The organism is Streptomyces sp. NPDC058637 (assembly GCF_042717325.1).
In the GTDB taxonomy this organism is placed as follows: domain Bacteria; phylum Actinomycetota; class Actinomycetes; order Streptomycetales; family Streptomycetaceae; genus Streptomyces.
On the sequence record NZ_JBHXRD010000001.1, the window covers coordinates 272477 to 328760 of the forward strand.

The 56284-nt window shown below is 70.7% G+C and carries 51 protein-coding genes, 3 tRNA genes and 2 pseudogenes (1 of these 56 only partly in view); 21 read left to right on the plus strand and 35 right to left on the minus strand.

Annotated elements, in window-relative coordinates:
- Positions 1–467, plus strand: partial view of a hypothetical protein gene (locus ACFWVP_RS01295; protein WP_384492863.1) — the 3' portion only. Its footprint begins 133 nt before the window's first position; 467 of the gene's 600 nt are visible here — the last part of the coding sequence; its start codon lies beyond the left edge, outside the window; it ends in the stop codon at positions 465–467.
- Entirely contained in the window at positions 460–1812 is a 1353-nt protein-coding gene (locus tag ACFWVP_RS01300) for an RNA polymerase subunit sigma-70 (protein WP_384492864.1), read from the plus strand. Before ACFWVP_RS01295 ends, ACFWVP_RS01300 begins: the two co-directional genes overlap by 8 nt.
- Positions 1813–1814: 2 nt before the next feature.
- Here the strand turns inward: ACFWVP_RS01300 and ACFWVP_RS01305 are convergent, their stop codons facing one another.
- The 8 genes from ACFWVP_RS01305 to ACFWVP_RS01340 all read right to left on the minus strand — a co-directional run bounded on the left by ACFWVP_RS01305 (position 1815) and on the right by ACFWVP_RS01340 (position 5789).
- Complete coding sequence (locus ACFWVP_RS01305) at positions 1815–2225, minus strand: hypothetical protein (protein ID WP_384492865.1); 411 nt, start codon at positions 2223–2225, stop codon at positions 1815–1817.
- Positions 2226–2405: 180 nt separating this feature from the next.
- Positions 2406–2696 carry a leucine zipper domain-containing protein gene (locus tag ACFWVP_RS01310; RefSeq protein WP_384492866.1) on the minus strand — a complete coding sequence of 97 codons (291 nt, stop codon included), beginning with the start codon at positions 2694–2696 and terminating at the stop codon, positions 2406–2408.
- A 43-nt stretch (positions 2697–2739) separates the two neighbouring features.
- Entirely contained in the window at positions 2740–4122 is a 1383-nt protein-coding gene (locus ACFWVP_RS01315; protein WP_384492867.1) for a PIN-like domain-containing protein, read from the minus strand.
- Positions 4123–4282: 160 nt separating this feature from the next.
- On the minus strand, positions 4283–4690 hold the full coding sequence (locus tag ACFWVP_RS01320; protein WP_124265741.1) for a PIN domain nuclease: 408 nt from the start codon (positions 4688–4690) through the stop codon (positions 4283–4285).
- On the minus strand, positions 4687–4920 hold the full coding sequence (locus ACFWVP_RS01325; RefSeq protein WP_028426397.1) for a type II toxin-antitoxin system VapB family antitoxin: 234 nt from the start codon (positions 4918–4920) through the stop codon (positions 4687–4689). Before ACFWVP_RS01325 ends, ACFWVP_RS01320 begins: the two co-directional genes overlap by 4 nt.
- A 419-nt stretch (positions 4921–5339) precedes the next feature.
- Positions 5340–5416 (minus strand) — tRNA-Ile (locus ACFWVP_RS01330).
- A gap of 222 nt (positions 5417–5638) precedes the next feature.
- Positions 5639–5711 (minus strand) — tRNA-Asn (locus ACFWVP_RS01335).
- Positions 5712–5716: 5 nt separating this feature from the next.
- Positions 5717–5789, minus strand: a tRNA-Asn gene (locus ACFWVP_RS01340).
- Between the two features lie 181 nt (positions 5790–5970).
- On the opposite strand from ACFWVP_RS01340, the gene ACFWVP_RS01345 reads away from it, so the two are divergent.
- From ACFWVP_RS01345 to ACFWVP_RS01360, 4 genes are all read left to right on the plus strand, one after another.
- Positions 5971–6282: a YtxH domain-containing protein gene (locus ACFWVP_RS01345; RefSeq protein WP_384493011.1), complete on the plus strand. Its 312-nt coding sequence runs from the start codon at positions 5971–5973 to the stop codon at positions 6280–6282.
- Positions 6283–6351: 69 nt separating this feature from the next.
- Positions 6352–7797, plus strand: coding sequence for an FGGY family carbohydrate kinase (locus tag ACFWVP_RS01350; protein WP_384492868.1), 1446 nt, complete (start codon positions 6352–6354; stop codon positions 7795–7797).
- 262 nt (positions 7798–8059) lie between these two features.
- Positions 8060–9793, plus strand: coding sequence for an ABC transporter ATP-binding protein (locus ACFWVP_RS01355; protein WP_384492869.1), 1734 nt, complete (start codon positions 8060–8062; stop codon positions 9791–9793).
- Positions 9793–11718, plus strand: a complete 1926-nt coding sequence (locus ACFWVP_RS01360; RefSeq protein ID WP_384492870.1) for an ABC transporter ATP-binding protein — start codon at positions 9793–9795, stop codon at positions 11716–11718. Before ACFWVP_RS01355 ends, ACFWVP_RS01360 begins: the two co-directional genes overlap by 1 nt.
- 381 nt (positions 11719–12099) lie before the next feature.
- On the opposite strand, the gene ACFWVP_RS01365 is transcribed toward ACFWVP_RS01360, so the two are convergent.
- From ACFWVP_RS01365 to ACFWVP_RS01385, 5 genes are all read right to left on the minus strand, one after another.
- Positions 12100–13185: an RNA polymerase sigma factor gene (locus ACFWVP_RS01365; RefSeq protein WP_384492871.1), complete on the minus strand. Its 1086-nt coding sequence runs from the start codon at positions 13183–13185 to the stop codon at positions 12100–12102.
- A 198-nt stretch (positions 13186–13383) separates the two neighbouring features.
- On the minus strand, positions 13384–15291 hold the full coding sequence (gene dnaG, locus ACFWVP_RS01370) for a DNA primase (RefSeq protein ID WP_384492872.1): 1908 nt from the start codon (positions 15289–15291) through the stop codon (positions 13384–13386).
- Positions 15292–15383: 92 nt separating this feature from the next.
- Positions 15384–16643: an NAD(P)/FAD-dependent oxidoreductase gene (locus tag ACFWVP_RS01375; protein WP_384492873.1), complete on the minus strand. Its 1260-nt coding sequence runs from the start codon at positions 16641–16643 to the stop codon at positions 15384–15386.
- Between the two features lie 119 nt (positions 16644–16762).
- Positions 16763–18091 (minus strand): deoxyguanosinetriphosphate triphosphohydrolase, encoded by a 1329-nt coding sequence (locus ACFWVP_RS01380; protein ID WP_384492874.1) that lies wholly within the window; start codon positions 18089–18091, stop codon positions 16763–16765.
- 93 nt (positions 18092–18184) lie between these two features.
- Positions 18185–19102 (minus strand): sirohydrochlorin chelatase, encoded by a 918-nt coding sequence (locus ACFWVP_RS01385; RefSeq protein ID WP_384492875.1) that lies wholly within the window; start codon positions 19100–19102, stop codon positions 18185–18187.
- A 194-nt stretch (positions 19103–19296) separates the two neighbouring features.
- Between ACFWVP_RS01385 and ACFWVP_RS01390 the strand changes: the two genes are divergently transcribed.
- Entirely contained in the window at positions 19297–20037 is a 741-nt protein-coding gene (locus ACFWVP_RS01390) for a vancomycin high temperature exclusion protein (protein WP_384492876.1), read from the plus strand.
- Between the two features lie 67 nt (positions 20038–20104).
- Positions 20105–22180: a molybdopterin oxidoreductase family protein gene (locus ACFWVP_RS01395; protein ID WP_384492877.1), complete on the plus strand. Its 2076-nt coding sequence runs from the start codon at positions 20105–20107 to the stop codon at positions 22178–22180.
- Here the strand turns inward: ACFWVP_RS01395 and ACFWVP_RS01400 are convergent.
- The 3 genes and pseudogenes from ACFWVP_RS01400 to ACFWVP_RS01410 form a co-directional block, all read right to left on the minus strand.
- Positions 22146–22599 (minus strand): annotated as a pseudogene (locus tag ACFWVP_RS01400) (gamma-glutamylcyclotransferase family protein). The gene ACFWVP_RS01395 and the pseudogene ACFWVP_RS01400 overlap by 35 nt on opposite strands.
- The gene (gene cutA / locus ACFWVP_RS01405; protein WP_384492878.1) at positions 22596–22934 is read right to left on the minus strand and encodes a divalent-cation tolerance protein CutA; all 339 of its coding nucleotides are present in this window, start codon (positions 22932–22934) and stop codon (positions 22596–22598) included. The pseudogene ACFWVP_RS01400 and the gene cutA overlap by 4 nt, the downstream one beginning before the upstream one ends.
- 104 nt (positions 22935–23038) lie before the next feature.
- Complete coding sequence (locus ACFWVP_RS01410; protein WP_384492879.1) at positions 23039–23596, minus strand: NADPH-dependent FMN reductase; 558 nt, start codon at positions 23594–23596, stop codon at positions 23039–23041.
- Positions 23597–23876: 280 nt separating this feature from the next.
- Between ACFWVP_RS01410 and ACFWVP_RS01415 the strand changes: the two genes are divergently transcribed.
- The 3 genes from ACFWVP_RS01415 (at position 23877) to ACFWVP_RS01425 (ending at position 26001) form a co-directional block, all read left to right on the plus strand.
- Positions 23877–24341, plus strand: a complete 465-nt coding sequence (locus tag ACFWVP_RS01415) for a DUF5990 family protein (RefSeq protein WP_384492880.1) — start codon at positions 23877–23879, stop codon at positions 24339–24341.
- 379 nt (positions 24342–24720) lie between these two features.
- Complete coding sequence (locus tag ACFWVP_RS01420) at positions 24721–25344, plus strand: pentapeptide repeat-containing protein (RefSeq protein ID WP_384492881.1); 624 nt, start codon at positions 24721–24723, stop codon at positions 25342–25344.
- A gap of 24 nt (positions 25345–25368) precedes the next feature.
- Positions 25369–26001 carry a class F sortase gene (locus ACFWVP_RS01425; protein WP_384492882.1) on the plus strand — a complete coding sequence of 211 codons (633 nt, stop codon included), beginning with the start codon at positions 25369–25371 and terminating at the stop codon, positions 25999–26001.
- A gap of 79 nt (positions 26002–26080) precedes the next feature.
- On the opposite strand, the gene ACFWVP_RS01430 is transcribed toward ACFWVP_RS01425, so the two are convergent.
- A complete protein-coding gene (locus tag ACFWVP_RS01430; protein ID WP_384492883.1) occupies positions 26081–26872 on the minus strand; it encodes a sulfite exporter TauE/SafE family protein in 792 nt (263 codons plus the stop codon).
- A gap of 148 nt (positions 26873–27020) precedes the next feature.
- Between ACFWVP_RS01430 and ACFWVP_RS01435 the strand changes: the two genes are divergently transcribed.
- The 4 genes from ACFWVP_RS01435 (at position 27021) to ACFWVP_RS01450 (ending at position 32561) form a co-directional block, all read left to right on the plus strand.
- Positions 27021–28334: an NAD(P)/FAD-dependent oxidoreductase gene (locus ACFWVP_RS01435; protein WP_384492884.1), complete on the plus strand. Its 1314-nt coding sequence runs from the start codon at positions 27021–27023 to the stop codon at positions 28332–28334.
- The gene (gene nirB, locus ACFWVP_RS01440; protein ID WP_384492885.1) at positions 28334–30919 is read left to right on the plus strand and encodes a nitrite reductase large subunit NirB; all 2586 of its coding nucleotides are present in this window, start codon (positions 28334–28336) and stop codon (positions 30917–30919) included. The genes ACFWVP_RS01435 and nirB overlap by 1 nt, the downstream gene beginning before the upstream one ends.
- Positions 30919–31278 (plus strand): nitrite reductase small subunit NirD, encoded by a 360-nt coding sequence (gene nirD / locus ACFWVP_RS01445; RefSeq protein ID WP_384492886.1) that lies wholly within the window; start codon positions 30919–30921, stop codon positions 31276–31278. Before nirB ends, nirD begins: the two co-directional genes overlap by 1 nt.
- Positions 31279–31394: 116 nt before the next feature.
- A complete protein-coding gene (locus ACFWVP_RS01450) occupies positions 31395–32561 on the plus strand; it encodes an alkaline phosphatase PhoX (RefSeq protein ID WP_384492887.1) in 1167 nt (388 codons plus the stop codon).
- A 57-nt stretch (positions 32562–32618) separates the two neighbouring features.
- Here ACFWVP_RS01450 and ACFWVP_RS01455 read toward each other — a convergent pair whose 3' ends face one another.
- The 7 genes from ACFWVP_RS01455 to ACFWVP_RS01485 all read right to left on the minus strand — a co-directional run bounded on the left by ACFWVP_RS01455 (position 32619) and on the right by ACFWVP_RS01485 (position 41448).
- Positions 32619–33035: a VOC family protein gene (locus ACFWVP_RS01455; RefSeq protein ID WP_384492888.1), complete on the minus strand. Its 417-nt coding sequence runs from the start codon at positions 33033–33035 to the stop codon at positions 32619–32621.
- A 216-nt stretch (positions 33036–33251) separates the two neighbouring features.
- Entirely contained in the window at positions 33252–34271 is a 1020-nt protein-coding gene (locus tag ACFWVP_RS01460) for an ArsR/SmtB family transcription factor (protein ID WP_384492889.1), read from the minus strand.
- 493 nt (positions 34272–34764) lie between these two features.
- Positions 34765–37476 (minus strand): pyruvate, phosphate dikinase, encoded by a 2712-nt coding sequence (gene ppdK / locus ACFWVP_RS01465; protein ID WP_384492890.1) that lies wholly within the window; start codon positions 37474–37476, stop codon positions 34765–34767.
- 563 nt (positions 37477–38039) lie between these two features.
- Positions 38040–39188 (minus strand): tRNA dihydrouridine synthase DusB, encoded by a 1149-nt coding sequence (dusB, locus tag ACFWVP_RS01470; protein WP_384492891.1) that lies wholly within the window; start codon positions 39186–39188, stop codon positions 38040–38042.
- Between the two features lie 141 nt (positions 39189–39329).
- Positions 39330–39575: a DUF6243 family protein gene (locus tag ACFWVP_RS01475; protein WP_384492892.1), complete on the minus strand. Its 246-nt coding sequence runs from the start codon at positions 39573–39575 to the stop codon at positions 39330–39332.
- Between the two features lie 194 nt (positions 39576–39769).
- Positions 39770–39973 carry a hypothetical protein gene (locus ACFWVP_RS01480; RefSeq protein WP_384492893.1) on the minus strand — a complete coding sequence of 68 codons (204 nt, stop codon included), beginning with the start codon at positions 39971–39973 and terminating at the stop codon, positions 39770–39772.
- A 92-nt stretch (positions 39974–40065) separates the two neighbouring features.
- Positions 40066–41448, minus strand: coding sequence for a glycine--tRNA ligase (locus ACFWVP_RS01485; RefSeq protein ID WP_384492894.1), 1383 nt, complete (start codon positions 41446–41448; stop codon positions 40066–40068).
- A 221-nt stretch (positions 41449–41669) separates the two neighbouring features.
- Between ACFWVP_RS01485 and ACFWVP_RS01490 the strand changes: the two genes are divergently transcribed.
- The 4 genes from ACFWVP_RS01490 to ACFWVP_RS01505 all read left to right on the plus strand — a co-directional run bounded on the left by ACFWVP_RS01490 (position 41670) and on the right by ACFWVP_RS01505 (position 44873).
- Entirely contained in the window at positions 41670–42656 is a 987-nt protein-coding gene (locus ACFWVP_RS01490; protein WP_384492895.1) for a metal ABC transporter substrate-binding protein, read from the plus strand.
- A gap of 80 nt (positions 42657–42736) precedes the next feature.
- Positions 42737–43477, plus strand: coding sequence for a metal ABC transporter ATP-binding protein (locus tag ACFWVP_RS01495; protein ID WP_384492896.1), 741 nt, complete (start codon positions 42737–42739; stop codon positions 43475–43477).
- A 2-nt stretch (positions 43478–43479) separates the two neighbouring features.
- A complete protein-coding gene (locus ACFWVP_RS01500; RefSeq protein ID WP_384492897.1) occupies positions 43480–44373 on the plus strand; it encodes a metal ABC transporter permease in 894 nt (297 codons plus the stop codon).
- A 65-nt stretch (positions 44374–44438) separates the two neighbouring features.
- A complete protein-coding gene (locus tag ACFWVP_RS01505; protein WP_384492898.1) occupies positions 44439–44873 on the plus strand; it encodes a Fur family transcriptional regulator in 435 nt (144 codons plus the stop codon).
- Between the two features lie 67 nt (positions 44874–44940).
- Here the strand turns inward: ACFWVP_RS01505 and ACFWVP_RS01510 are convergent, their stop codons facing one another.
- From ACFWVP_RS01510 to leuA, 4 genes are all read right to left on the minus strand, one after another.
- The gene (locus ACFWVP_RS01510) at positions 44941–45792 is read right to left on the minus strand and encodes an isoprenyl transferase (RefSeq protein WP_384492899.1); all 852 of its coding nucleotides are present in this window, start codon (positions 45790–45792) and stop codon (positions 44941–44943) included.
- A 22-nt stretch (positions 45793–45814) separates the two neighbouring features.
- Positions 45815–46561, minus strand: coding sequence for a DNA repair protein RecO (recO, locus tag ACFWVP_RS01515; protein WP_384492900.1), 747 nt, complete (start codon positions 46559–46561; stop codon positions 45815–45817).
- A gap of 248 nt (positions 46562–46809) precedes the next feature.
- A complete protein-coding gene (locus ACFWVP_RS01520) occupies positions 46810–47514 on the minus strand; it encodes a TerB family tellurite resistance protein (RefSeq protein ID WP_384492901.1) in 705 nt (234 codons plus the stop codon).
- A 225-nt stretch (positions 47515–47739) separates the two neighbouring features.
- Positions 47740–49524, minus strand: a complete 1785-nt coding sequence (gene leuA, locus ACFWVP_RS01525; RefSeq protein ID WP_384492902.1) for a 2-isopropylmalate synthase — start codon at positions 49522–49524, stop codon at positions 47740–47742.
- Positions 49525–49815: 291 nt separating this feature from the next.
- Here leuA and ACFWVP_RS01530 point away from each other — a divergent pair, with 291 nt between their 5' ends.
- Both ACFWVP_RS01530 and ACFWVP_RS01535 read left to right on the plus strand, forming a co-directional pair.
- A complete protein-coding gene (locus ACFWVP_RS01530; RefSeq protein ID WP_384492903.1) occupies positions 49816–50889 on the plus strand; it encodes a M4 family metallopeptidase in 1074 nt (357 codons plus the stop codon).
- A gap of 86 nt (positions 50890–50975) precedes the next feature.
- Positions 50976–51242 (plus strand): protealysin inhibitor emfourin, encoded by a 267-nt coding sequence (locus ACFWVP_RS01535; protein ID WP_384492904.1) that lies wholly within the window; start codon positions 50976–50978, stop codon positions 51240–51242.
- Between the two features lie 148 nt (positions 51243–51390).
- On the opposite strand, the gene era is transcribed toward ACFWVP_RS01535, so the two are convergent.
- The 7 genes and pseudogenes from era to ACFWVP_RS01570 form a co-directional block, all read right to left on the minus strand.
- On the minus strand, positions 51391–52365 hold the full coding sequence (gene era, locus ACFWVP_RS01540; RefSeq protein ID WP_384492905.1) for a GTPase Era: 975 nt from the start codon (positions 52363–52365) through the stop codon (positions 51391–51393).
- 51 nt (positions 52366–52416) lie between these two features.
- Positions 52417–52767: a cytidine deaminase gene (locus ACFWVP_RS01545; protein ID WP_384492906.1), complete on the minus strand. Its 351-nt coding sequence runs from the start codon at positions 52765–52767 to the stop codon at positions 52417–52419.
- Positions 52768–52816: 49 nt separating this feature from the next.
- A pseudogene (locus ACFWVP_RS01550) lies at positions 52817–53032 on the minus strand (XRE family transcriptional regulator); the annotation flags it as partial.
- A 43-nt stretch (positions 53033–53075) separates the two neighbouring features.
- On the minus strand, positions 53076–53429 hold the full coding sequence (locus ACFWVP_RS01555) for an MmcQ/YjbR family DNA-binding protein (protein WP_384492907.1): 354 nt from the start codon (positions 53427–53429) through the stop codon (positions 53076–53078).
- Positions 53426–54709 carry a hemolysin family protein gene (locus ACFWVP_RS01560; RefSeq protein WP_384492908.1) on the minus strand — a complete coding sequence of 428 codons (1284 nt, stop codon included), beginning with the start codon at positions 54707–54709 and terminating at the stop codon, positions 53426–53428. The genes ACFWVP_RS01555 and ACFWVP_RS01560 overlap by 4 nt, the downstream gene beginning before the upstream one ends.
- Positions 54706–55203, minus strand: coding sequence for an rRNA maturation RNase YbeY (gene ybeY / locus ACFWVP_RS01565; protein WP_384492909.1), 498 nt, complete (start codon positions 55201–55203; stop codon positions 54706–54708). Before ybeY ends, ACFWVP_RS01560 begins: the two co-directional genes overlap by 4 nt.
- Before the next feature lie 12 nt (positions 55204–55215).
- Positions 55216–56238: a PhoH family protein gene (locus tag ACFWVP_RS01570; RefSeq protein ID WP_384492910.1), complete on the minus strand. Its 1023-nt coding sequence runs from the start codon at positions 56236–56238 to the stop codon at positions 55216–55218.
- Between the last annotated feature and the right edge of the window lie 46 nt (positions 56239–56284).

Genomic DNA, 56284 nt, shown 5'->3' on the forward strand with positions numbered 1-56284 from the left:
ACCCGGCGATCGGAGGACGGCTTCTGCCCTTCATCGGGAAGACCGAGAAGATCCGGCCGTGGCTCAAGGACAGGCCCATGAAGGAGTACGTCCGGGCCACCTACGGAGTGGGTAAGTGGGCCCCGCTCGTGGCCAAGCCCTCTACCCCGGTCAGCGAGCTCGTTGTGCGGGCGCTCGGTCCCGGTTGGGAAGTCGACCTCGAGACACTCGCCATCAAGCCGCTCTGCGTGAAGATTCGCTACGAGGACGACGAGGAGACGGAGCAGCGGTTCGCCTGGGCTCCGATGCGCGACTTCAAGCACCTCGCGTGGGCGGCCGTCGCGGCACAGGCTGGCGGCGACGCGTTGCCCTGGGTCATCTGCACGGTGGATTCCTTCGTTCGGAAGATCACCCCGGAGCAGAAGGCGATCAATCAACGGATCGCACACCGGCTCGGACTGATCAGCGCGCATGTCACCGATGACTGACGGGGACGGCGCGAAGACCGGGGTTGTCGACGACTGGCTTGGCGCCGCTTGGCTCGTTCTACCTCCCCGGTCACGGCGCATCGTCGAAGACCGGGCCCGTGGAGAATCGCTTGGGAGTATCGGTCAGCAGCATGAGATGAGTGGCGAAAGGGCTCGTCAGTTGCTGGTGGAGGCACAGGAGCGCCTCTCCTGCTACGCAGACGCTTTCGTCCCTGACTGGCGCGATCGGCTCGTGGCTCTGACCGTCAGTCCGGCGGTACCCGAGTCCAAACTGGCCGCAGCGCTGGGCGTACGCGAACACGTCAGTGTGGGGCTTCTCGTCCAGGCTACGGGGGCTGAGCCTCCGTTGACCTGGGCTGGTCGTCTGCATGGCTGGTGGACGCGTAATCCGACCGCCTTGGAGGTTCTGCTGCGAGGCGGAGTGGAGGAGGCGCCGCTGCGTGGGGAGGATGTCGCGGTGACCTTCGCGTCCGCCGGTGTGCCGGACGATGTTCCGCTGTTGGAGCTGCTTGGGCACTCGAAGAGTCCCCTTGTGCCTGGCCTCGAGGGATCTTGGCTACGTCGTCGAGCCCGCGGTAGGGACGCGGCCTACCTCTACCTACTGGCGAATGGCGAGCCCTGCCCAGCTGAGGAGCTGCTCGAACCGACTGGGATCAAGCGGAGGGCCGCCGTCGTCGAAGCGCTCAGGCGCGACGAGAGGTTCGTCCAGCTCCGGCTGGAGGGAAAGTGGGCCCTGGCCGAATGGCCACATTTGAACGTGACTCCGTACGCGAACGCCGTGGACGCCTTCGTCGCCGTGCTGACCGAACTGGGGCCGTTACCGAAGGACGCCCTGTTCGTCAAGGTCGGCGAGCGGTACCCCGTCACGCTGTGGCGCCTCCAGCAGTGCCTGCTGGACGACCGGGTGGGCATGACTGGAGACGGATCAATCGATCTTGTCGCGCGTGGAGCCACTCCGATCGAAGAGAGAGAGCCGGCGCAGCCAGCCACGATGGCCGCCGACTCTGCCGGAAACGTGCTCGGGGTCCGGCTCACGGTGGATAAGGACATCCTCCGCGGCAGCGGCGTCGTCGTCAGTAGCTGGCTTACATGGCAGCTCGGAATGCGGCAGGCTCCCATGGTCAGAACATTCTCCGTGGCTGGTCATCCGACGCCGATCACCCTTAAGCGGGCGACGAGTGCGGCCCAGCTCTCCAGCCTGCGGGTGCTGGCGAAGGAGAACGGAATGGTCGGGGGCTGCGAGTTCGTACTTTTCCTCCGCACGGACGACTCGACCGCCCGCATCGAGCACATCTGTGCCCGACAGTACTGCCGGGCAGTGGCGGCCCCTGCGCAGGTGACGTGAGGCTAGTGTTCTGCGCCAGAGATTCGTTGGCAGAAGCGGGGCCGCTCCAGGGCTTCCTGGATGACCTCGCCGCGCATCCCTCCACGGGTGAGTTTCCCGACTGCGCCGAGATCGGTCAGGGCGTCACGCCAGGCGAAGCTCTTGCGGTAGGGCCCGGCGTTGTCCGTCAGGACGCACTCGATACGGTCAATGCCGTGTGCGGTGAAGAAGGCTGCGGCCCGGTGCAGCAAACCGGCGCAGGTGGCAGCCTTCTCATCTGCGTGGTTCTCGCTGTAAGCGAGGCGGGTGTGGTCGTCAACGGCGGAGTGGGCGCAGTCGAGGCCCATCCTCTTGCGGGTGGTGCGGCCAGCCTGACGGCCCAAGGCCTTGTGGCCACCACCGTCGGGGATCCGGCCGAGCTTCTTGACGTCCACGTGGATCAGCTCACCGGGGCGGTCACGTTCGTAGCGGCGGATGACCTGTCAGGTGGGCCGGTCCAGGAAGACCAGGCGGTTCAGTTCGTGGCGGACCAGGATGCGGTGCACGGTCGAGGCGGGCAGGCCCAGGACCGGGCCGACGCAGGCGGGGCCGAGCTTGCGCTCCTGCCGCAGACGTCATACCCAGGCCTCGACCGTGCCCGTCGTGCGATGCGGTGTCGTGCGCGGACGGCTGGAGCAGTCCGGCAGTCCTTGCTCGCCTTCGACCCGCCGGCGGCGCACCCACTTGTGAGCCGTGGCGCGTGATAACGCCCATCTCCGCGGCCACGTGCGCCACGGGCGACCTGTGCGGAGACATTCGACCAGTAGCCGCCTGCCGTGAACGGTCAGCCGGGCACTACGGCGGGACACGAAGACCTCCGTGCGGTGAAGACTCGGCACCTGCACCACACCGGAGGTCTTCGCCATGATCAAACCCGGCCGGTGTAAACAACGCTCGTGATCAATACGCCTAGTCCCTGTCGGAAGGTTCGCTCCCAGCCTCTCCGCTGTCTCTGGTCTGCCACAGGCTGCCCCCTTCGTACTTGCTCCGGAGCAGGGGAATCACAGCGCTGGGAATGCGGAATCCCTTCGCCCAGGAAGGGTCGACGGCGTGACCGTAGACGGTGGTCAGCAGGAAGGGCTCCCCACCCGTCAGCACTCCTACCGCCTGCAAATCCCTCGACAGGGTGCCGATCGGTTGGGTGAAGCCGCGGAGTCTGCGTGTCTCGTCATAGCCGGCAAGCTCGTACACCGCCTCCCTGTCCACAAACCCGCCGTTCGCCGCAGCTGCAACGATCGCTTTGACTCGGGATGGGTAGCGCCTCATCAACTCGTCCATGAACACCGCCAGCGACTCCGCCGTCCAGGCCCCCTCTTCGAAGTCTTCGGCGGCCGATGCCTCACCCAGTTGCTCGAGGTCGCGGACCGAGCCTTCGTCCACGTTCAGTTCGAGGAGTTCCTCGGCCCAGCGGAGCAGTTCGCTTGGAGTGAGCATGTAGAGGTCTACCCGGGCGTGCTCCCGCAGTTCCAGGAGGAGTTCGGCACGGGGGCGTGGCGGGATGTCGTATCCGCGGCTGGTCCACCAGTCCTTCTTCACGTCCCCGGTGACCAGCAGAACGTCGCGCCCACGGTGCCGGGCCTCCGCCATGAGCTGGACCCACAGAAGGTAATCACCGGCAGCCAGCTCAGGTTCCTTGGTGCGGAAGTCCTCGTGTCCCGGCGGTATCCCCTCATCGGCGCGCTCCTGTGCCTCTTTCACGGCCTTGTCGTACTCGTCCGGCGGCAGCGGCTCGCCGATCCGCCCGTGCAAAAGCGGTTCAAGGACGTTGAGCACCGGGTCGGTGTGCGTGGTGGCTGTTTCCTTGAGCGCGTCGCACTCCGCCTGTGCCCGGATGAACATTTTGAGGCTGTCGGCCGCTTTGGTGAGTTCGGTCAGGTCTTGGTCAGTCCGCTGCGCAGCCTCTTCGTCGTCCTTGAGCTGAACGGCGGTCAGCCAGGTGGTCACTGCTGTCCGGGCCGCCTTGACCGCCTTGTCGAGTGCGGTGCCCGCTTCATTGGCCTTGGTCGCGTGGTGATGGCGTACGGTCGCCGACTCGCGGTTGCGCCAGAACTCCGTGAGCACCTGGTGTGGGATCCACAGTCGCTCGCGGAGCCTGGCGAGGGCGGCAAGCATGTCCCGGCGGGTGCTCTCGTTCGAGCGGTAGAGATTGAGCAGCACATTGGTGTCGAGCACCACCAGACCGGAATCGAAGATCCGCTCATAGTCAGAGCGAAGTGGGCTCCGGTGGGCCTCGTCGCAGTCAAAAATGCCCCGGCCCTGCGGCTGGTCGGATGTGGCGTGCGGTGCCGCCATGAAACGCCCCCTGGAATCGCGATGCGTACCAGCATCCCCGGCTGGGTGCGCGGGGAAAGTCTTACAGGGCCGCGCTCTGGGGCGCAGGTACTTTCGTCTCACGCGGGCAACAGGCTGAGGGCAGTGAGCCAGCCTCTCACGGCGACCCACTTGGACATCGTCAGGCGCGCACGTCCCGCTGCTGCACTTCCTTGAGGACCGCCGCCACCGTGGCGAAGTCGTTGTCGACGTGGAGCACGGTGTGGCCGTGATGAACCGCGGTCGCACACACCAGAAGATCGATGGGCCCGGCGGCTCGGTGCTGTCCCTGCTGGGTGAGCTTGTACTGCGCGGTATCGACCCAGCGCCACGCGTTCTTGGGAACTGGCGAGGACTGGCAGAGAGCATCCACCTCTTCGGCCAACTCGTCGCGGTGGGCCGGGCTGGTGGCCGAGTAGAGGAACTCCGCCCTCGTGGGCTCGCAGATGTGGAACACGCCCGCGGCGATGTGCCCTTCCCAGGGCAGCAACGCCCCCGGCGTGCGAAAGAGGTGCCAGAGCGCGGAGGTGTCGAGGAGGTACGTGATCACTCGAAGGCTGCCCGCCGGGCGCGCTTGGAAGCCGCATGCGCCGCAGCCGCGGCCTCGAACTCGCCCCGCTCACCCCGCGCGACCAGCTTTTCGGCAGCCTCCAACCGCTTGATGCGCGCCACGTAGTCCCGCAGAGCCCCGTTGACCGTCTCTTTCTTCGTCGAGACACCCATGAGCCGCATCGCCTCGGCCAGCGCCTCGTCATCGAGATCGACCTGGGTAACAGACATACCAGCCACCCCTCACCGAGAGTCCGTGATGTACATAACCACGATACATCACCAACATTCCCTTGCGCGGGCCATCACGCACGAGGCAGACGCGACCCGATCGCCGACAGACTCCCGCAAGCCACAGTCACGGGCGCCACACCCCTGGCCTGGCCGCAACCCGAAAAGCGGGACCACTTCGCCGGGGAACCATGGGTACGGATGCTCGGTGCAGGTGAACCCCTCACGGGAGGGCCGTGGGACCGTTCTTAACGCTCCCACGGACGCTTCGCCGCAAAAGCCCAGGTCACAGCCGTTCACGGCTCGGCTTCGATGCACGAAGGCTCACGTTCGCCACACCCCGCGAGGCGTCCGCTGCACGCAAAACACCCCGGAAAAGAGCGTTTCCCCAGGTCAGAACGATTCTGCCTGGGCTTTCATGGTGGGGCGGGTGGGACTCGAACCCACGGCCGACGGATTATGAGTCCGCTGCTCTAACCGGCTGAGCTACCGCCCCGTTACGGCGTGGCGCGTACATGTGTGCGCGCCGTCTGCCGCAGCATAGCCGGTCATACGATCTCTTGCTGCGGTTGGTCGCCTTCGCGTGACCATGAAGACAGCCCTGCGTGCTGCCCGGTTCCGGCCGCCGGGAAGTCGCCCCGAAGGAGTCGCCCGAGGGTCCGCGAGGGCCTTCGCGGGGCACGCGAAAAAGGACCCCGAAGGGTCCTCTTCCGTTCCGCTCCCCCGACTGGACTCGAACCAGTAACCCTCCGGTTAACAGCCGAATGCTCTGCCAATTGAGCTACAGGGGATCGCGCTCCCCCGACTGGACTCGAACCAGTAACCTGCCGGTTAACAGCCGGCTGCTCTGCCAATTGAGCTACAGGGGATTGCTGCGTTGCCTCGAATCGTACCTGCCTGGCGGCTGCCGGGCGGCGGACGTTCGCTGCGACACATACATTAGCGCAAGCAGGGGGGTGCTCCGCCAATCGGTATCGCCCGGGGTGATCTCCGGTGTGCGTGGGTAGGCGGGCAGCACATGTCGCACAGAGCGAAGGAAGGGTGGCAGCCATGCGGTACCGGCTCACGTTCATCGCCGGAGTGGCCCTCGGATACGTGCTCGGCACGCGAGCCGGGCGCGAGCGTTACGAGCAGCTGAAGAAGTCCGCGCAGCGGCTCTCCGAGAATCCCGCCGTGCGCAACGCGGCGGAGTCGGCCGCGCAGGGCGGCCGGGAGTTCGCGGGCAAGGCGTACCACTCGGTCAGCGAGAAGGTGGGGGACAAGGTGCCCGTCTCCGTCTCGGACCGGGTGCGTTCGCTGCGGGAGCGCAGTGGCCACAACGGTCACACCGGCAGCGACGACTGGGGCACGACGAACACCTGACCAGGGCCCGTACCGGGTGCCGGACGGCGCCCGGTACGGAATGGTCCGCGGGTGCGGCAGAATCTGGGTATGGGCATAGTCGCCGGCTTGGACAGTTCATCCGCCTTCACACACATCGTCGTCTGCGACACGGACACGGGTGAGGTGCTGCGGCAGGGGTACGCCGCGCATCCCATCGAGGCCAAGTCCTCCGAGGTGGATCCGCAGGCCTGGCTGCTCTCACTCGGTGAGGCGGCCTCCGGTGGGGTGCTCGAAGGTGTGCAGGCCATCGGTGTGTCCGCGCAGCAGCACGGCCTGGTGCCGCTGGACCGCCAGGGCAATCTCGTACGTCCCGCGCTGCTCGGCAACGACCGGCGGGCGCAGGTCGCCGCGGCCGATCTGATCGACGGGCTCGGCGGGCGGCAGGCCTGGGCCGAGGCCGTCGGGTCCGTGCCGCAGGCCACGCAGCCGGTGTCGAAGCTGCGCTGGCTGGCCAAAACCGAGCCGGAGAACGCGCAGCGCGTCGCCGCCGTCATGCAGCCGCACGACTGGCTGGTGTGGCAGCTGCTCGGCCGGCCGGTCCGCCGGACGACCGACCGCGGTGCCGCTTCCGGCACCGGCTACTGGTCGGCGGGCTCCGGCTCCTACCGGCCCGACCTCGTGGAGCTCGCGCTCGGCCATCAGGCCGCGCTGCCCGAGGTGCTGGGCCCGGCCGACGCCGCCGGGACGACGCCCGAGGGGCTGCTGATCTCGGCGGGCACCGGCGAGACGATGGCCGCGGCTTTCGGGCTCGGGGTCGCGGTCGGGGACGCCGTGGTGTCGCTGGGCGCCTCGGGTTCGGTGATGGCCGTGCACCACGAGGCGCTGGCCGACCCGAGCGGGATGATCACCTCGTTCGCCGACGCGACGGGGATGCACCTGCCTGTGGTCCACACGTCGAACGCGGTGCGCGCGCTGCGCGGCACCGCGGAGATGCTGGGCCTGGACGATCTGGACGAGCTGTCCGCACTGGCGCTGAAGTCGACCCCGGGTGCCTCCGGGCTCGTGCTGCTGCCGTACCTGGAGGGCGAGCGCACCCCGCAACTGCCGCACACCGCGGGGACGCTGAGCGGACTGCGGCGCGAGTCGATGAAGCCCGAGCATCTGGCGCGGGCGGCCTTCGAGGGGATGCTGTGCTCGCTGGCCGACGCGCTGGACGTGCTGCGCGGCCGGGGCGTGGAGGTGCGGCGGGTGTTCCTGCTGGGCGCGGCGGCGGAGCTGCCGGCCGTGCGGGCGCTGGCGCCCGCGGTGTTCGGTACGCAGGTCGTCGTACCGCAGCCGGCGCAGTACGCGGCGGTGGGCGCGGCCCGGCAGGCTGCCTGGGCGCTCGGGGTGTCGCAGGGGTCGCTCGACCCGCGTACTCCCCCGGCCTGGCAGGGGGCGGCGGCGCAGGTGCTGGAGCCGGGCGAGGAGCTGACGGTGGGCCGGGCGGTGCGCCAGCAGTACGGGGCGACCCGGGACCAGATCCATCCCGGGGCGTTCGGCGGCTCGGCCTGAGGGTCGCGGGGCACGGGCCCCGGAAACTTCCGGGCCGGGACCCCGCGGTCAGGGGCCGAGGGCCTACGGTCCGGGGTCGGGGTCCTGCGGTCCCGGGGTCGGGGTCCTGCGGTCCCGGGGTCGGGGTCCTGCGGACCCGGGGTCGGGGTCCTGCGGACCGGTCTTTTCTTGACCCGGGCTTGAGGAAAAACGTTGGAAGTCCTGGTGCGGCGTACCGGAGGATGGACCGGCCTCTGCCCTTCGCCGACTCCGAGAGAACCGCGTGCTCATAAAACTCCTGCGGACCTATCTCGGTCCGTACAGAAGACCGATCCTGCTGCTGGTGCTGCTCCAGCTCCTGCAGACCTGCGCCACGCTCTATCTGCCCAGCCTCAACGCCGACATCATCGACAACGGTGTCGTGAAGGGGGACACGGGCTACATCCTGGAGTTCGGCGGCGTGATGATCGTCGTCAGCCTCGCCCAGGTCCTCTGCAACGTCGGCGCCGTCTACTACGGCGCCCGGACCGCCTCCGCGCTGGGGCGTGACGTACGCGCGTCGGTCTTCGACCGGGTGCAGTCTTTCTCCGCACGTGAGTTCGGCCGCTTCGGTGCTCCGTCGCTGATCACCCGTACGACCAATGACGTGCAGCAGGTCCAGATGCTCGTCCTGATGGCGTTCACCCTGATGGTCTCGGCGCCGATCATGTGCGTCGGCGGCATCATCATGGCGCTCGGCCAGGACGTGCCGCTGTCCGCGGTGCTGCTGGCCGTGGTGCCGGTGCTCGGCATCGCGGTGAGCCTCATCGTCAGGAGGATGCGACCGCTGTTCCGCACGATGCAGGAGCGGCTCGACACGGTGAACCGGGTGCTGCGCGAGCAGATCACCGGCAACCGGGTCATCCGGGCCTTCGTCCGTGACGGTTACGAGGAGGAGCGCTTCCGGGGCGCCAACACCGAGCTGACGGCCGTCGCTCTGTCGACGGGCCGGCTGATGGCGCTCATGTTCCCGACCGTGATGACGGTGGTGAACCTGTCGTCCGTCGCCGTGGTCTGGTTCGGCGCGCACCGCATCGAGAGCGGCGGGATGCAGATCGGTGCGCTGACCGCGTTCCTCGCCTATCTGATGCAGATCGTCATGTCCGTGATGATGGCCACCTTCATGTTCATGATGGTGCCGCGCGCCGAGGTCTGCGCCGAGCGCATCCAGGAGGTCCTGGAGACCGATTCGAGCGTGGTGCCGCCGGCCGATCCGGTCACCGAGCTGCTCACCCACGGTCATCTGGAGGTACGGGGGGCCGAGTTCCGCTACCCGGGTGCCGAGGAGCCGGTGCTGCGCTCGGTCGATCTGGTGGCGCGGCCCGGCGAGACGACCGCGGTCATCGGGTCGACGGGCAGCGGGAAGTCGACGCTGCTCGGGCTCGTACCGCGGCTGTTCGATGTGACGGACGGCGATGTGCTGGTCGGCGGTACGGACGTGCGGACGGTGGATCCCGTCCTGCTGGCGAGGACCGTGAGCCTGGTGCCGCAGAAGCCGTACCTGTTCTCCGGGACGGTCGCGACGAATCTGCGGTACGGGAACCCCGACGCGACCGACGAGGAGCTGTGGCACGCGCTGGAGGTGGCCCAGGCGAAGGAATTCGTGGAGCTGCTGGAGCACGGCCTTGACGCGCCGATCGCGCAGGGCGGCACCAATGTCTCCGGCGGTCAGCGGCAGCGGCTCGCGATCGCGCGGACGCTGGTGCAGCGGCCGGAGATCTACCTCTTCGACGACTCCTTCTCGGCGCTGGACTACGCGACGGACGCGGCGCTGCGCGGTGCGCTCGCCCGGGAGACGGCGGGAGCGACCGTGGTGATCGTGGCGCAGCGGGTGTCCACCATCCGTGACGCGGACCGGATCGTGGTGCTGGACGAGGGCCGGGTCGTCGGGACGGGCAGTCACCGCGAGCTGATGGACGGCAATGAAACGTACCGGGAGATCGTGCTCTCCCAGCTGACGGAAGCGGAGGCCGCCTGATGGCCGGGCCGGGCGGACGGATGATGGCCGGTGGGCCCACCGAGCGGTCCATGGACTTCAAGGGGTCCGGGAAGCGGCTGGTGAAGAGGTTCAGCAAGGAGAGGTCCTCGCTGTACCTGATGCTGGGCGCCGGAACGCTGAGCGTGGCGCTGTCGGTGGTCGGGCCGAAAATCCTCGGTGCGGCGACGGACCTGATCTTCGCGGGGGTCGTCGGCCGGCAGATGCCGGACGGCCTGTCGAAGGCCGAGGCCGTCGAAGGGCTGCGGGAGGACGGCAGCGGCGGGCTGGCCGACATGCTGTCCGGGGTGGACTTCGTCCCCGGCGAGGGCATCGACTTCGGTGCGGTGGGGAACGTCCTGCTGGCGGCGCTGGTGGCGTACGTCCTCGCCGGACTCCTGATGCTCGTGTCGACGCGCCTGTCGATCCGGGTGATCAACCGGGTCGTGTTCCAGCTCCGCGAGGACCTCCAGACGAAGCTGGCGCGGCTGCCGCTGTCCTACTTCGACCGGCAGAAGCGCGGCGAGGTGCTGAGCCGGGCGACGAACGACATAGACAACATCTCGCAGACGATGCAGCAGACGATGGGCCAGCTCATCAACTCCCTGCTGACCATCGTCGGCGTACTGATCATGATGTTCTGGATCTCGCCGCTGCTCGCCCTGGTGGCGCTGGTGACCATTCCGCTGTCGGTGTTCGTCGCGGCGCGGGTGGGCAAGCGCTCGCAGCCGCAGTTCGTGGCGCAGTGGAAGGTGACGGGCAAGCTCAACGCCCACATCGAGGAGATGTACACGGGGCACACCCTGGTGAAGGTCTTCGGGCGGCAGAACGAGTCCGCGAGGGACTTCGCCGAGCAGAACGACGCGCTGTACGAGGCGGGGTTCAAGGCTCAGTTCAACAGCGGGATCATGCAGCCGCTGATGATGTTCGTCTCGAACCTGAACTATGTGCTGGTCGCGGTCGTCGGCGGTCTGCGGGTCGCCTCGGGTGCGCTGTCGATCGGTGACGTGCAGGCTTTCGTCCAGTACTCGCGGCAGTTCTCGATGCCGCTGACGCAGGTCGCCTCGATGGCGAACCTGGTCCAGTCGGGCGTCGCCTCGGCCGAGCGGATCTTCGAACTGCTGGACGCGGAGGAGCAGGCGCCCGATCCGGTGCCGGCCGAGCGGCCCGTGGAGCCGCGCGGCAGCGTGGCACTGGAGAAGGTGGCCTTCCGGTACGACCCGGAGAAGCCGCTCATCGAGGATCTGTCGCTGCGGGTGGAGCCGGGTCACACGGTCGCGATCGTCGGTCCGACCGGGGCGGGCAAGACGACGCTCGTCAATCTGCTGATGCGGTTCTACGAGGTGACGGGCGGCCGGATCACCCTCGACGGGGTCGACGTGGCGAAGATGTCGCGGGACGAACTGCGCTCGGGCATAGGCATGGTGCTCCAGGACACCTGGCTGTTCGGCGGCACGATCGCGGAGAACATCGCCTACGGGGCCTCTCGCGAGGTCACCCGGGAGGAGGTCGGGGAGGCCGCGAGGGCGGCCCACGCCGACCGGTTCATCCGTACGCTGCCGGACGGCTACGACACGGTGCTGGACGACGAGGGGTCCGGGGTCAGCGCGGGTGAGAAGCAGCTGATCACCATCGCGCGGGCGTTCCTGTCGGACCCGGTGATCCTGGTGCTCGACGAGGCGACCAGCTCGGTGGACACCCGTACGGAGGTGCTGATCCAGAAGGCGATGGCGCGGCTCGCGCACGGCCGGACGAGCTTCGTGATCGCGCACCGGCTGTCGACGATCCGGGATGCCGACGTGATCCTCGTGATGGAGAACGGCTCGATCGTCGAGCAGGGCACGCACGGCGAGCTGTTGGCGGCCGAGGGCGCCTACGCCCGGCTGTACGCGGCGCAGTTCGCACAGGCGCCTGCCGAGATCGACTGAGCGCCGGTGGGGCAGCCGCTGGAAGGGGCAGGGGATGGCTGACGAGGACGGCTGACGAGGACGGGACGAGCCGCGACGGGGCGGGCCACGGGAGGCCGCGTCGCGCTCGGCATTCGGGCTCGGCGCCGCGGTCGGCGCGGTGACCGGTGATGTCGCGACGGGTGTCGGCGTGGGGATGGCCCCGGGCGTCGCGGTCGGCGCGGCGTCCGGCGGCGCGCGGCGCGCGGCGACGGCGGAAGGGTGCCGGGGGCTCCTGATCCCGGCGGGTACGGGATCCTGCACTCCCGTAAGGATCCGGGGTCCCTGACCCCGGATCCGTACGGGATTCCTGCGCTCCCCGGCGGATCCGGGGCCGACGCCCCGGGCCCGCCGGTCACGGGCTCAGTCCAGGTAGCCGCGGAGCTGGTCGGCGAAGGCGTGGTCGCGGAGTTTGCTCAGGGTCTTGGACTCGATCTGCCGGATCCGCTCGCGGGTCACACCGAAGATGCGGCCTATCTCCTCCAGGGTGCGGGGCCGTCCGTCGTCCAGGCCGTAGCGCAGCTGGACGACCTTCCTTTCACGCTCGCCCAGCGTGGACAGGACCACCTCCAGGTGTTCGCGCAGGAGGAGGAAGGCGGCGGACTCGACGGGTGAGGCCGCGTCACCGTCCTCGATGAGGTCCCCGAAGGCGACGTCGTCCTCCTCGCCCACGGGGGCGTGCAGGGAGACGGGTTCCTGGGCGAGGCGCAGGACCTCGCCGACCCGCTCGGGTGTCAGGTCGAGCTGGACCGCGACCTCCTCGGCGGTCGGCTGGTAGCCGCGCTCCTGGAGCAGGCCGCGCTGGACGCGTACGACTCGGTTGATCAGCTCGACGACATGGACCGGGACCCTGATGGTGCGGGCCTGGTCGGCGAGGGCCCGGGACATCGCCTGGCGGATCCACCAGGTCGCGTACGTGGAGAACTTGTAGCCCCGGGCGTAGTCGAACTTCTCGACCGCCCTGATCAGTCCGAGGTTCCCCTCCTGGACCAGGTCGAGCATGGTCAGGCCCCGGCCGACGTACCGCTTGGCCACCGAGACGACGAGGCGCAGGTTGGACTCGATGAGGCGGCGCTTCGCCATCCGTCCCATGACGACGATCCGGTCCAGGTCGAAGGCGAGCCGGGAGTCCGGGTCGGGAGTGCCCGCCAGGCGTTCCTCCGCGAAGAGCCCCGCCTCGACGCGGCGGGCGAGGTCCACCTCCTCCGCCGCCGTGAGCAGCGGGATGCGGCCGATCTCCCGCAGGTACTGCCGGAAGAGGTCGGACGACGGGCCGCCGGTCTCCGGGCGGTGCCGCTCCGGGGGCTCGGGGGCCTCCACCGGTTCCTCCAGCACGGGGCCGGGTGCGTCCGGGGGCGGGGCGGCCGTCTCCGGATGGCGCGTGGCCCGGTTCTGCGCGGAAATCGCCGGGACATGCTCGGTCGTGGTCGTCACGGTCCGGGTCTGCACGGGGGCGACCTCCAGGTGATCGCTGCCGGACCGCGGGGATGGGGGGCCCGCCCTGGGTGGACCGTCCGCGCTCCGATGACTCAGGCACCGCCACCCAGTGTGGGGTACGACACATCACTGCCACGAGGGGCGTGCGGTGACTTTCTGGGACCGGTCCGTGACCGGTCGGTCACCGGGCGGGGCGGCCGGTGTCGCGGATCAGAGCGCGGCCGCGCCGTGGCTCCGGAGCGACTGGGCGTACTGCTGGAGGACCCAGACCTCGTTCTGCGCGGCGGCCAGATGCTCCGGGGCGACGTTGCTCCCGAGGCGGGCGAGGCTGCCCTGGACGTCGTCGATCCGGCGGTCGACGGCGCGCAGGCGGACCTTGACCAGGTGCTGGCCCGCGTACGACTCGTCGATGGACTTGCCGTGGAAGACCTCGACCGCGAGCTCGGTGACGAGCTTGCGCACCGAGTCGTTGGGGGTCGCGTCGAGCACCTGGACCAGGTACTCGCGGGTCTCGGCCAGCCCCTGCTCGGCGCCGCCCGCCTCCGCGATGCACTGGCGCACCGCCGCGTACGGCGGGGCGGTGAACTCGTCGGTGCCGTAGGCGTCGAAGGCGGGTGAGACGAGTGCGGGCTTCTGCAGGGCGAGCTTGAGCAGTTCGCGCTCCGTGCGGTGGGCGGGGCTGCGGAGGTTCAGCGCGGGGCCGGACGGGGCGACGGGCTGGTGGCCCTGCTGGTGCTGCGTGCCGGAGCCGGCGGGGGCTCGCGCGGGTCCTCGCTTGTCTCCTCGCCCGCGGGCCCACTGGGCGAGCTGGTTGACCCGGTGGACGACGAATTCCTGGTCGAGGATGCCGACGAAGCCCGCGAGCTGGACGGCCACCTCTCGCTGGACGCTGCTCGTCTTGATCTTGGCGACGACGGGCGCGGCCTCGTCGAGCGCCGCGGCGCGGCCCGCCGGGGTCTCCAGGTCGTAGCGGCCGACGATCTGGCGCAGCGCGAACTCGAAGAGCGGGGTGCGGGGTTCGACCAGGTCACGGACGGCGTCGTCGCCCTTGGCCAGGCGCAGGTCGCACGGGTCCATGTCGTCCGGGGCGATCGCGATGTACGTCTCGGCGGCGAACTTCTGGTCGTCCTCGAAGGCGCGCAGGGCCGCCTTCTGGCCGGCCGCGTCGCCGTCGAAGGTGAAGATCACGCGGGCGCTGCCGTTGTCCATCAGGAGCCGTCGGAGGATCTTGATGTGGTCGTTGCCGAACGCCGTTCCGCAGGTGGCGATGGCGGTGGTGATCCCGGCGAGGTGGCAGGCCATGACGTCGGTGTAGCCCTCGACGACGACGGCCCGGCTGGACTTGGCGATGTCCTTCTTGGCGAGGTCGATGCCGTACAGCACCTGGGACTTCTTGTAGATCGACGTCTCGGGGGTGTTGAGGTACTTCGGGCCGTTGTCGTCGTCGCGGAGCTTGCGGGCGCCGAAGCCGACGATCTCGCCGGAGGTGTCGCTGATGGGCCACATCAGCCGGCCGCGGAAGCGGTCGATGGGGCCGCGGCGGCCGTCCTGGGAGAGGCCGGAGCTGATGAGTTCCTTGTCGCTGAAGCCCTTGCCGCGCAGGAAGCGGGTGAGGTGGTCCCAGCCCGCGGGGCTGTATCCGACGCCGAAGTGGGCCGCCGCGTCCTGGTCGAAGCCGCGCCCGGCAAGGAACTTCCGGCCGATCTCCGCCTCGGGGCCGTCGAGCTGCTCGCGGTAGAAGTCAGCGGCGATCTTGTGGGCCTCGACCAGCCGGATGCGCTCGCCACGCTGGTGGGAGGGGTTGTAGCCGCCCTCCTCGTACCGCAGGGTGATGCCCGCCTTGGCGGCGAGACGCTCGACCGTCTCGGAGAAGGTGAGGTGGTCGATCTTCATCACGAAGGCGATCGTGTCGCCGCCCTCCTGGCACCCGAAGCAGTGGAAGAGACCCTTGCTGGGGCTGACCTGGAAGGAGGGGGACTTCTCGTCGTGGAAGGGGCACAGGCCCTTGAGGTTGCCGCCGCCCGCGTTGCGCAGTTGGAGGTACTCGGAGACGACGGCGTCGATCGGGACCGCGTCCCGTACCGCCTTCACGTCGTCGTCGTTGATCCTGCCTGCCACGAGTGAAGTCTACGGGTGGGGCCGGACATCCGGGACCGGCCGGCGGCGGGGACGGGGTGTCCGCCGCCGGCCGGTCCCGGATGCCGGGCGGGTCAGAGCAGGGTCCGCAGCGGCACCGACGGGTCTCCCAGGGCGTCCGGGTCGATCTGCCGGCCGGACCGGACGAACTCCTGGACGGTCTCGGTGACGTCCCACACATTGACGTTCATCCCGGCGAGCACCCGGCGGTCCTTCAGCCAGAACGCGATGAACTCCCGCTTGCCGGCGTCCCCGCGGATGACGACCTGGTCGTACGAGCCCGGCGGGGCCCAGCCCGAGTACTCCAGGCCGAGGTCGTACTGGTCGGAGAAGAAGTACGGGACCCGGTCGTAGGAGACCTCCTGGCCCAGCATGGCCCGGGCGGCGGCAGGGCCGCTGTTCAGGGCGTTGGCCCAGTGCTCCACCCGGAGCCGGGTGCCGAGCAGGGGGTGCTCCACGGCCGCGATGTCCCCGGCGGCGAAGATGTGCGGGTCCGAGGTGCGCAGCGAGGCGTCCACGGCGACGCCGCCGCCGTGCGCCCGGTCGGCCATGTCGAGCCCGGCGGCCTCGGCGAGGGCGGTGCGGGGCGCGGCGCCGATCGCGGCGAGCACGTCGTGGGCGGGGTGCTCCTCGCCGTCGTCGGTGCGGGCTGCGAGGACCAGGCCGTCCTCGCCGGTGATCTCGGTGAGGCGGGCGCCGAAGTGGAAGCGGACGCCGTGCTCGGTGTGCAGGTCCGTGAAGATCTGGCCCAGCTCCGGGCCGATGACGTGGTGCAGCGGGGTCGCGGAGGGTTCGACGACGGTGACCTCGGCGCCGTAGCCGCGGGCGGCGGCGGCGACCTCCAGGCCGATCCAGCCGCCGCCGGCGATCACCAGGTGGCCGTTGTCGCGGCCCAGGGCGGCGAGGACGTTGCGCAGCCGGTCGGCGTGGGCGAGGCGGCGCAGGTGGTGGACGCCGACCAGGTCGGTGCCGGGGATGTCGAGGCGGCGGGGTTCGGCGCCGGTGGCGAGCAGCAGCTTGTCGTAGTGGACGACGGTGTTGTCGCCGAGCTGGACGGACCGGCCCTCCCGGTCGACGGAGGTGACGACCTGGCCGAGGTGGAGCTCGATGTCGGCCCCGGCGTACCAGGCCGTCTCGTGGACGAAGACGCTGTCCCGCTCGTCCTTGCCCGCGAGGTACCCCTTGGACAGGGGAGGCCGTCCGTACGGATGGTCGCGCTCGTCCCCGATCAGGATGACCCGGCCGGTGAAACCCTCCGTCCGGAGCGTCTCGGCCGCCTTCGCTCCTGCCAGTCCTCCGCCGACGATGACGAACGTCCGGTTTGCGTCGACCACTTGAAGCCTCCTCGGTGCTGTGCTGCGCGGCGCCACCACCTGCGAGCGTCCCGCACGCGGCGTGATGGCGAAAGGGGGTGTGTCCCGGTCAGGTCACATCCGGGTGTCATGTGGCCCGGTCACGGTCCAGTCTGCCGAACCCCGGTGAGCGTTACGTGAAGGGAGCGGGCCGAGGCGTCCGTGAGGGCGGCGATCTGGTCGACGAGGACCCGCTTGCGGGCCCGGTCGTCGGGTGCGGTCTCGTACAGGGTGCGGAACTGCGGCTCCAGGCCCTCGGGGGCGCGGGCGGTGAGCGCGGCGGCGAGTTCGGCGATGACGACGCGCTGGCCGGCGCGGATGGTCTCCTGTTCGGCCCGCTGCATGACGTAGCGGTCGGCGACGGCCTTGAGGACGGCGCACTCGTTGCGGACCTCGTCCGGCACGATGAGTTCGGCGCCGTACCTGCCGAGCCGTCCGGGGCCGTACGCGCGGTGGGTGGCTGACTCGGCGGCGAGGCAGAACCGCCCGATGAGCTGGCTCGTCGCGTCCTTCAGCCGGGCCTGGGCCACGGCGGAGCCGTCGTAGCCGTGCGGCCACCACTCCTGGCCGACGAGCCGGTCGAGGGCGTCGGCCAGCTCCTGCGGGTCGGTGCCGGCCGGGACGTACCGGCCGATGGCGACCTCCCAGATCTCCCCGCGTTCCGGTTCGGCGAAGAGGCAGCTGGGGTCGATGTGCCCGGCGTGCAGCCCGTCCTCGAAGTCGTGCACCGAGTACGCGACGTCGTCGGACCAGTCCATGACCTGGGCCTCGAAGCACTTCCGGTCCTGTGGCGCGCCCTTGCGGACCCATTCGAAGACCGGCAGGTCGTCCTCGTACACCCCGAATTTGGGTGAGCCGGGGTCGGTCGGGTGCTCGCCCCGGGGCCAGGGGTACTTGGTGGCGGCGTCCAGGGCGGCCCGGGTCAGGTTGAGGCCGACGCTGACGAGCTCGCCGCTGCGGGGGTCGCGGACGAACCGCTTGGGTTCGAGCCTGGTCAGCAGGCGCAGCGACTGGGCGTTGCCCTCGAAGCCGCCGCAGTCCGAGGCGAAGTCGTTGAGCGCCTGTTCGCCGTTGTGGCCGAAGGGCGGGTGGCCCATGTCGTGGGCGAGGCAGGCCGTTTCGACGAGGTCCGGGTCGCAGCCGAGTGCGGCGCCGAGCTCCCGGCCGACCTGGGCGCATTCCAGGGAGTGCGTGAGCCGGGTCCGGGGGCTGGCGTCCCAGGCCCGGCCACGGGTGCCGGGGGTGACGACCTGGGTCTTCCCGGCGAGCCTGCGCAGGGCGGCGGAGTGCAGCACGCGGGCCCGGTCGCGCTGGAAGGCGGTGCGGCCGGGCCGTTTGTCGGCCTCGGTGTCCCAGCGCTCGGTGTCGGCCGCGCCGTAGGGCGTCGCGCCGTGTTCCTGTGTGTCCCGGGTGTCGTACGTACCATCCATGACCTCGACAGTAACGGCCTGCCCGCCGCGCGGAGGCGATCGGCGGGTGGAGTCACGCGGCTCCGGACGCGGTACGGCGCCGGGCCGCACGGTTCAGGCGGACGCCGGCAGGTGCGCGTGCGTCAGGGCGCCGTACGCGGGCACGCCCGTGGCCAGGGCCCGGTCGTAGCGGTGCAGCAGGAGGCGGGCCATCGCCGGGTGCGCGCCGAGCGGTGCGGCGGCGGTCCCGTCGACGGCGTCGGCCGCCGCCGTGGCGAAGCGGCCGGGTGCGGTGAAGTACGAGGCGAGGGCGACGCGGTGCCGCCCGCGGGCGGCGAGGGCGCGCAGGGCGACCGGCACGGTGGGGGTGGCCGCCGAGGCGTACGCCGGGACGACGGGCACCCCGCCGAGGCGGTCGCTGAGCATCTGGGCGGTGCGGCGGGCGTCGACGGCGGAGTCGGGGTCGCGCGATCCGGCGGCGGCGAGCACGACGGCGGCGCTGCGGCTCGTACCGTCCTCGGCCCGCCAGCCGGCCTCGACGAGCCGTTCGTACAGTGCCTCGACGAGCAGCGGGTGCGGTCCGAGCGGTGCGGCGACCAGGGTCCGCAGGTGCCCGGCCCGTGCGGCGGCCAGGGGCAGGTCGTGCCGGACGTGGTGGCCGCGGCCGAGGAGCAGCGGTACGAGGACGGCGTCGCCCGCCGCGATGCCGTCCAGGGTCTCCGGCAGCAGGGGCGCGTTCAGCTCGATGTGCCCGAGCCGGACGTCGAGTCCGGGACGCAGCTCCCGGACCCGGTCCAGGAGTTCCAGGACGGTGCGCAGGGCGCGCGGGTCCCGGCTGCCGTGCGCGACGGCGACGAGGGTCGGGGCGGGGTACCGGGCGTCGTTCCGGGTGCGGTGCATACGTCTGCGGGTTCCGTTCCGGGAGACGAGGCTGAGCTGGTTTCCGAGCTGTGAGGTGATGCGGGTGAGGATTTGCGCCGTGCTGTCGAGGGGCAGGGGCTCACGTGGGTGTTCCGGTGCCGTCTCCGTCATGGACAGATGGTGACGGGTGGAGGTTGCCGGGCCGTTTCCCACCGGTGACGGGTGTTTTCCGCCACCTCACGGCGGGGCGGGGCGCACTGTCAGGGCGGGTGCCGGGATCACGGAACTCCTGGTCCCGCGAACCTTTCGGCCTTCCCGATCGTCCTGTTCCATGAGGGATCCGGTACGGAACGGGGGGACCGCGCATGCGGCTGGGGGGACCGAGGCGGCCGTCGGTGCCGAAGTGGCTGGGCAGCGGGCGGCCACGGCTGCCGCGCACCCGTCGCGGGCAGCGGTGGCTGGTGCAGGGGCTGATGGTCGCCTGTGTGGTGGCCCTGGCCCCGGCGACCTGGCTGCACACGACGGCCGACGCCCGGGTGCGGACGACGGCGGACGCCCCCGCGCGGCAGGTGGCCGTGGTGTTCGGGGCCGGGCTGCGGCAGGGCAGGCCGTCGGCGTACCTCGCGCACCGCCTGGACGCGGCTGCCGAGCTGTACCGGACCGGCAGGGTGCGGGTGGTGCTGGTCACCGGGGACAACAGCCGGGTGGAGTACGACGAGCCGGACGCGATGCGCACGTACCTCACGGAACGCGGGGTGCCGGACGGCCGGATCGTGAGCGATTACGCCGGTTTCGACACCTGGGACTCGTGTGTCCGCGCCAAGAGGATATTCGGGGTCGACCGTGCGGTGCTGGTGAGCCAGGGCTTCCACATCCGGCGGGCGATCGCGCTGTGCCGGTCCGCCGGGATCGACGCGTACGGGGTCGGGGTCGACGCCGTACACGACGCGACCTGGTACTACGGCGGGACGCGGGAGGTGTTCGCGGCGGGCAAGGCGCTCCTGGACACCGTGTTCGAACCGGATCCGCACTTCCTGGGGCCGCGCGAGGCGGGGGTGACCGAGGCGCTCGCCGCGGACCTCACGGCCGGGCGGGACGCGGGCTGAGGTGCGTGTACCGGGGGCGTAACCGGACGCACCGGCGCCCGTAATACCCGGCTCGCACGCTGGGGGCATGGCCCGCACCGAGACGTCCACCCACTGCCCGTACTGCGCGCTGCAGTGCGGGATGAAGCTGCGACCGGTCACCGACGGCACGGTGGTCGAGGTCGTGGAGCGCACCGATTTCCCCGTCAACCGCGGGGCGCTGTGCGGCAAGGGGCGCACGGCCCCCGCCGTGCTGTCCGCCGGTGCCCGGCTGACCGGGCCCCTGGTGCGGAGCGCGGCGAGCGGCGAGCTGGAGCCGGCCGGCTGGGACGAGGCGCTGGAGCGGATCGCCGGGGGACTGGGCGGGACGCGGGCGGCGTACGGGGCGGACGCCGTGGGGGTGTTCGGCGGAGGCGGGCTGACCAACGAGAAGGCGTACGCCCTGGGGAAGTTCGCCCGGGTGGTGCTCGGCACCTCGCAGATCGACTACAACGGCCGCTTCTGCATGTCCTCGGCGGCCGCCGCGCACCAGCGGGCGTTCGGGCTGGACCGGGGGCTGCCGTTCCCGCTGGAGGACATCCCCCGTACCGGATGCGTGATCCTGGTCGGCTCGAACCTCGCGGAGACGATGCCGCCGGCGCTGCGCTATCTGACCGAGCTGCGGGAGAACGGCGGCCGGCTGATCGTCATCGATCCGCGCCGGACCAGGACGGCGGAGCAGGCGGATCTGCACCTGGCGCCCCGGCCGGGCACGGATCTGGCCCTCGCGCTCGGCATGCTGCATCTGGTCGTGGCGGACGGGCGGGTGGACGAGGAGTTCGTGCGTACCCGGACGAGCGGCTGGGACGAGGCCAGGGCCGGGGCGATGGCGCACTGGCCGGAGCTGGTGGAACGCATCTCCGGGGTGCCCGTGCCGCAGCTGCGTGAGGCCGTGGAGATGTTCTGCGGGGCACGGAGCGGGATGGTGCTCACCGCGCGCGGGCCCGAGCAGCAGGCCAAGGGCACGGACACGGTCGGCGCCTGGATCAACTTCTGCCTGGCGACCGGCCGGGCGGGGCGTCCGCTGTCCGGGTACGGCTGCCTGACCGGGCAGGGGAACGGCCAGGGCGGCCGGGAGCACGGTCAGAAGGCCGACCAGCTGCCCGGATACCGCAAGCTCACCGATCCGGCGGCCCGGCGCCATGTGGCCGGGGTCTGGGGTGTGGACCCGGATTCGCTGCCGGGGCCGGGGCGCAGCGCGTACGAGCTGCTGGACGCGCTGGGGCGGGATGTGCGGTCGCTGCTGGTGATGGGGTCCAACCCGGTCGTGTCCGCGCCGCGTGCGGGGCACATCGAGGAGCGGCTGCGGTCGCTGGACTTCCTGGCGGTCGCGGACGTGGTGCTGTCGGAGACGGCGGCGCTGGCGGACGTGGTGCTGCCGGTGACCCAGTGGGCCGAGGAGACCGGGACCATGACCAATCTGGAGGGCCGGGTGCTGCTGCGGCAGCGGGCGGTCACTCCGCCGCCCGGGGTGCGCAGCGACCTGGAGGTGCTCAACGCGCTGGCCGGGCTGCTGGGGCACGGGAAGGGTTTCCCGGCCGATCCCGAGGAGGTCTTCGACGAGCTGCGGCGGGCCTCGGCGGGCGGCCCCGCCGACTACGCGGGCATCACCTACGCGAGGATCGCGGCGGAGGACGGGGTGTTCTGGCCGTGCCCGGACGAGGAGCACGCCGGGACACCGCGGCTCTTCCTGGAGCGCTTCGCGACGGACGACGGGCTGGCCAGGTTCGTCCCGGTCGTGCACCGCCCGGCCGCGGAGGAGACGGATGCCGCGTATCCGGTGGTGCTGACGACGGGCCGGGTCGTGTCCCAGTACCAGTCCGGGGCGCAGACCCGGCGGGTGGCCGAGCTGAACGCCGCCGCGCCGGGCCCCTTCGTGGAGCTGCATCCGCGGTTGGCCGAGCGGATCGGGGTGGCCGAGGGCGACGCGGTCGCGGTCACCTCGCGGCGGGGGCGGGCGGTGGCGCCCGCCCGGATCACGGTCGCGATCCGGCAGGACACCGTGTTCATGCCGTTCCACTGGCCGGGCGAGGGCCGGGCCAACACCCTGACGAACCCGGCTCTGGACCCGGTGTCGCGGATGCCGGAGTTCAAGGTGTGCGCGGTGCGGGTGGAGGCCGGTTGAGCCGGTCGCCCCCGGGGACGGGCGTGTCGCCGGTGCGCGGGGACCGGGTGACGGTGGCGGCCGCGAGGTGGACCCGGGCGCGGACGGGCTCCCCTGATCCCGGACCGGTCGCCGGTACGGGCCGGCGGACCACCCGTCTCGTACGGATCGCGCGGGTGGTCCGGGCCCGGGTACTCCTCCAGGTCGTCCAGGAGGCCCAGCGGTTCCGCGTACGATCCCGGCGCGGCGGTGACGAGTGCGCCGCGGACCGTGCCGTGGCCCTCGACGGCGTACGGGTATCCGGGGCCCTCGTAGAGGAGGGCCCCGGGCAGCACGGCCGGGCGTTCCCCGCTCGTGCGGCCGCTCAGGAACCGGTCGTGGTTCCGTCGGCCGGGGAGCAGCGTGCCGTAGACGAGGAACGGCGGTCCGGCTCCGGTCACAGGGCCGCCGCCGCTGCCGTCTCCGCCGTCACCCAGCCGAGGTAGCGGGCGCTGCCCCGCACGATCGGCGTGGCGATGATCTCCGGGGTCTCGTAGTCGTGCGCCGCGACGAGGTGGGCCTCCAGCTCGTCGTACCGCTGCGCGGTGGTCTTGAACACCACCTGCCACTCCTCGCTGGTCTCGATGGCGTTGTGCCACCGGTAGACCGAGGTGACGGGCGCGGAGATCTGCGCGCAGGCGGCGAGCCGCGCCTCCACCACGCCCTGGGCGAGGGCGTGGGCCTTCTCCTCGCTGTCCGTCGTGGTCTGCACGGTCAGCCATGCGGGCTCTGTCATCCCCGGGTCTCCTCGGTTCGTCGTCGGTTCGTCATCGGTTCGTCGTCGGTTCGTCTTCGGTCCTGTGGGTGCGGGCCGCGCCTCGATTGTCGGCCCGGCCCGGGTCAGCCGCCGTACGGACGCAGGCTCCTGGCCTCGCGCAGCGCACGCCCCCACCAGACCAGCTGGTCGAGCATCGTCTTGGCCGCGGCGTCGGCGGCCGACGGGTCCCCGAGCCGCCCGTGGTCGTCGAAGAGGGCGCCCGCGTTGTGGAAGGAGACGGTGTCGCGGACGGAGACTGCGTGCAGTTCGGCGAAGACCTGGCGGAGGTGTTCGACGGCCCGCAGGCCGCCGGAGATCCCGCCGTAGGAGACGAAGCCGACGGGCTTGGCCTGCCATTCGGTGAAGTGGGCGTCGATGAGGTCCTTCAGCGGGGCGGGGTAGGAGTGGTTGTACTCGGGGGTGAGCACGACGAAGGCGTCGGCCCGCGCGAGCTGTTCCGACGGGGATCGTGCCTCGGCGACGTCGATCAGCTCGATGTCGATGTCCGGGTGGCCGGTGGCCCGGCCGAGGAACCACCGGGCGATGACGGGACCGAAGCGGCCCTCGCGGTTGCTGCCGAGGACGGCGGCCACCTTCAGCGGGGCGTCGGGCGGGGTGGGAACGACTGTGGTGAGGTCCATGCGTCACAGGCTCACGCCTCAAGTGTGGTTGAGGTCAAGCCGACCGGGCGTGGCACACCCCACGGCGGGCGCATGACGACTCCCGCGACCGCCCTGTACGTCGAGATCGGCGGCCGCCCGGCCACCGCCGAGGATCCGCGGATCCCTGCCTTCACCGGGTACACGGAGCTAATGAAGCACCTCGACGAGGTGTACGACGCCGCCCCCTCGGGCGCCGTCCGAGTCCGCCGCCTCCCGGGCCCGCACCGGTCCCGGGACCGGGTTGCAGCACCATGGGGTCATGCAGATCCACATCGAAGCCTCAGAGCTCCCGGGCCGCACCTGCCGGCCCGGCACCGACTTCGCCGGATTCGACAACATCCACGTCGGCGTGCAGCGCAAGGACCGGCCCGGTGAACTGCTCGGCCCGCACCCCGGCGACGCCCCCTCCGCCTCCTGGACCCTGGACTGCACCGCCGTGCCGACCGCCGAGGGCGGCATCGAGGTCTCGGGGCCGTACATCCAGAACAGGCTCGGTGGGCGCTTCGTCTATCTGTCCTGGGGAACGGTGGACGATTCCGGGGTCTTCACCATGTTCCGGCGGGCCAAACTCATGATGGCCGACGTCACTCAGGACGTCCTGGAAGCCGCTGTGCTGAGCGGGCACCTCACCGCACGGTTGCGCCTGACCGACGACGGGGGGCTGCCGCGTTGCGCCCGCGTGCGCCCGCCGGACATCGTGTGGGCCGCCACGGACGGGGCGTGACACCCCGGCGATCGTGTGTCGCGGCGCCCCGGGATGACACCGCCCCCATCCGGTCCCAGGGGGGGTGGGCCGGTGGGGGCGGTTGCCATGTGGGGGCGGCGTGGGTCTGCCGTCCCGTGGGGGGGTTGTAATTCGTGTGCCCGGCCCTCACAGGACCATGCGCGTGATGCGCATCACATTCCGTACGGAAGGCTGTCACCCGATCGGCACCGGGCGGCCCGGGTGGTCGGTGTCACCGCCGCGACCTGCGGCGGACCGGCGGGGCGGGCGCTCCCAACGGGTCCGTACGGGTGAAAGCTGACCCTGCGTCAGCGTGCGGCGGGCGGGCCCGGGCCGTTGTCTCGGAGGCAGGACACATCCGTCTGCCCGGAGGATTCCCATGCGCAGCCCTGCCCGCCTCGTGACCGGTACCGCCGCCGCGGCCCTCACCGCCGTCGCGCTCGGCCTCGCCACCGCCCCGTCCGCGTACGCCGAAGGCGCGGTCGAGAGGCCGGAGTCGTCCGCCTGGCCGGTGGTCCGGACGGATCCGGGGACGGATGCCGAGGCCGGTTCCGTGGCGGGGACGGCGCTCGGGGCGAACCCGGACACGGACCCGGGTGCGGAGTCGGGGCTGGAGACCGACTCGGAGCTGACGGAGACGGAGTTGACGGAGACGGAGCTGACCGAGACCGAACTCACCGAGACCGAGCTCACGGAGACCGAGCTGACCGGGGCGGATCCGGCGGAGACCGGGCTCGGGACGGGGGCGCGGCCCGGGACGAGCCCGCGACCGGAGCCCGTCGAGCCGCCGCCCGGGACGAAGCCCGCGCCGGTCAGACCGTCCGCGTCCCCGACCGGGACCTGGCCCGAGCGCCCCTCCGGGCATGTCAGGACCGGTGTCGGCGGCAGTGCGGGACCCGACACCACCCAGCTCGTCGCGGGCGCCGGAGTCCTCGGAGCGGCGGCCGTCACAGGCGTCCGGCTCCTGCGCCGGCGCCGTACGGACGGCGCGCAGCACGGCTGACGGCGACCTCGCGAGGACGACGACGTGGACAGGACGACACTCAGGTCAAGGGCATGGCTGGTGGGCATCGCCGCGCTGTGCGGCGTCTGGCTCGTCCAGAACGGTGCGGCCACCCGGACCGTCGCGCCGCAGCCCTCCACCGCCGAGGCCTTCGCCGCCGGCCCCGAACTGCGGCCCGGCTCACCGGTCGCCGGACCGCTGCGCGCCTCCGAGCCGGTCAGGATCCGCATCCCGGGCATCCGGGTGGACGCCCCCATGACGGGCCTGGGCCTGGGTGCGGGCGGCAGCCTCGACGTACCGGCCGCCGAGGACCGCAATCTCGCGGGCTGGTTCAGGAACGGCACCCCGCCCGGCGCGAAGGGCACCGCGATCGTCGCCGGGCATGTGGACAACGCCGAGGGACCGTCCGTCTTCTACGCGCTCGGGTCGCTGGAGAAGGGCGCCCGGGTCGAGATCGACCGCAGGGACGGCCGCACCGCCGTCTTCTCGGTGGACGCGGTGGAGGTGTACGACAACGAGGACTTCCCCGACCGACGGGTCTACGGCGACTCTCCGCACGCCGCCCTGCGGCTGATCACCTGCGGCGGCGGCTTCTCGCCTCAGACCGGCTACCAGGGCAACGTGGTGGCGTACGCCCACCTCACCGGCGTGCGGTGAGGTGGGCGGCCCGTTCTCGAAGCCCGTGCCCCTGCGGTGCCAGGCGGTCAGCCCGCCGCGGTCGCGGGCCCGGCGGTGGTCAGGCGGTCCACTGGTCGAAGCCGAGCTTGGCGACGAGTGAGAACACGACGACCAGGAGGACCCCCCGGACGAAGTCGCTGCCCTTCCTGAGTGCCATGCGCGCTCCGAACATGCCGCCCGCCAGATTGAATACGGCCATCAGCGCGGCCAGCTGCCACAGCACCGTGCCCTGGTAGGCGAACATCGCCAGCGCCCCGGCGTTGGTGCAGACGTTCACGATCTTCGCGGTCGCGGAGGCCGTCACCAGGTCGAGGTGGAGCACGGCGGTCAGGGCCAGCACCAGGAAGGTGCCCGTACCCGGCCCGAACAGCCCGTCGTAGAAGCCGATGCCGCCGCCGACCAGCACGATCGCGGTGACGGTCCGGGCCCGGGTGACCGTCCGGCCCCGCCCGTCACCGGCCGCCGCCGTGCCGAAGGCCGGGCGCAGCATGACGAAGGCCGCCACTCCGAGGAGCACCACCATGATCACCGGGCGCAGGACGTCGCTGCTGATCCCCGCGGCGAAGAAGGCACCCGTCATCGACCCGGCCAGTGCCATGAGCCCGATCCGTACGGCGGTCCCGACCTGGACCGGCGCCTTGCGTACGTAGGTCACGGCCGCGCCCGAGGTGCCGACGATGGCGACCGCCTTGTTGGTGCCGAGGATGTGGGCGGCCGGGACGTTCGGCAGGCCGAGCAGCAGGGCGGGCAGGAGGAGGAGCCCTCCGCCGCCGACCACCGCGTCGATCCAGCCGGCCGCGGCGGCGGCCAGGCAGAGCAGTACGAGGGTGGTCAGCGTCATCTCGGGCATGTCCGTGACCTTAGGCAAGCGACAGGTGCCCGGTCCAACCAGTTGCCCCGGCCCTCACAGAGGGAGTCCGCGCGCGCTGAGCGCAAGGTTCCTCCCGGGAAACAGGAGGGATGCGGTCGGGTAACACCGGCCCCGCAGTCTCTTCGTCATGAGGACACAGAGCGGGAACACGGCGCGTGTGGTGGTGATCGGCGCCGGGATGGCGGGCGCACGGCTCGCCGCCCGGGTCCCCGGTGTCACCGTCATCGGCGAGGAGGAGCACGCACCGTACAACAGGGTGCTGCTCGCCGAGGTACTCGCCGGGCGGTACGAGCCGGACGTCATCGCGCTGCCGCCCGCCGAGGTGCGGCGCGGGGTGCGGGTCGTACGGATCGACCGGGCGGACCGGCTGGTGCACTGCGACGACGGCAGCGTCCTCGGGTACGGGCGACTGGTGCTGGCCACCGGTTCCAACCCGGTGCTGCCACCGCTGCGGGGCCTCGGCCACATGCTGCCGGACGGGGTGCATCCCTTCCGCACCCTGGATGACTGCCTGGCCCTGCGCGCCGCCGTACGCCCCGGCGTACGCGCCGTCGTCATCGGCGGCGGTCTCCTCGGGGTCTCCGCCGCCCGTGCGCTGGCCGAGTGCGGCGCCCAGGTGGTGCTGGCCCAGCAGGGCGAGCACCTCATGGAGCGGCAGCTGGACGCCGAGGCGGCCGGGCTGCTGCGACGCCATCTGGAGGCCCTCGGGGTCGAGGTGCACACCGAGTGCCGGGTGCGCGGTCTGCGCTGCACCGACGGCGCCACCCCCGCGGTGCGCGCCGTGGAGCTCGCCGACGGCTACGAGCTGGAGGCCGAGATCACGGTGCTGGCCTGTGGGGTCCGTCCCAGGACGGGTCTGGCGCAGGCCGCCGGGCTCGACGTCCGCAAGGGCGTCGTCGTCGACGACGAGCTGCGCACCTCGGACCCGTACATCCACGCGGTCGGCGACTGCGCCGAGCACGCCGGGACGGTCTACGGCCTGGCGGGGGCGGCGCTCGAACAGGCCGACGTCCTGGCCGAGGTACTGGCCGGAGGGTCCGCCCGCTACGAGGGCACCCGGGCCCTGACCCGGCTCACCCTGCGCTCCCCCGCCGCCGTCCCCGTCTCCGCCGGAGCCGCCGGAGCCGCTGTGACCGCCGGAACTGCTGGACCCGCCGCCGGAGCCCTGGCTTCCGCCGGTTCCGTCGCTGCCCCCGGCGGCCTCGATCTGGCCGCCTTCGGGGACTCCCGTCCGATGCCCGGCGACGACGTGATCCGGCTGGCCGACGCCACCCGGGGCGCGTACCGCACGGTCGTCGTCCGCGGCGACCGGCTGGCGGGCGGGGTGCTGTTCGGCGATCTCGCCGCGGTCGGCACCCTCGCCCGGACCTGGCAGGAAGACGAACCCCTCCCCGCCGACATGTCCCTGCTCCACCTGCTCACCAACGACGGAGGCTTCTGATGCCGGTGTCCACTCCCCCGACCGCCCCCACCGCGGGCGTGCCGACGATCGTGGTCGTCGGGCACGGCATGGTCGGCCAGAGGTTCCTGGAAGCGCTCGCCGACCGCGGGCTGACGGCCGCCGCGGGCACCGCCCGGGTCGTCGTCCTCTGCGAGGAGCCCCGCCCCGCCTACGACCGGGTGCAGCTGACCTCGTACTTCTCCGGGAAGACGCCGGAGGACCTCTCACTCGTCGAGCCGGACTTCATGGCACGGCACGGAATAGAGCTGCACGTCGGCGACCCGGCGGAGAGCGTCGACCGTGAGGCGCGCACCGTCACCGCGCGCTCCGGGCAGACGTTCTCGTACGACACGCTGGTGCTGGCCACCGGCTCGTACCCCTTCGTACCGCCGGTGCCCGGCAAGGACACCGAGGGCTGCTTCGTCTACCGCACCATCGAGGACCTCCTCGCGATCGAGGAGTACGCGAAGACCGCGACGACCGGCGCGGTGGTCGGCGGCGGGCTGCTCGGCCTGGAGGCCGCGGGCGCCCTGAAGGGCCTCGGACTCAGCACGCACGTCGTGGAGTTCGCGCCCCGGCTGATGCCCGTCCAGGTCGACGACGGCGGCGGTGCCGCGCTGCTGCGCACCGTCGAGAACATGGGCCTCTCCGTCCACACGGGCGTCGGCACCCAGGAGGTCACCGCGGGCGAGGACGGCCGGGTCAACGGCATGTCGCTCTCCGACGGTTCCTCGCTCGCCACCGACCTCGTCGTCTTCTCCGCCGGCGTGCGCCCCCGGGACCAGCTGGCCCGCGACTGCGGCCTGGCGGTCGGCCCGCGCGGCGGCATCATCGTCGACGAGGAGTGCCGCACCTCGGACAGCGCGGTCTTCGCGATCGGCGAGTGCGCGCTGGCCTCGGACGGCCGGGTCTACGGGCTGGTGGCGCCGGGCTACGAGATGGCGGTCGCGGTCGCCGAGGTGATCTCGGGCAGCACCGCCTCGTTCACCGGCGCCGACCTGTCGACGAAGCTGAAGCTGCTCGGTGTGGACGTCGCCTCGTTCGGCGACGCGCACGGCGCGGCCGAGGGCTGCCTCGACGTGGTCTATTCGGACTCCCGCTCGGGTGTCTACAAGAAGCTGGTGATCGGCCGGGACGGCACGCTGCTCGGCGGGGTGCTGGTCGGGGACGCCGACCAGTACGGCACGCTGCGGCCGATGACGGGCACGGTCCTGCCGGTCGCCCCGGAGCAGCTGGTGCTGCCGGCCGGCGCGGGCGGCCCGGTCACGCTCGGCCCGTCCTCGCTGCCCGACGAGGCCGTGATCTGCTCCTGCCACAACGTGACCAAGGGCGCGATCTGCGAGCACACCACGCTGCCCGAGGTGAAGAAGTGCACCAAGGCGGGCACGGGCTGCGGAAGCTGCGTCAAGGTCATCGGCCAGCTGCTGCCGCAGCCCGAGGACCAGGGCCTGTGCGGCTGCTTCGAGTACACCCGCAGCGAGCTGTACGAGATCGTCCGCACCCTGGGCGTCACGACGTACGCCGGGCTGCTGGACTCGCACGGCCGTGACGCGGCCAAGGGCGGGGACGGCTGCGAGGTCTGCAAGCCGACGGTCGGTTCGATCATCGCCTCGCTGGCGCCGACGGTCGGTGCGAGCGGCTACGTCCTGGACGGCGAGCAGGCGGCCCTCCAGGACACCAACGACCACTTCCTGGCCAACCTCCAGCGCAACGGCTCCTACTCGATCGTGCCGCGCATCCCGGGCGGTGAGATCACCCCGGAGAAGCTGATCGTGATCGGCGAGGTGGCCCGGGACTTCGGCCTCTACACGAAGATCACCGGTGGCCAGCGCATCGACCTGTTCGGCGCCCGCGTCGACCAGCTCCCGCTGATCTGGACCCGCCTGGTGGACGCCGGATTCGAGTCGGGGCACGCGTACGGGAAGTCGCTGCGCACGGTGAAGTCCTGTGTGGGGCAGACCTGGTGCCGCTACGGCGTGCAGGACTCGGTGAAGATGGCGATCGACCTGGAGCTGCGCTACCGGGGCCTGCGTTCGCCGCACAAGCTGAAGTCGGCGGTCTCCGGGTGCGCCCGCGAGTGCGCGGAGGCCCGCGGCAAGGACTTCGGGATCATCGCTACGGCCCAGGGCTGGAACCTGTACGTCGGTGGCAACGGCGGCGCCACACCGCGCCACGCGGACCTGCTGGCCCAGGACCTGTCCGACGCCGAACTGGTCCGTCTCATCGACCGGTTCCTGATGTTCTACATCCGCACGGCGGACCGGCTGGAGCGCACCTCGACCTGGCTGGACCGGATCGAGGGCGGCCTGGACCACGTACGGGACGTCGTCGTCCACGACTCGCTGGGGCTGTGCGACGAGCTGGAGCGGCTGATGGCCGACCACGTCCGCGGCTACCGCGACGAGTGGGCCGAGACCATCAACGACCCGGAGCGGCTGCGCCGCTTCGTGACCTTCGTCAACGCCCCCGACGCGCCCGACCCCTCGGTCAAGTTCGTCCCCGAGCGCGATCAGGTCAAGCCCGACCTGGACATCCTCGCGGGCCCCGTGCTCGCCATCCGTACTCTCGAAGGGACTCCCTCCTGATGACGACCCGGACGATGGAATCGGCGCAGGACACCCGGACGATCCAGCTCGCGGACGGGGACGGCTGGCTCACGGTCTGCGACCGCGACCTGCTGACCCCGGGGCGCGGTGTGGCGGCCCTCCTCCCGGACGGCCGGCAGGTCGCCCTGTTCGTGGACCGGGCGGGGCGCGCGTACGCGATCGACAACCGTGACCCGTTCACCGGGGCGTACGTCCTCTCCCGGGGCCTGGTCGGCTCGGCGGCCGGGCGGCCGTTCGTGGCGTCGCCGCTGCTGAAGCAGCGCTTCGACCTGGAGACGGGCGCCTGCCTGGACGACGACGACGTCACCGTGCCGGTCTTCGCGGTCCGCGCGGACTGATCCCGGCCCGTTCACCGGCTGTTGACGCTACGTCAACTGCGTCCCTCTACTGTCCTGACGTTCGACCCGCCGGGCCGTCCGGACCGGCGGGCCCTCACGTCACCCGTGGAGTGATCGTGGAACGTCGGACCTTCTTGCGCACAGCGGTGATCGGCGGCTCGGCGGCGGCCTTCGGCGGCACCCTGTGGCGGGGTGCCGCCTTCGCCGACCCCGCCCAGCCGGCCGCCGGCCCGTACGGCGCGCTGCAGGCGGCCAACGGCAACGGCATCCTGCTGCCGAACGGTTTCACCAGCAGAATCGTCGCCCGCTCGGGACAGACCGTCCCCGGCACCTCGTACGTCTGGCACAGCGCGCCCGACGGGGGTGCCACGTACGCCGACGGCAGCGGCTGGATCTACGTCTCGAACGCCGAGGTCTCCTCGGGCAGCGGCGGCGGGGCGAGCGCGGTGCGCTTCAACTCCTCCGGGACCGTCACCTCCGCCTACCGGATCCTGTCCGGCACGAACAACAACTGCGCGGGCGGCAGCACCCCGTGGAAGACCTGGCTGTCCTGCGAGGAGGTCAGCCGCGGTTACGTCTACGAGACGGACCCCTGGGGTGTGAACGCGGCCGTCCGGCGGCCCGCCCTGGGCCGCTTCAAGCACGAGGCGGCCGCGGCCGACCCCGACCACGGCTACATCTACCTCACCGAGGACGAGACGGACGGCCGCTTCTACCGCTTCCGCCCCACCACCTGGGGCAACCTGTCCTCCGGCACCCTCCAGGTCCTGGTGGCGGGCTCCGGCACCTCGGGCCCCGTGACCTGGGCGACGGTCCCCGACCCGGACGGTTCACCCACCCTGACCCGTCACCAGGTCTCCGGCGCGAAGGTCTTCAACGGCGGTGAGGGCTGCTTCTACGCTGCGGGCACCTGCTGGTTCACCACCAAGGGCGACAACCGGGTGTGGGCGTACGACGCGAACGCGTCCAGCATCTCGCTCGCCTACGACGACTCGCTGGTCACGGGCGGCGGAGCTCCGCTGACCGGCGTGGACAACGTCACCCGGTCCGTCTCGGGCGACCTGTACGTCGCCGAGGACGGCGGGAGCATGGAGATCTGCCTGATCACCCCGGACGACACCGTCGCGCCGTTCCTGCGGATCAGCGGCCAGTCGGGCTCGGAGATCACCGGCCCGGCCTTCTCCCCGGACGGCACCCGGCTCTACTTCTCCTCGCAGCGCGGGACGAGCGGAAGCTCCTCCGGCGGCATCACGTACGAGGTCAGGGGGCCGTTCCGCGGCTGAACGGGACATCGGCCGCACGGTGCCGGTACCGGCGCCGTGCGGCTGTCCCCGCGGCCATCAGGCCTGGCCGCCGCTTTCGGCCGCGGCCGGGTCCATCCACACGACCTCCCAGATGTGGTGGTCGGGGTCCTGGAAGGAACGGCCGTACATGAAGCCCATGTCCATGGCGTCGTTGGCGGGCGAGCCTCCCGCGGCGAGCGCGGCGTCGGCCAGCTCGTCGACCCGGTCCCTGCTGTCCGCGCTCAGGGCGAGGAGGACCTCCGTCGTCCTCGAGGCGTCGGCGATCTCCTTCTTGGTGAAGTCCTTGAAGCGCGGCTCGCTGATGAGCATGGCGAAGATCGTGTCGCTGATGACCAGACAGGCGGTCGTCTCGTCGCTGAACTGCGGATTGAAGCCGAAGCCGAGCTTCCCGAAGAAGTTCTTCGACGTCTCCAGGTCCTTGACCGGCAGGTTCACGAAGATCATCTGAGGCATGGTTCCCACTCTTTTCCGTCCCGGCACTTCGCGTGCTCCGTGGCGCTGTGTTCGAGCGCTTCCGAGAGGTAGACGGCGGGGCGCGGCGGAACTCATCGCTCGCGGGGAAATCGTCCCGGAGCCCGTGGCGACCCGGAGCCCCGGAATCGCCGGTCCCCGGCGCCCCTGGCGCCCCCGCCGTCTCCGGCATCCCCCGCGCGGGAGCTCCGCCGGCCGTCAGGACATCGCGAGCGGGGCGCCGCCCCTGAGCAGTGACGCGCCCAGGGGGGTGAGCGTGTGCAGGACCGAGCTGCCGTGCCGCAGGGTCAGCACCAGACCGGCCTCGCGCAGCACGCAGGCGTGCTGGCTCGCGGAGGCCAGGGACACTCCGGTCCTGCGGGCCAGCTCACTGGTCGTGCAGCCCTTCCCTATGGCCTGGAGGATCGCGGAGCGGGTGTGTCCCACCAGCCGTCCCAGCCAGGGGCCGGGCCCGTCGGCGTAGACCGGGGCGGCGGGATGGGTGACCGGATAGACGAGCACCGGCGGGAGGACCGGGTTCCGGTAGACGACCGGGGTGCCGCGACAGAAGAACGAGGGCTGCAGGAGCAGGCCCCGCCCGTCCAGGCGCAGCTCGCGGTCGACGGGGTAGTCCGCCTCCAGCACGGGCGCCCGCCAGCGGATCATGGACGGCAGGCTGGCCAGGAGCTCGTCCGCGCCACCGTCCAGCAGGGCGCGGCCCCGGACGGCCCGGTCGGCCTCCACACTCGCCTGGATGTGCGGCCAGTACGGCTCGACGGCGGCGCGGTGGTAGCTGCGCAGAGCGGTGATGAGACGCCCCAGCGGCTCCGTGCGCCCCTCGGAAAGCGCGTCCAGCAGTGCGGCGGGCGACCGGCCGCCGCCCCGTGCGCGCGGCATCGAGGGTCTACTTTCGGCCAACAGGGCCAGTTCGGCGTGGAGACGGTCCGCGCGAGTGTCGCGGAGCGCCTCCATTCCGACGTCGAGACCGAATGGCTCGGCGCCTTCCTGAGAAGGCGTCAGGAAGTCGGGGAAATAGCCGCGGGGCGGAACGACCGCCGACAGCAGACGTGCTTCACCATTCAACCGGACCCGGGATTCCGTCCGCCATTTCCCGAACACCGTGGAACCCCGCCGGTCCCTCAGTCGGTGAAAACTGAGAATGGTTTCCCACATTGCGTCAGGCCTCGTGGCCATCCGCACTCTGGAAAGGTCCACCCCGGACACATGGATACGCAGCACCGAACCCCCACTGTTGCAACCGCAATCGCCCCCATCAAAGGGTATGCATGCCGTCACAGGAGGTCACCACGGGGTTTCGGCCACAGTTGAAACGTCTCGCCCACAACCTCGCCAACCGAAAAGCTGTACGACGTCGGGTGCGAATCCGGCGTCACCGAAAGAGCGGGTGAGGGCCGTGGGGGGCTTTGCCTGCTCGGCGGCGGTGGCGACGGTGCGGCTCCGTACCCGGCGGGGGTAAGCCGGGTGCGGTCCATGGGTGGGGATCCATGGACCGCACCCCGGTCCGCTCGATCACGGGATTTGCGCACCGAACGAAGAAAAGAAACAACCCTGGATGGTTCGTAATTCAATTGAAGAAGCGGCAGCACCCCCGCACAGGGTGCTGCCGCTTCCGGGTTTTCCGGGGCCGCCGGCGGATCGGCGAGGGTACGGATGATCCGCCCGCGGTCCCGGAGTCGTGATGGCTCGTGGCCGGCCCGCCGGCCGGGTTGGCTCAGCGGCTGTCGCTGCCCTTCGGCCCTGCGGCGGCGCGGCCCGCCTCCAGTCGTGCGACCGGGATGCGGAAGGGCGAGCAGGAGACGTAGTCCAGGCCCACCTCGTGGAAGAAGTGCACCGACTCCGGGTCACCGCCGTGCTCACCGCAGACACCGAGCTTGAGGTCGGGACGGGTGGCCCGGCCGGCCTCCACGGCGCTGCGCACGAGCGCGCCGACGCCGTCCTTGTCGATCGTCTCGAACGGCGACACCCCGAAGATGCCCTTCTCCAGGTACGCGGTGAAGAACGAGGCCTCCACGTCGTCGCGGGAGAAGCCCCACACCGTCTGGGTGAGGTCGTTCGTACCGAAGGAGAAGAACTGCGCCGCCTCGGCGATCTGACCGGCGGTCAGGGCGGCGCGGGGCAGTTCGATCATCGTGCCGATGCTGAGCTTCAGCTCCGTACCGGTGGCGGCCTCGACCTCGGCGATGACACCGTCGGCCTCGTCGCGGACGATCTCCAGCTCCTGGACCGTGCCGACGAGCGGGATCATGATCTCGGCGCGCGGGTCGCCCTTGGCGTTCTTGCGCTCCGCCGCCGCCTCCGCGATCGCCCGGACCTGCATCGCGAACAGTCCGGGGATGACCAGTCCGAGGCGTACCCCGCGCAGGCCGAGCATCGGGTTCTGCTCGTGCAGCTTGTGCACGGCCTGCAGGAGGCGCAGGTCGTTCTCGTTGGCGTCCTTGCGGGACTCGGCGAGCGCCACCCGCACGGAGAGCTCCGTGATGTCGGGCAGGAACTCGTGCAGCGGCGGGTCGAGCAGCCGCACGGTGACGGGCAGTCCGTCCATCGACTCGAACAGCTCGATGAAGTCGGCCTTCTGGAGCGGCAGCAGCGCGTCCAGCGCGGTCTCACGCTCGTCGTCGGTGTCCGCGAGGATCAGCTTCTCGACCATCTCGCGGCGCTCGCCGAGGAACATGTGCTCGGTGCGGCACAGGCCGATGCCCTGGGCGCCGAAGCGGCGGGCCCGCAGGGCGTCCTCGGCGTTGTCCGCGTTGGCGCGCACCCGCAGCCGGCGCACCCGGTCCGCGTACGCCATGATCCGGTGCACGGCGGCGACCAGCTCGTCGGCGTCGTCGGCGCCCGCGTGCATGCGGCCCTCGAAGTACTCGACGACCGGGGACGGTACGACGGGTACCTCACCGAGGTAGACCTTGCCCGTGGAGCCGTCGACGGAGACGAGGTCGCCCTCCTCCACGACGGTGCCGCCGACCGTCAGCCTGCGGCGCTTGGTGTCGACCTCGATCTCCTCGGCGCCGCAGACACAGGTCTTGCCCATGCCGCGTGCGACGACGGCGGCGTGCGAGGTCTTGCCGCCGCGCGAGGTGAGGATGCCCTCGGCGGCGATCATGCCGTCGAGGTCGTCGGGGTTGGTCTCCCGGCGGATGAGGATGACCTTCTCGCCGGACCGGGACCACTTGACGGCCGTGTACGAGTCGAAGACGGCCTTGCCGACGGCCGCACCCGGGGAGGCGGCGATGCCACGGCCCAGGAGCACGGTGCTGGCCTCGTCGTCGAAGCGCGGGAACATCAGCTGTGCGAGCTGGGCGCCGTTGACGCGCTGGAGCGCCTCGGCCTCGTCGATGAGGCCCTGGTCGACGAGCTGGGTGGCGATCCGGAAGGCGGCACCGGCGGTGCGCTTGCCGACCCGGGTCTGGAGCATCCAGAGCTGGCCGCGCTCGATGGTGAACTCGATGTCGCAGAGATCCCGGTAGTGGGTCTCCAGCGTCTCCATGATCGTGATCAGCTGGTCGTAGGACTTCTTGTCGATCGACTCCAGCTCGGCGAGCGGCACGGTGTTGCGGATACCCGCGACCACGTCCTCGCCCTGCGCGTTCTGCAGGTAGTCGCCGTAGACGCCCTGGTGGCCGCTGGCCGGGTCACGGGTGAAGGCGACGCCCGTGCCGGAGTCGGGGCCGAGGTTGCCGAAGACCATCGAGCAGATGTTGACGGCGGTGCCGAGGTCGCCGGGGATGCGCTCCTGGCGGCGGTAGAGCTTGGCACGGTCGGTGTTCCACGAGTCGAAGACCGCCTTTATGGCCAGATCCATCTGCTCGCGCGGGTCCTGCGGGAAGTCCCGTCCGGCGTCCCGGGTGACGATCTTCTTGAACTGCTTGACCAGCTTCTTGAGGTCGGCCGCGTCGAGGTCCACGTCGACGGTGACGCCCTTGGCCTCCTTCGCGGCCTCCAGCGCCTCCTCGAAGAGCTCGCCGTCGACGCCGAGGACGGTCTTGCCGAACATCTGGATGAGCCGGCGGTAGGAGTCCCAGGCGAAGCGCTCGTCACCGGCCTGGGTGGCGAGGCCGACGACGGACGCGTCGGAGAGGCCGATGTTGAGGACCGTGTCCATCATGCCGGGCATCGAGAACTTGGCGCCGGAGCGGACGGAGACCAGCAGCGGGTCCTCGGCCTGGCCGAGGTTCTTGCCCATCTGCTTCTCGAGCGCCACGAGGTGCGCGCTGACCTCGTCGCGCAGCTCGGCCGGCTCGTCACCGCTGTCGAGGTAGACCTTGCAGGCCTCGGTGGTGATCGTGAAGCCCGGAGGGACCGGCAGCCCGAGATTGGTCATCTCGGCGAGGTTGGCACCCTTGCCGCCCAGCAGGTCCTTCAGATCCTTGTTGCCCTCGGTGAAGTCGTAGACGAACTTCTGAGAATCTTTGTTTTCCGACACGGGTCTCGACTCCTCGAGGACGCGGTGGCTGCCCTGACGGCGAGGAACATACCCAGATCGAAGGTGTCTGGGTACGCCCACTTGCGGGTCACGAGGCCTCAACCACCCGTCCGCCAGCAGATCGAAAGTGACGTCACCAATCGGCCGGACGAGTTTCCGTGTTCACTTCTCGAAGCCAGAACTACGGAGGGTGCCGCATCTCAGGGATCTCATGAACCAGGAGTGACGAACGCGTCGATCGATCAAAATAAAGGGCCCTGGCACCCAGTGCCATCATTTGAGAAGTACAGCAACCGAAAGAGCGCTCATCTGAGCCATGCGCATCTCAGGGGTGGCGAGAATCACGCCCCCGGTCGCGCTCAGATGTCACTATCCGGACGCCCCCAGGCCGACCGCCGGTCACCTTTCGGTCCCGAGGACATCGCGGAGCGTGAACATGGCCGCGGAAGACGGCACACGGGCACCTGTCCCGCTCCGAATCGCCCGAGATCCCATGCAAGAGCCCGCTCACATGAGCGGGCTCTTGCATGGGCACCCGGTGCCCCCTACGGCGGCGGCGCGCCTCAGCCGCCCGAGGTGTCCAGCTCGGCCTCGGCGCCCACGCCCGCGCAGTCGTAGGGGTCCTTGAGCCAGCCGTCCGGCAGTGCCACCCGGTTGTTGCCCGAGGTGCGCCCACGAGGTCCGTCTGCGCCGTCCGGCCACGGCTGGTCGAGGTCCAGCTCCTGGAGCTGCCCGCCCAGCTCCTCCAGGGAGGAGGTGACCGCGAGCTTCCTGCGCATCTCCGAGCCGACGGCGAAGCCCTTGAGGTACCAGGCCACGTGCTTACGGAAGTCGATCACGCCCCGGCTCTCGTCGCCGATCCACTCCCCCAGCAGCGTCGCGTGGCGCAGCATGACGTCCGCGACCTCGCGCAGCGCCGGGGCCTGCCGCGTCCCGGTGCCCTCGAAGGCGGCGACCAGGTCGCCGAAGAGCCAGGGCCGCCCCAGGCAGCCGCGGCCCACGACCACACCGTCGCAGCCGGTCTCGCGCACCATCCGCAGCGCGTCGTCCGCGCACCAGATGTCGCCGTTGCCCAGGACGGGGATCTCGGGGACGTGTTCCTTGAGGCGGGCGATGGCGTCCCAGTCGGCCGTGCCGCCGTAGTGCTGGGCGGTGGTCCTGCCGTGCAGGGCCACCGCCGTGATTCCCTCCTCGACGGCGATGCGGCCCGCGTCGAGGTAGGTGGTGTGGTCGTCGTCGATGCCCTTGCGCATCTTGATGGTGACCGGCAGGTCACCCGCGCTCGCCACAGCCTCACGGAGGATCGCCCGGAGCAGCGGCCGCTTGTACGGGAGCGCCGAGCCGCCTCCCTTGCGGGTGACCTTGGGCACCGGGCAGCCGAAGTTCAGGTCGATGTGGTCGGCGAGGTCCTCGTCGACGATCATGCGGACCGCCTTGCCGACGGTCACCGGGTCCACTCCGTACAGCTGGATGGAGCGCGGGGTCTCGCTCGCGTCGAAGTGGATGAGCTGCATGGTCTTCTCGTTGCGCTCGACCAGCGCCCGCGTGGTGATCATCTCGCTGACGAACAGTCCCTTGCCGCCGGAGAACTCACGGCACAGGGTGCGGAACGGGGCGTTGGTGATGCCGGCCATGGGCGCGAGCACCACCGGCGGCCGCACGGTGTGCGGGCCGATCCGGAGCAGCGGGAGGGCGGGGGCGAGCGTGGTCATCCACCCATTGTCGCGTACGCCGGAGGGACCTGGCCCCCGGCCGTGGTGCTGTCCCGTGCGACCGGGTGGAAGCGGTGGCCGGGGAAACGCGGGTGGGCCCGGACCACCGTGGTGATCCGGGCCCACCTTCGTACGGGTACGTCAGCTCTGTGCCGCCGTGCCGTTCTGCTCGGAGGAGTCGGAGGAGGAGGCGTCCGAGGAGGCGTCCACCTGCGCGGAGCCGGAGCCCTCGGCGCGCTCGCGCATCTTGCGCACCAGCTCCTGCTTCTGTTCGGCCGCCGTCCTGCGGTCGGCGTCGCGCGCGGGGCCCGCGCCCTGCTGCTCGGCGCGGGACGGCTTCTTGCGCTGTCCGCCCACACCGAGGAGGTTGTTGCGGCTCTTGGCCACGGGAGTTCTCCCATTCGTGGTGAGAAGTGAGGTCTGAAGTGATCAGGGACCTCAGGGATCGATTCGATGGGCGACGGGCGGTCGGCCCGTCGCACGCTCACTCGTAGATCTGGAAGAACGAAGACATACCGAAAAAGGTACCTCGGCCCGGACGGACCTCTCACCCGATTTTCGGCCCGAGCCGCCGTGCCGGTTCAGGTGGTCGGGTCGACCGTCGCCTGGTGGGCCTCGGCCAGGTGTTCCTCGGCCTTCAGCCAGGGCAGGAACTGCGCCCCCTTGCGCCATCCGCAGGTGTCGCAGGTCAGCTGCCGCTGCATCCCGGACTTCCGTACCCGAACGACGTGTTCGCGGCCGTGCTGGTCCCATCTGCTGACCTTGCTCGTGGTCATGGACGCCATCCGAGCCTCCTGTAGGGGTGTGCCAGCAGTGTGCACGAAGCCCCCGGCTCCCTGCGCGGGAACCGGGGGCTTCGTCATCGGGCCGCGTACCGTCAGCAGCCCAGAAGGCGGGAGCCGAGGTAGCCCTGGATCTGGTCCAGGGAGACGCGCTCCTGCTTCATGGTGTCACGCTCGCGCACGGTCACCGCGTTGTCGTCGAGGGTGTCGAAGTCGACCGTGACGCAGAACGGCGTACCGATCTCGTCCTGGCGGCGGTAGCGGCGGCCGATGGCGCCGGCGTCGTCGAACTCGATGTTCCAGTTCTGCCGCAGGTCGGCCGCGAGGCCCTTGGCCTTGGGCGACAGCTGCGGGTTGCGGGACAGCGGCAGGACCGCGACCTTGACCGGCGCCAGGCGCGGGTCCAGACGCATCACGGCGCGCTTCTCCATGACGCCCTTCGCGTTGGGCGCCTCGTCCTCGTTGTAGGCGTCGAGGAGGAAGGCCAGCAGCGAGCGGCCGACACCGGCCGCGGGCTCGATGACGTACGGCGTCCAGCGCTCGCCGGACTCCTGGTCGAAGTACGACAGGTCCGTGCCCGAGGCCTTGGAGTGGGCCTTGAGGTCGTAGTCCGTGCGGTTGGCGACGCCCTCCAGCTCGCCCCACTCGCTGCCGCCGAAGCGGAAGCGGTACTCGATGTCAGCGGTGCGCTTGGAGTAGTGGGAGAGCTTCTCCTGCGGGTGCTCGAACCACCGCATGTTCTCCTCGCGCATGCCCAGGCCGGTGTACCAGTTCCAGCGCTGCTCCATCCAGTACTCCTGCCACTGCTCGTCCTCGCCCGGCTTGACGAAGAACTCCATCTCCATCTGCTCGAACTCGCGCGTGCGGAAGATGAAGTTGCCCGGAGTGATCTCGTTCCGGAAGGACTTGCCCATCTGCGCGATGCCGAAAGGCGGCTTCTTGCGCGAGGTCTGCTGCACCTGGCCGAAGTTGGTGAAGATGCCCTGGGCGGTCTCGGGTCGCAGGTAGGCGACGGACCCGGAGTCCTGGGTCGGGCCGAGGTGGGTGGAGAGGAGGCCGGAGAACTGCTTGGGCTCGGTGAACGTGCCCTTGTTGCCGCAGTTGGGGCAGTTGAGGTCGGCGAGGCCGTTGACCGGCGGCTTGCCGTGCTTCTCCTCGTACGCCTCCTCCAGGTGGTCGGCGCGGTAGCGCTTGTGACAGGAGGTGCACTCGGTGAGCGGGTCGGAGAAGGTGGCGACGTGGCCGGAGGCGACCCAGACCTCGGGGGCAAGGATGACCGACGAGTCGAGACCGACCACGTCCTCGCGCGAGGTGACCATGTAGCGCCACCACTGACGCTTGAGGTTCTCCTTCAGCTCGACGCCCAGCGGCCCGTAGTCCCAGGCGGCCTTCTGGCCACCGTAGATCTCACTGCAGGGGTAGACGAAGCCACGGCGCTTGCTCAGGCTGACGATGGTGTCGATCTTGTCGGCGGCCACGGTGCTCTCTTCATTGCGACGGTGAAATTGGACAGGGGGCGGCGCGGAGCGCCTCGCCGGGGGGTGGTGCTCGGGCGACGCTGCGGGCGAATGACTCAGATTACCGGCGGGCGCACCCCCTGGATCAAATCGGCAGGGGGTACGGCGGCCGGCCCGGTGTGATCCGGGCATCTCATCAGCCTTGTTGACAATCGTTTCCACTTTTGTTGAAAATGAATCTCATGAACGTACGCCGCCTGATACCCACCGCCGCCGTCGCCGGAGCAGTCGCCCTCGGCCTCACCGCGCTGTCCGCCTGCTCCTCCTCCGACGCGGCCGACCGCGGGAGCGGTGACAAGCTGGACGTGGTGGCGTCCTTCTACCCGATGCAGTTCCTGGCCGAGGAGATCGGCGGATCGCACGTGTCGGTGACCAGCCTGACGAAGCCGGGTGTGGAGCCGCACGACCTGGAGCTCACCCCGCGCCAGATCGGTGGGCTGGCCGAGGCCGACCTCATCCTGTTCCTCAAGGGCATCCAGCCCGCCGTCGACGACGCCGTCGGCCAGGCCGGCGTCGAGAACACCGTCGACGCGGCGAAGCTCACCACGCTCGAGAACCACGGCACCGAGGTCGACGGCCACGACCACGGGCACGAGGAGGGCGAGGAGCACGAAGGCGAGGAGCACGAGCACGAGGGCGAGGAGGCCGGTGCAGACCCGCACATCTGGCTGGACCCGGTAAAGTACGCCGAGGTCGCCGAGGGTGTCGGGAAGTCCCTGGAGAAGGCCGATCCCGACCACGCCGCGGACTACCGCAAGAACACGGATACCCTGGTCGGCGAGCTGAACGCGCTGAACACGGCGTTCGAGACCGGGCTGAAGGACACCACGACCAAGACCTTCATCACCACGCACTCCGCCTTCGGGTACCTCGCCGAGCGCTACGACCTCACCCAGGAGGGCATCGCCGGCCTCGACCCCGAGGCCGAGCCCAGCCCCGCCCGTATCAACGAGATCCACGCCGTCGCGGAGAAGAGCAAGGCCACGACCGTGTTCTTCGAGACGCTCGCCAGCGACAAGACCGCCAAGACCCTCGCCAAGGACCTCGGGCTGAAGACGGACGTCCTGGACCCGCTGGAGGGAATCACGGACGAGTCCGCGGGCGCTGACTACATCGAGGTCATGGAGTCCAACCTGGCCGCGCTGGAGAAGGCCCTCGGCGCGAAGTGACCCTCGCACCACCCGTACCAGTCGCAGCAGCATCGGAGGCCCTCGTGCCTGAGACCAGTAAGCCAGCCCCAGTGATCAGCATGCGCGGAGGCACGGCCACGCTCGGTGCGCGCACGGTGCTGCGCGGCGTCGACCTCACCGTCGGCCGCGGCGAGGTCGTGGCCCTGCTCGGGGCCAACGGATCCGGCAAGTCCACCGCCGTGCGGTCCGTCATCGGCCAGGTGCCGCTCACCAGCGGATCCGTCGAGCTGTTCGGCACCCCGCTGCGCCACTTCCGCCGGTGGGCCCGCGTCGGTTACGTACCGCAGCGCACCACGGCGGCCGGCGGTGTCCCCGCCACGATCCGCGAGGTCGTCGCCTCCGGGCGGCTGTCCCGTACGAAGCTGCGGCTGCCCGGCAAGGCGGACCGGGCGGCCGTCGACCGTGCCATCGAGCTGGTCGGCCTCGCCGACCGTGCCAAGGACTCGGTGAGCGCCCTGTCCGGCGGTCAGCACCAGCGGGTGCTGATCGCCCGCGCGCTCGCCGCCGAACCCGAACTGCTGATCATGGACGAGCCGATGGCCGGGGTGGACCTGGCCAGCCAGGAGATCCTCGCCGACACCCTGCGCGAGCAGGTCGCGGCGGGTACGACGGTGCTGCTCGTCCTGCACGAGCTCGGCGCCCTGGAACCGCTGATCGACCGGGCGGTCGTGCTGCGCGACGGCTGCGTCACGCACGACGGACCGCCCCCGGAGGCCATGGGCCAGCACGCCCTGCCCGGCCACGACCACGTACACCCCCACGCGGCCTCCGAGCCCGTCCGGACGGGACTGCTGACCTGATCATGGAATTTCTCACACCCCCCTTCATGCAGCGGGCCCTGCTCGCGGCCGTCCTGGTCGGCATCACCGCTCCCGCCATCGGCATCTACCTGGTCCAGCGCCGGCAGGCCCTGATGGGCGACGGCATCGGGCACATCGCGATGACCGGGGTCGGCCTCGGCTTCCTGCTGTCCACCAACCCCGTCTGGATGGCCACCCTGGTGGCCGTGGCGGGCTCGGTCGTCATGGAGCTGATCCGCTGGTACGGGCGCACCCGCGGCGACATCGCGCTGGCCATGCTGTTCTACGGCGGCATGGCGGGCGGGGTGATGCTGATCAACCTCTCCGACACCGGCTCCAACGCCAACCTCACCTCGTTCCTCTTCGGCTCGCTGTCGACGGTCTCCGAGGAGGACGTCACCGCGATCGTCGTGCTGGCGGCCTTCGTGGTGCTGGTCACGGTGGCGCTGCGACGGCAGCTGTTCGCGGTCAGCCAGGACGAGGAGTTCGCCCGGGTCACCGGGCTGCCGGTGCGCGCGCTCAACCTGCTGGTCGCCGTGACGGCGGCGGTCACGGTCACCGTCGCGATGCGGGTGGTCGGTCTGCTGCTGGTCAGCGCGCTGATGGTGGTTCCGGTCGCCGCCGCGCAGCAGATCGCGAAGTCCTTCAAGGTGACGTTCGTGCTGGCCGTCGTGATCGGCACCGCCGTGACCCTGGCCGGCACCGTGACCTCGTACTACCAGGACGTACCGCCCGGCGCCACGATCGTGCTGCTGGCCATCGCCGTGTTCATCGCGCTGACCGCGCTCGCCACGCCGCTGGCGCGCAGGCGGGCACGCGGACGCGTCGCGGACTCCGAGGAGTGCACCCTGGAGGTACCGGCGGCTCGCCCGGCCACGGACGACGCACGGGTGTGACGGTGCCGCCGGGACGGACTGGCACAATGGCCCGACATACGTACGGGCGACACGAGGAGGCACCTGTGGCCACGGCGCCGATCAGTGGCACGAACGCGGCCCCGGTACGCGGCCGGTCGACCAGGCAGCGGGCGGCGGTCGCCGCCGCGCTCGACGAGGTCGACGAGTTCCGCAGCGCCCAGGACCTGCACGACGTGCTGAAGCACCGGGGCGATTCCGTCGGGCTGACGACGGTCTACCGCACCCTGCAGTCCCTCGCCGACGCGGGCGAGGTCGACGTACTGCGCACGACGGACGGCGAGGCGGTCTACCGGCGGTGCTCGACGGGTGACCATCACCACCATCTGGTGTGCCGGGTCTGCGGCAAGGCGGTCGAGGTCGAGGGTCCGGCCGTGGAGCAGTGGGCCGAGACCATCGCCTCGCAGCACGGCTACGTGAACGTGGCCCACACGGTGGAGATCTTCGGGACCTGCGCGGAGTGCGCGGGCGCGGAGAACTGATCCCCCCTGCCCTGCCGTTACGCCGATGGCCCCTCCCCGAGCGGGGAGGGGCCATCGGCGTAACGGGTCAGACCTTCCCCGCGGCCTCCGCGGCCTCCGCGGCGGCCTTCTCCACGGCCTTCTCCTCCGCACCGCCGAAGCGGCGGTCGCGCCGGGCGAACTCCAGGCAGGCGCTCCACAGGTCCCGGCGGTCGAAGTCCGGCCACAGGACGTCCTGGAAGACCATCTCGGCGTACGCGCTCTGCCAGATCAGGTAGTTGGACGTGCGCTGCTCGCCGCTGGGGCGTACGAAGAGGTCCACGTCCGGCATGTCCGGGTAGTAGATGTATTTCGCGAACGTCTTCTCGTTGACCTTCGACGGGTCGAGCTTTCCGGCCGCGACGTCCTGCGCGATGCGCTGGGCGGCGTCGGCGATCTCGGCCCGGCCGCCGTAGTTGACGCAGAAGTACAGCGTCATCCTGTCGTTGTCCTTCGTCTGCTCCTGGGCGACCTGGAGCTCCTGGACGACGGACTTCCACAGCTTCGGCATGCGGCCGACCCAGCGGATCCGGATTCCGAGCTCGTCCATCTCGTCCCGGCGGCGGCGGATGACGTCCCGGTTGAAGTTCATCAGGAACTTCACCTCGTCGGGAGAACGCTTCCAGTTCTCCGTGGAGAAGGCGTACAGCGAGAGGTTCTTGACGCCCATCTCGATGCAGCCCTTGAGCACGTCCATGACGACGCCCTCGCCGACCTTGTGCCCCTCGGTGCGCGGCAGGCCGCGCTCCTTGGCCCAGCGGCCGTTGCCGTCCATCACGACCGCCACGTGCTTGGGCACCAGCTCGCCGGGGATCTTCGGCGGGGTGGCGCCGGAGGGGTGCGGCTCGGGGGTCTTGTACTCACGCCGGTTACGTCCGCCGAGCATCCCGCGTACTGCCATGAGCTTCTCTCGTCTCCCTGTGTCACTTCTCGACGTACCGCAGCGAGCGCAGGCCGCGCTCCAGGTGCCAGTGCAGATAGGCGGACACGAGTCCGCTCCCCTCCCTGACATGACGCGCCTCGGACGCGTCCGCCGTCTCCCAGTCCCCGGTGAGCAGTGCGCTCAGCAGTCCGACGGCCTCCGCCGAGGGTACGACGCTGCCGGGCACCCGGCAGTCGCCGCAGATGACGCCGCCCGCCGCGACGGAGAAGAACCGGTTCGGTCCGGGCATTCCGCACTTGGCGCAGTCGTCGAAGCTGGGCGCGTATCCGTTGACGGCGAGGGAACGCAGCAGGAACGCGTCGAGGATGAGGTTCGGCGCGTGTTCGGCGCGCGAGAGGGTGCGCAGCCCGCCGACGAGCAGCAGGTACTGCTGGACCGCGGGTTCGCCCTCGTGGTCGGTGAAGCGCTCGGCGGTCTCCAGCATCGCGGTGCCGGCGGTGTAGCGGCCGTAGTCGGCGACGATGCCCCTGCCGTACGGCGCGATCGTCTCGCTCTGGGTGCACAGCGGGAGGCCGCGGCCGATGAGTTCGCTGCCGCGTGCGAAGAACTGCACGTCCACGTGGGAGAAGGGTTCGAGCCGCGCCCCGAACTTGGATTTGGTGCGCCGCACTCCGCGCGCGACGGCGCGCACCCGACCGTGGCCGCGGGTCAGGATCGTGATGATCCGGTCGGCCTCGCCCAGCTTCTGCGTACGCAGCACGACGCCGTCGTCCCGGAACAAGCTCATGCGCCCATTGTCGCCCACCGGGGCGTGCGCCCGTCGGCGGTCTTCGCTCCCGGGGCACGGAAGCCGCGACCCGTCACGGAGCGGCTTGCGTGCCGGCCCCGGGAAGGGGCCCCGCGGCCGGTGTGCCGCCCGGAGCCGCCCGGAGCGGGGTTTCCCCTCGCGCCCGGTCGCACGGAGGCGTACGGGCCGCACAGGGGCTTACGCGGGGAGCCCGGGTCCGCCGGGGCGTGCGCTCGGGGTCGGGCCGGCTACGAAGGGGTGCGCGCCGCCGCCGCGAGGAGTGCGGCGGTGTCGGCGGGGCGGAGCTGGAGCGCGCCGCCCACCGTCGTCAGCACCTCGCGTTCGGCCTGGCAGTACGGGCCGTCGGCGAGCGCGATCCTGGCGCCCTGCAGGAGGACCGCCTCGCGGCCGGCCTCGGCCAGATGCGGGGCCAGCGGCTTCAGCACCTCGTGCAGCTCGATGGCGAGGGCCGCTCCGCAGGCCTCGGCCGCAGGGTCCCGGCCGTTACCGGCCCCGGTGTCCGCGGCGAGGACCTCCACGATGGTGAACAGCTGTTCCTGCGTGCAGTCGTCGAGCCCGGCGTCGCGGACGGTGGCCGCCGCGGCCTCCAGGACCGTACGGGAGGTGGTACCGCCCGCCGCGAGCACGGCGAGCGTGACGGTGTGCACGGCCTCCCGCAGCATCGCGGAGAAGCGGGTGGTGGTGGGGTGGTCGAGGGCGTCGGTCGGGAAGTGTTTCAGGCAGGCGGCGCACTCGACGACGGGGCCCGCGCTGCCGCGCCGCAGCAGCGGCATGCCGATCACGGTGAAGCGGTGGCGGCCGGTGAGACGCCGGTAGTTGCGGTCACCGCCGCATCCGGGGCAGAAGAACTCGCCGTCACCGACGGTGTCCCAGACGGTGCGGATGCCGTAGATGCCCAGTCTTGTGGCGCGTTGTCCTTTGGCTGACCGCACGTCGCACACCTCCGTAACGCCCCGGCAACATTGCCGTGTCGGACGTGATGTTAGCCACATACGTGAGGTGGCGTCAGCATCCCGGATGTCACAACCCCGGGAGTTGGCCGAACCCCGCCCACCCGTGGCGGGCGGACGGGGCTCTCGGACCGGACGGCTTCACGGCTGCTTCACGGCTGTTCCACGGCTCATCGGACGTTTGTCCGCGGGGCCGGGCAGCTGCTGTCAGCGGGTCGCGCGGTTGACCGCGGAGACGACCGCCTTGAGCGAGGCACGCGTGGTGTTGGCGTCGATACCGATGCCCCACAGCACCTTGCCGTCGATCGCGCACTCGATGTAGGAGGCGGCCTGCGCGCTCGCGCCCTCGCTCATCGTGTGCTCGGTGTAGTCCAGCAGACGGGCGTCGATGCCGACGGCCTGCAGCGCTTCGAAGAAGGCGGAGATCGGACCGTTGCCCGAACCGGTCAGCAGGGTGTCCGCACCGTCGACGGTGGCCTCGACCGTGATCGTGTCCCGGCCGTCGGAACCGGTCATGGTCTGGCCGGAGCGGATCTGCACGCGCCCCCAGGCGTTGTCCGGGTTCGGCAGGTACTCGTCCTGGAAGGTCGACCAGATCTGGCCCGGCGTGACCTCGCCGCCCTCGGCGTCGGTCTTGGCCTGAATGATCCGGGAGAACTCGATCTGCATCCGGCGCGGCAGGTCCAGCTTGTGGTCGTTCTTCAGGACGTACGCGATCCCGCCCTTGCCGGACTGCGAGTTGACCCGGATGACGGCCTCGTAGGAACGGCCGACGTCCTTCGGGTCGATCGGCAGGTACGGCACCGCCCACTCGATCTCGTCGACGGTCTTCCCCCGGGAGGCGGCGTCGGCCTCCATGGCGTCGAAGCCCTTCTTGATGGCGTCCTGGTGGGAGCCGGAGAAGGCCGTGTAGACCAGGTCGCCCGCGTAGGGGTGGCGCGGGTGGACCTCCATCTGGTTGCAGTACTCGCTGGTGCGGCGGATCTCGTCGATCTGCGAGAAGTCGATCTGCGGGTCGACGCCCTGCGAGAAGAGGTTCATGCCCAGGGTGACCAGGTCGACGTTGCCGGTGCGCTCGCCCTGGCCGAACAGGCAGCCCTCGATGCGGTCGGCGCCGGCCATGATGGCCAGCTCCGCCGCGGCGACCGCGGTGCCGCGGTCGTTGTGCGGGTGCACGGACAGGCAGACGTGCTCGCGGCGGGACAGGTTGCGGGACATCCACTCGAACCGGTCCGCGTGCGTGGACGGCGTCGAACGCTCCACCGTGGCGGGCAGGTTCAGGATGATCTCGCGGCCCTCCTCGGGCTGCCAGACGTCACAGACGGCCTCGCAGACCTCCAGGGCGAAGTCCAGCTCGGTGTCGGTGAAGATCTCCGGGCTGTACTGGTAGCCGAAGATCGTGTCGTCACCCAGGATCTTGTCCGCGTACTCCATGACCAGCCGCGTACCGTCCACGGCGATCTGCTTGACCTGCTCCTTGGAGCCGCGGAAGACCACGCGACGGAAGGTGGGCGCGGTGGCGTTGTACAGGTGCACGGTGGCGCGGCGCGCGCCGACCAGCGACTCGACGGTCCGCTCGATCAGTTCCTCGCGGGCCTGCGTCAGGACGGAGATCGTCACGTCCTCGGGGATCGCGCCCTCTTCGATGATGGAGCGCACGAACGCGAAGTCGGTCTCGCCGGAGGACGGGAAGCCGACCTCGATCTCCTTGTAGCCCATGCGTACGAGCAGGTCGAACATCTCGCGCTTACGGGCCGGGGACATCGGGTCGATCAGTGCCTGGTTGCCGTCGCGCAGGTCCGTGGACAGCCAGCGGGGCGCCTGCGTGATGCGGTTGTCCGGCCAGGTGCGGTCGGAGATGTCGACGGCCTCGTACCCGCGGTACTTGTGGACAGGCATCCCGGAGGGCTTCTGCAGCTGCGTCGCGTTGGTGACCGGAGTGGGTCCGCCCACGGGGGAAGCGGCGTTCTCAGCGGGATTTACGGCAGTCATGGCGTACGGCTCCTCTTGGTCCAGCAGGGGCGGCCGACTGTGTCGCTGCAACAGCGAACTCCGCGGGGAGGGAGCCGGCCTACGACTACAGGCCCTCGCCGCGGCAGCTAAGAAGGAGCAGCCCGAAACGCATGATGCGGCAACACTAACCGAGGGGCGCCTGGTGCGTCGGTCCGTATCAGTATGCGGGATCACGCCGCGATGAGGGCAAAACGGTGATTCATCACTCTATTTCGTCAATCGCGATCGCAACCAGTGACAGCGCGATCACGGAGTGCCACAGTCGTTTGCATGCAGCCTCGCACCAACGGGTTCCAGCCCGTCTTCTGCACCATCGTGCCGCCCCATCTCCTCGAAAAGCTGTCCCAGGCGGACGATCCTGTCCTGGCCGGCCCCGCCCGCCGCACCCTGGAGGCCGACGGGGCACGGCGCCGCCACCGGCAACTGACCGCGATGGCCTGGGCGCCCGACCGCCCGCGCACCGCGGACCCCGTCCCCACCAAGCCCCACCGCACCCTGTACGACTGCCGCCACGGCACGGACCTGCCGGGCCACAAGGTCCGCGACGAGGGCGACGAGGCCACCCGCGACGCCAGCGTCAACCGCGCGTACGCCGGACTCGGCGCCACCTTCGAGCTCCTGCTCACGGAGTACGGCCGCAGCTCGATCGACGGCAAGGGGCTGCCGCTGATCGGCTCCGTGCACTACGACGAGAAGTACAACAACGCCTTCTTCGACGGCGAGCAGATGGTCTTCGGAGACGGGGACGGGGAGATCTTCCTCGACTTCACGGTCGCCATCGACGTGATCGCCCACGAGCTGGCGCACGGCCTGACCCAGTACACGGCGAACCTCACGTACGAGGGCCAGTCGGGCGCGCTCAACGAGTCCGTGTCGGACGTGTTCGGCTCGCTCGTCAAGCAGTACTCGCTGGGCCAGAGCGCGGAACAGGCCGACTGGCTGATCGGCGCGGGACTGCTCGCGCCCCGGGTGAGCGGGGTCGCGCTGCGCTCGATGAAGGCCCCGGGCACGGCGTACGACGACGATGTGCTCGGCAAGGACCCGCAGCCCGCCTCGATGGACGACTACATCGAGACGGACGAGGACAACGGCGGGGTGCACCTCAACTCCGGCATCCCCAACCGTGCCTTCTACCTGCTGGCCACCGCGCTCGGCGGCAACGCGTGGGAGCGGGCCGGCGGAATCTGGTTCGACGTCCTGACCGGGGGCGAGCTCACGCAGAACGCGGACTTCGCGGACTTCGCCCGGCTGACGGTCGCGGCGGCCCGTCACAGGTTCGGCGAGGGCGACGAGGTGGAAGCTGTGCTGAAGGCATGGTCGGAGGTGGGCGTACCGACCGCATGAGCGGGTAGGAGGGCCCGGCGGTCCGCCGGGGGCCCTCCGGGTACGGAGCGGGCCGTCCGGGCGGGTTCAGGCAGGAGCCAGTACGCATGCGCATTCAGGTGAGCCGGACCGGCGGATTCGCCGGCGTCGCACGTCATGGCGAGGTCGACACCTCGGGCCGGCCCGACGCCGCGGAGTGGGAGGCCCTGGCCGAGGCGGTGCTCACCGCCCCCCGGGGCGGCCCGCCCGCGGGGGTGCCGGACGGATTCCGCTACCGGATCACGGTCGGCGACCGGACCGTCGACTGCGCGGACCCGCGGCTGACCGACGCGCAGCGGGCGCTGATCTCCCGGGTCCTGAAAGAGGGTGCGTAAAAGCTGTCCCGTGATCCCTGGCGGGACAGCCCCAGCCCGACGCCCCGCGTCCGGCCCGCACTCGTACAGCCCGGCGCCGTGCGCTCGCAGGGGGGACGCGCTGCTCCGGTGCGGCACGCCGGGGCGCGTGCCGCACCGGGGCTGCCGCTCAGAACCCGAGCTTGCGCAGCTGCTTGGGGTCGCGCTGCCAGTCCTTGGCGACCTTCACGTGCAGGTCCAGGAAGACCGGCGTGCCCAGCAGCGCCTCGATGTGCTTGCGGGACTTCGTGCCGACGTCCTTCAGCCGCTGGCCCTTCGGGCCGATGATGATGCCCTTCTGGCTGGGGCGCTCGATGTAGACGTTCGCGTGGATGTCGAGCAGCGGCTTGTCCGCCGGGCGGTCCTCGCGGGGCAGCATCTCCTCGACGACGACCGCGATGGAGTGCGGCAGCTCGTCCCGCACGCCTTCGAGCGCGGCCTCGCGGATCAGCTCCGCGACCATGACCATCTCGGGCTCGTCGGTGAGATCGCCCTCCGGGTAGAGCGGCGGGCTCTCGGGGAGCAGCGGGGCGATCAGGTCGGCCAGCAGGCTCACCTGCTGGTCCTTGACCGCGGAGACCGGGACGATCTCCGCCCACTCGAAGCCGAGCTCCTCACCGAGGCGGGAGACGGCCAGCAGCTGCTCGGCGAGCGTCCTGGGGTCGACGAGGTCGGTCTTGGTGATGATCGCGATCTTCGGGGTCTTCCTGATCCCGGCGAGTTCCTTGACGATGAACTTGTCGCCGGGGCCGAGCTTCTGGTCGGCGGGCAGGCAGAAGCCGATGACGTCGACCTCGGCCCAGGTGGTCCGTACGACGTCGTTCAGCCGCTCCCCGAGCAGGGTGCGCGGCTTGTGGAGTCCCGGTGTGTCCACCAGGATCAGCTGTGCGTCCGGGCGGTGCACGATGCCTCGCACCGTGTGCCGGGTGGTCTGGGGGCGGTTGGAGGTGATCGCCACCTTCTGACCGACCAGAGCGTTCGTGAGGGTGGACTTGCCCGCGTTGGGGCGGCCCACGAAGCAGGCGAAGCCGGCCCGGTGGGGGGCGTTGTTCTCAGCCTGCTGGGCAGCAGCTTCTGTGTTCGGTCGAGCGCTCATGGCGCCCATTCTCCCCGATCCCGGCGGCGCCGTTGCACAGCAGGGCGCCGCCGTGGTGGTTCAGCCCGCGGAGACGGTGCTCCGGAGTGTCCCGTCGGGCCCTGCGAGCAGCACCGGAGTGCCGGGTCCGCCCAGGTCACGGACTGCGGCCCGGTCCTCGGCGGAGGGGGCGGCGGCCTCGGAGACGATCGCGGCGGCCTCCAGGGATGTGGCCCCGCCGGCCACCGCCATCGCGACGGCGGTCCGCAGCGCACTGAGCTTCAGCGAGTCCAGGGCCACGGTGCCCGCCGCGTACGTACGTCCCGTCTCGTCCCGTACGGCCGCGCCCTCCGGCACTCCGTTGCGGGCGCGGACGCTGCGGGCCAGGGTGACGATCTTGCGGTCCTCGGGTCCGAGGTCGGTGTCGGTCATGTGCTGAGCATACGAAGCGTGCGGGCACCCGCGCCGCAACGGGGTCCGGTCACGGCACGGGATACATGGACCCGCGCCGCCCCTCCGGCGAGGCCGGCCACTGGAGCCGGGCCTCCGTGCCGGTGCCGGGCAGCGGGGTGTGCGGCACGATCACCAGGTCAGGGCGGGCGGGCACCCGCAGCTGGGTGGACTCCACGGTCAGGGTGCCGACGAGCGGGTGCTGGAGTTCCTTGCGGATCTGGCCGCCGGGGGCGACGTCCCGCTGGTCCCGGAGTGCCTGCGCCGGTCCGCCGCCTGAGCTCCTGCCGCTACGGCCGGTCCAGCCGGAGGCGCTCCGTCTTCGGGAGTCCGGCCACCACCAGGTCGTAACTGTCCTCGACGAGCTCCCGGACCATCCGGTCCGGGAGTCCGCCGACGGTCACCGTGTTCCAGTGCCGCTTGTTCATGTGCCAGCCGGGCACGATCGCGGGGTGCTCCTCGCGGAGCCGCAGCGCGTCGTCCGGATCGCACTTGAGGTTGACCGTCAGCGGGCTGCCGTCCAGCGCGCTGAGGGCGAACATCTTCCCCAGAACCTTGAAGACCGAGATCTCGGGCCCGAAGGGGAACTCCTCGGCGCAGGCGTTGAATTCCAGGCAGAACCCGCGCAGTTCCTGGGGCGTCATTCCGGTTGCGCTCCCTCCGGTTCCACCAGCACCGTGACGATCTTGTTCCTCCGGCCGGCCGGGGACTCCGCGGTCAGCCGGAGCCTGCGCCCGTCGGGAAGGTCCACCACCGACGAGGCCCCGGCGATCGGAACCCGTCCGAGGGCCTTCGCGAGCAGGCCGCCGACCGTCTCCACGTCCTCGTCGTCGTACTCGTCGAGGCCGAACAGCTCACCGAGGTCGCCGATGTCGAGCCGTGCGGTCACCCGGTAGCAGCCGTTCTCCAGCTCCTGCACCGGCGGGAGCTCGCGGTCGTACTCGTCGGTGATCTCGCCGACGATCTCCTCGAGGATGTCCTCGATCGTGACGATGCCGGCCGTACCGCCGTACTCGTCGATGACGACGGCGACGTGGCTGCGGTCCTGCTGCATCTCGCGCAGCAGGTCGCCCGCGTTCTTCGTGTCGGGGACGAACGCGGCGGGGCGCATCGCCGTGGAGACCAGGTCGGATTCCGCTTCCCGGTTGACGTGCGTCTTGCGGACCAGGTCCTTGAGGTAGACGATGCCGACGATGTCGTCCTCGTTCTCCCCGGTGACCGGGATCCGCGAGAAGCCCGAGCGCAGGGCGAGGGTCAGCGCCTGGCGGACCGTCTTGTAGCGCTCTATGCAGACCAGGTCGGTGCGGGGCACCATCACCTCGCGTACGAGGGTGTCGCCGAGCTCGAAGACCGAGTGCACCATGCGGCGCTCCTCGTCCTCGATGAGCGACTCCTGCTCGGCGAGGTCGACCATCGCGCGGAGTTCGGCCTCGCTGGCGAAGGGGCCCTTGCGGAAGCCCTTGCCCGGGGTCAGCGCGTTGCCGATGAGGATCAGCAGCTGCGGGACGGGGCCCATGATCCTGGCCAGCGGCAGCAGGACGTACGCCGCGGCGGTCGCCGTGTTCAGCGGGTGCTGGCGGCCGATGGTGCGCGGCGAGACCCCGATGGCGACGTAGCTGACGAGGACCATCACACCCATGGCGACGGCCAGCGCCTCCCAGGTCTCCGGGAACTCCTCGAGGCAGGCGTACGTGACGAGCACCCCCGCGGACATCTCGCAGGCGACCCGCACGAGCAGGGCGACGTTGAGATAGCGGGTGGGGTCGGCGGCGACCTGCTCCAGCTTGGCACTGCCCCGCCGCCCGGCCCGGACGGCCTCCGCCGCCCGGAAGCTGGACGTGCGCGCGATGCCGGCCTCGGCGCAGGCGGCGAGCCAGCCGACCACGACCAGCAGGACGGCGCCCGAGATGAGGGGGACGCTCACGAGACGGTGGGGGCGGGGGACGGGCCGGTCAGCCCGTGCTCACCACGCCAGCCGTCGACGATGGCGGCCTGGAGGCCGAACATCTCGGCCTTCTCGTCCGGCTCCTCGTGGTCGTAGCCGAGGAGGTGCAGCACGCCGTGGACGGTGAGGAGCTGCAACTCCTCGTCCATGGAGTGCTGGGTGTCCGCCTCTTCGCCCTGCTTCTTCGCGACCTCCGGGCAGAGCACGATGTCACCGAGGAGCCCCTGCGGGGGCTCCTCGTCGTCCTTCGCCGGCGGACGGAGCTCGTCCATCGGGAAGGACATGACATCCGTCGGGCCGGGAAGGTCCATCCACTGGATGTGGAGCTGCTCCATGGCGGCGGTGTCCACCACGATCACCGAGAGTTCGGACAGCGGGTGGATCCGCATCCGGGTGAGGGCGTAGCGGGCGATGTCGAGGATCGCCTGCTCGTCGACCTCGGTTCCGGACTCGTTGTTGACGTCGATCGACATGGTGCGCTGCGACTACTTCCCGTTGCGGCCGTTGCGGCCCTCTTCGTTGTCGTACTTCTCGTACGCGTCGACGATACGGCCGACCAGCTTGTGCCGGACGACATCCTGGGAGGTGAGCCGGGAGAAGTGCACGTCCTCCACACCGTCGAGGATCTCCTGGACCTGGCGCAGACCGCTCTTCGTCCCGTGCGGGAGGTCGACCTGGGTGACGTCACCGGTGATGACGATCTTCGAGTCGAAGCCGAGCCTGGTGAGGAACATCTTCATCTGCTCGGCGCTGGTGTTCTGCGCCTCGTCGAGGATGATGAACGCGTCGTTCAGGGTCCGGCCACGCATGTACGCCAGTGGTGCCACCTCGATCGTGCCCGCCGCCATCAGCCGCGGGATGGAGTCGGGGTCGAGCATGTCGTGCAGTGCGTCGTAGAGCGGGCGCAGATACGGGTCGATCTTGTCGAAGAGCGTGCCGGGCAGGAAGCCGAGCCGCTCCCCCGCCTCCACGGCGGGCCTGGTCAGGATGATCCGGCTGACCTGCTTGGACTGCAGGGCCTGGACCGCCTTGGCCATGGCGAGATAGGTCTTGCCGGTGCCGGCGGGGCCGATGCCGAAGACGATGGTGTGCTTGTCGATCGCGTCGACGTAACGCTTCTGGTTGAGCGTCTTGGGGCGGATCGTGCGGCCGCGGCTGGAGAGGATGTTCTGGGTGAGCACCTCCGCCGGTGTCTCGGCGCCGTCGCCGGTGCCGTTGCCGCTCGCCCTGAGCATGGCGATCGAGCGTTCCACAGCGTCCTCCGTCATCGGCAGTCCGGTGCGGAGCACCAGCACCATCTCGTCGAAAAGCCGTTGGATCAGGGCGACGTCCGCCGCGCTGCCAGTCGCGCTTATCTCATTGCCCCGGACATGGATGTCGACGGCCGGGAACGCCGTTTCGATCACGCGCAGCAGGGAGTCTCCCGATCCCAGGAGCATCACCATGGGGTGTGCGGCGGGGATCCTGATCCGGGCTCGCGGCTGCGGCTGTGTAGGTGACTGAGTCATGGGCCGGCCCTCGGGCCTGCACATACCTCCCGTTGCAGGGCAGTCG

What these genes read in the sequence shown, in the direction of transcription:
- ACFWVP_RS01315 (WP_384492867.1), bottom strand. Translation starts at nt 4,122, where the DNA reads ATGGCGGCACCGCACGCCACATCCGACCAGCCGCAGGGCCGGGGCATT.
- ACFWVP_RS01430 (WP_384492883.1), bottom strand. Translation starts at nt 26,872, where the DNA reads ATGCCCGAGATGACGCTGACCACCCTCGTACTGCTCTGCCTGGCCGCC.
- ACFWVP_RS01300 (WP_384492864.1), top strand. Translation starts at nt 460, where the DNA reads ATGACTGACGGGGACGGCGCGAAGACCGGGGTTGTCGACGACTGGCTT.
- ACFWVP_RS01570 (WP_384492910.1), bottom strand. Translation starts at nt 56,238, where the DNA reads ATGACTCAGTCACCTACACAGCCGCAGCCGCGAGCCCGGATCAGGATC.
- ACFWVP_RS01380 (WP_384492874.1), bottom strand. Translation starts at nt 18,091, where the DNA reads ATGGATGGTACGTACGACACCCGGGACACACAGGAACACGGCGCGACG.
- ACFWVP_RS01535 (WP_384492904.1), top strand. Translation starts at nt 50,976, where the DNA reads ATGCGCATTCAGGTGAGCCGGACCGGCGGATTCGCCGGCGTCGCACGT.
- ACFWVP_RS01420 (WP_384492881.1), top strand. Translation starts at nt 24,721, where the DNA reads ATGCGCAGCCCTGCCCGCCTCGTGACCGGTACCGCCGCCGCGGCCCTC.
- dusB (WP_384492891.1), bottom strand. Translation starts at nt 39,188, where the DNA reads ATGACCACGCTCGCCCCCGCCCTCCCGCTGCTCCGGATCGGCCCGCAC.
- ACFWVP_RS01435 (WP_384492884.1), top strand. Translation starts at nt 27,021, where the DNA reads ATGAGGACACAGAGCGGGAACACGGCGCGTGTGGTGGTGATCGGCGCC.
- ACFWVP_RS01480 (WP_384492893.1), bottom strand. Translation starts at nt 39,973, where the DNA reads ATGGCGTCCATGACCACGAGCAAGGTCAGCAGATGGGACCAGCACGGC.
- era (WP_384492905.1), bottom strand. Translation starts at nt 52,365, where the DNA reads ATGGGCGCCATGAGCGCTCGACCGAACACAGAAGCTGCTGCCCAGCAG.
- ACFWVP_RS01530 (WP_384492903.1), top strand. Translation starts at nt 49,816, where the DNA reads ATGCAGCCTCGCACCAACGGGTTCCAGCCCGTCTTCTGCACCATCGTG.
- recO (WP_384492900.1), bottom strand. Translation starts at nt 46,561, where the DNA reads ATGAGCTTGTTCCGGGACGACGGCGTCGTGCTGCGTACGCAGAAGCTG.
- ACFWVP_RS01345 (WP_384493011.1), top strand. Translation starts at nt 5,971, where the DNA reads ATGCGGTACCGGCTCACGTTCATCGCCGGAGTGGCCCTCGGATACGTG.
- ACFWVP_RS01500 (WP_384492897.1), top strand. Translation starts at nt 43,480, where the DNA reads ATGGAATTTCTCACACCCCCCTTCATGCAGCGGGCCCTGCTCGCGGCC.
- ACFWVP_RS01455 (WP_384492888.1), bottom strand. Translation starts at nt 33,035, where the DNA reads ATGCCTCAGATGATCTTCGTGAACCTGCCGGTCAAGGACCTGGAGACG.
- ACFWVP_RS01490 (WP_384492895.1), top strand. Translation starts at nt 41,670, where the DNA reads ATGAACGTACGCCGCCTGATACCCACCGCCGCCGTCGCCGGAGCAGTC.
- ACFWVP_RS01390 (WP_384492876.1), top strand. Translation starts at nt 19,297, where the DNA reads ATGCGGCTGGGGGGACCGAGGCGGCCGTCGGTGCCGAAGTGGCTGGGC.
- ACFWVP_RS01555 (WP_384492907.1), bottom strand. Translation starts at nt 53,429, where the DNA reads ATGACGCCCCAGGAACTGCGCGGGTTCTGCCTGGAATTCAACGCCTGC.
- cutA (WP_384492878.1), bottom strand. Translation starts at nt 22,934, where the DNA reads ATGACAGAGCCCGCATGGCTGACCGTGCAGACCACGACGGACAGCGAG.
- ACFWVP_RS01495 (WP_384492896.1), top strand. Translation starts at nt 42,737, where the DNA reads ATGCGCGGAGGCACGGCCACGCTCGGTGCGCGCACGGTGCTGCGCGGC.
- ACFWVP_RS01360 (WP_384492870.1), top strand. Translation starts at nt 9,793, where the DNA reads ATGGCCGGGCCGGGCGGACGGATGATGGCCGGTGGGCCCACCGAGCGG.
- leuA (WP_384492902.1), bottom strand. Translation starts at nt 49,524, where the DNA reads ATGACTGCCGTAAATCCCGCTGAGAACGCCGCTTCCCCCGTGGGCGGA.
- nirB (WP_384492885.1), top strand. Translation starts at nt 28,334, where the DNA reads ATGCCGGTGTCCACTCCCCCGACCGCCCCCACCGCGGGCGTGCCGACG.
- ACFWVP_RS01325 (WP_028426397.1), bottom strand. Translation starts at nt 4,920, where the DNA reads ATGTCTGTTACCCAGGTCGATCTCGATGACGAGGCGCTGGCCGAGGCG.
- ACFWVP_RS01410 (WP_384492879.1), bottom strand. Translation starts at nt 23,596, where the DNA reads ATGGACCTCACCACAGTCGTTCCCACCCCGCCCGACGCCCCGCTGAAG.
- ACFWVP_RS01415 (WP_384492880.1), top strand. Translation starts at nt 23,877, where the DNA reads ATGCAGATCCACATCGAAGCCTCAGAGCTCCCGGGCCGCACCTGCCGG.
- ACFWVP_RS01510 (WP_384492899.1), bottom strand. Translation starts at nt 45,792, where the DNA reads ATGGCAGTACGCGGGATGCTCGGCGGACGTAACCGGCGTGAGTACAAG.
- ybeY (WP_384492909.1), bottom strand. Translation starts at nt 55,203, where the DNA reads ATGTCGATCGACGTCAACAACGAGTCCGGAACCGAGGTCGACGAGCAG.
- nirD (WP_384492886.1), top strand. Translation starts at nt 30,919, where the DNA reads ATGACGACCCGGACGATGGAATCGGCGCAGGACACCCGGACGATCCAG.
- ACFWVP_RS01395 (WP_384492877.1), top strand. Translation starts at nt 20,105, where the DNA reads ATGGCCCGCACCGAGACGTCCACCCACTGCCCGTACTGCGCGCTGCAG.
- ACFWVP_RS01310 (WP_384492866.1), bottom strand. Translation starts at nt 2,696, where the DNA reads ATGGCGAAGACCTCCGGTGTGGTGCAGGTGCCGAGTCTTCACCGCACG.
- ACFWVP_RS01385 (WP_384492875.1), bottom strand. Translation starts at nt 19,102, where the DNA reads ATGACGGAGACGGCACCGGAACACCCACGTGAGCCCCTGCCCCTCGAC.
- ACFWVP_RS01545 (WP_384492906.1), bottom strand. Translation starts at nt 52,767, where the DNA reads ATGACCGACACCGACCTCGGACCCGAGGACCGCAAGATCGTCACCCTG.
- ACFWVP_RS01350 (WP_384492868.1), top strand. Translation starts at nt 6,352, where the DNA reads ATGGGCATAGTCGCCGGCTTGGACAGTTCATCCGCCTTCACACACATC.